This is a genomic window from Aeromonas sp. Prich7-2, from assembly GCF_017939255.1.
GTDB lineage: Bacteria > Pseudomonadota > Gammaproteobacteria > Enterobacterales > Aeromonadaceae > Aeromonas > Aeromonas caviae.
Genome location: NZ_JAGKRI010000088.1, coordinates 1 through 47,174 on the forward strand (window position 1 = coordinate 1; position 47,174 = coordinate 47,174).

The following is a 47,174-nucleotide window of genomic DNA, read 5'->3' on the forward strand; positions in this document are numbered from 1 at the left end:
AACACCCTGGCGGATGAAGAAGGCGAAACCCGCAACCGCAAGGCGCGCGCTCAGATCACCCAACGCCAGGAGGCGCAGGCGAATGAACACCAGGCACTGGCCCGAGAGGTGACCCAGTTCCGGGCAGAGTTCGCTGGCGAAGCGGCGGCTACCGCTGCCGAGCTGACGGAGGTGAGGGAAGTGATCGCCGGGGTGGAGCAGTCGACCGCCCAGCAGATAACCCAACTCAAGACCGAGTACCAGGAGGGAGACAGGCAGACCAACGCAGCCCTGCAGCAGACCAGCAAGACCCTGAGTGATGCCGACCTTGCCCTGGGCCAACGAGTCGACACGGTGCAGGCGCAGGTGACGCAGCAGGGGCAGACTCTGTCCTCTGCGGTGCAGTCAGAGCAGCAGGCGCGCACTGATGCTGATAGCGCCCTCGGCCAACGTGTAGACACGGTGCAGGCCCAGGTGACGCAGCAGGGACAGACCCTGAGCGCCGCCGTGCAGACCGTGGCAGAAGCGCAAGCTGACACCGCCGGCAAGGTGTCGGCGGGCTGGTACACCAAGGCGCAGGTCAACGGCGAGGGCGGGGGCTTTGGCCTCTCTGTCACGCTCAACGCTGACGGCTCGGTGTTGAGCTCGTTCGTGATCGACGCCGATGTGTTTGCCGTGCTCTCCCGCGCCGCGGGGGTCACCTCCAAGCGCAATCCATTCGTCGTCAAAAACGGCACCGTCTATATGAACCACGCATTGATGGACACGGCAGAGATCGGCAACGTGATCGCCAAGTACATCAAGGTGACCAACCTCGACGCGGCCACCATCGTGAACAGCGATTTCAAGGGCGGCAATGCCGGCTTTGGTCGGGGTGGTCCCTATAGCGGCTGGGGCGAGGGGTGGCACACCATCATCTATGCCGATGGCACTATCCGCACCAACAAGCTGTACGCGGCCGCCGGCTCGTTTACCGGCGAGGTGAATGCCAACAGCGGCACGTTTAACAACGTGGTGATGCGGGAGAACTGCCAGATCCTGGGAAAACTGAGCGTTAACCAGATTGAAGGCGATGTGACGCGGGTCTATGCCCTGGAGTCCTACGTCGCCAGCGATCGGATCTCGTTTACCATCCCGGCGTTTTCCCGCACCCGAAACTTGGTGATCTCGGGCATAGAAATCTATGCGCGAGGTAGTACCCAGGGAGGGGGTGGAGATCACGCTGACAAGGAGATCACAAACTCTGCATCTTGCTCAATCACTGTTAATGGCTCGCCCACCTCGGATTCGGTATCTGCAACCGGGTCAGGTAGTTTCACCAGTACCGTCTGTGGCCGAACGGTGGTGATCCCACCCAACCAGGTCACCTCCGTTACCATCGCTTTCACGGGCGGTTATCGAGTGCGCGGCTCGGTCGCCATGGTGTTCACTCAGTAATAGGCGGAAAATCGCCACCACAACAACCCGGCCCTGTGCCGGGTTATTTTTTCAAGGAACTTTGCAATGGCAGGACTTTGGCAGCGCACCGGCAACGTGACGGTGACGAATGGCAGCAAGATCGTCACCGGTTTTGGCACCAAATGGAAAACCGGCACCCTTCCCATTCAGAAGGGGCACACCTTCTATGGCCCGGACAACTTCGCCTATGAAGTGGATACCGTGGTCAGCGATGAAAGCCTCACCCTGGTAGAAGCCTATCGCGGCGGCACTCTGGCTAACCAGGCGTACCGGATCGACATCACCCGAACCTCGACCATCAGCCAGTTTGCCGCCGACCTGGCCTCCCTGGTCGCCAAATACCGCGCCTGGTTCGACGGCATGATGACCTGGCTGACCGGCTCGGGGGATGTCGCCATCCTCAACCCGGACACCGGCGCCAACGTCACCATCCCCAGTTGGAAGAAGGTGGCCAGCGAAGGAGAGGGGCAGACGGCCCGCGCCAAGGTCGAAGCCGACCGGGCAAAGACCGAAGCGGATCGCGCCGCTGCGGCCGCCAATGCCACGGCCGAAGCCGGGACCGGCTCGCTGATGCGCGTGGGCGGCGCCACCATCCTCGATGCGGAGCGCTACGCCCTGGAGCGGGCAACCGGCGGCCGCCAGACCATCATTCGCGACAGCGCTGGCAACGCCAATGCTATGTTCGTGCTGCCGCGCTTCAGCTACGCCGACCTGGGCATGACTGCCGATATGGGCACTGGCGATGTGACGGCGTTCGATTTTGGCAGCGGCAGCATCAAGGGCGAGATATTCATCGGCGCCTATCTTGCGTCCGGCTCCGGCGCTGTCAGCGCGCCGCGGCAAGATCCCCGCGCCTCGCTCGATCACACCGCCGCCCGCAACGCCTGTAGTGCAAAAGGCGCAGGCTGGCATCTGATGACGGCGCACGAATGGGCGGCAATCGCCCTGTGGTGCATGGCCAACGGCTACGAGCCAATCGGAAACACCAACTGGGGTCGCAGCCACGCCAAAACCTGGATGGTAGGCGATCGGGCCGACAATAGAGCGCCGGGTGATACAGCCGGCACGGGGCGAACCCAGACCGGCTCGATGGGGTCCGAGGCGACGCATACTCGCACGCTGGGCGGGATTGCGGATCTGGTCGGCAACGTCTGGGAGTGGCAGGACGGATTTCTGCTGCAAGATGGGCGCTTTAAGATTTCTGCCTACAACGCCCAGGCCGAAGTTGACTGGGCGTTCGCTGATGCGTTTCTTGATGCGTCAACACCAACCGGTGGATCGGCCATCCTGTCCAACGCAGTCAACAACAGACTGGGAGCCATCGGAGACAACGCCAACGCAGGCAACTCAGCCAACGTAGAGTGGCGAGCAATGACAAAGTCGGGCGGCTACGTCAGCAATCAGGCGATGAAGCGGCTGCTGCTGGAGCCAGCCAATGCATTGCCACAGGGCCGCATTTATATGCGTAACTTCGGCGAGCGACTCCCGTTTCGTGGCGGCGCTTGGGTCAACGGGGCCGGCGCTGGCCTGGCTGCGCTCGCTCTGGACAATTCACGCGCGAACGCGAGCACGATCATTGGGTTTCGCCCCGCCTTTGCCTGAGCCTTGCGCCTTGGGTTTTGTTGGCGCCACGGTAGTGGCGCTTAATTGGCTATTGAGGATGTAATGGATAAACAACCGCTCGTTATAGAGCAGCGGATCCGCGACATGATGCAGTATGGGCACATCGCCCTGCGCCAGTTTCCGAAGTCAGAGAAGCATGTGTTGGCGGCCGAGATCAGGACCAGCATGTTGACGCTATTGCGCCTCGTCATTACGGCGGCGAAGCGCTATCACAAGAAGACCACGCTCACCGATCTCGATGTCGAACTGGCGGTGTTGCAAAACCAGATCAGGCTGGCCAAAGACCTGACCTATCTACCCATCAACAAATATCAGCACTGGAGCGGTCTCAATCTCGAGATCGGCAGGATGATCGGCGGCTGGCTCAAATACGAGCGAGCCGCCTAATCATGGGCTCCGACATCATGCGACTCCCGTATCGTGGCGGCAATTGGAACAACGGGGCCAACGCTGGCCTGGCTGCGCTCAATCTGAACAATTCACGCGCGAACACGAACACGAACATTGGGTTTCGCCCCGCCTTTGGCAGCAGCCAGAAGGCAACACCTCACGGGGCGTTGTCCAGTGCATTATCAAAGGGATGTCGATGCCTCGGCTATCGCCGAAAAACTGAACAGGCGGCACCGGTGCGCCGGGCCGCCGACTTTAAGGCCCTCATGTACGACCAAATCATATCGTTTGACAATCTGCACCAGGCTGCCCTGCGCTGCCTGTGCGGAAAACGCACCTCGCCCGCCGCCCTGCGCTACATGCAGCGCCTGGAAGAGCACCTGCACGACACCCACAATCATCTGCTGCACGACAGCTATCAGCCCGGCGGATACGAGGATTTTTATGTTTTTGAGCCGAAACAGCGCCTGATCTCGGCACCCCGCTTCGTGGATCGAGTTGTCCACCGGGCGATCATGAATGTACTGGAGCCAACGCTTGACCCGCGCTTTATATTCGATAGCTACGCCTGCCGCAAAGGCAAGGGGGTACATGCCGGGGCAAACAGGGCGCAGCGCTGGATGCGGGCGATCAGGCAAGCTCACGGCCCACTATTCTGCCTGAAGGCGGACATCAGCAAGTATTTCGCCAGCATCGATCACGCCCGCCTCAAGGCGATCTTGCGCCGCCACATCCACTGCGATCGCACGCTCAGGCTGCTCGATGCCATTATCGACTCGAGCCCAGGGCGGCCGGGTGTCGGGATCCCGCTCGGCAACCTGACAAGTCAGCTGTTTGCCAATCTCTATCTCAACGAGCTGGATCGCTACGCAAAGCACGATCTCGGCATCCGGTACTACATCCGCTACATGGATGATTTTGTGGTGTTGCATCACGACAAGGCGCAGCTGCAGGCGTGGCGGGCGCGCATCGAGCAGTTCCTGTGGAGTGCGCTGCGCCTGACCACTAACAGCAAGACCCAGATATTCCCGGTTGGGCCGGATAACGGCAGGGCGCTCGACTTCCTCGGCTACCGCATCTACCCCACCCACCGCCTGTTGCGCAAAAACAGCATCAAGCGCATCCGCTACAAGCTGCGCCGCTTCAAACGGGCGATAGCGGCAGGCAGGCTAACGGCAGGCGACTGCCGACCATGCATCCAATCGTGGTGTGCGCACGCCGCGCACGCAAACACCTGGCGGCTGCGCTGCAGCCTGTTTAACATTTCGAGCGGGGCAAATAGATGAGCTACTTATACGACGGCGAAACACACGACAACTACGATCCGGCCTTTATGGCGGAGCTGGGCATGAGTGAGGAGGTCATAGCCTCCGTGCTCGCCCAGCACAACTATGAGCTGACAGAGGGGCAACGGTCGCGCCGCCAGCGTGCCTACGTGGCGGAGTCCGACCCCCTTTTCTTGGAGTGGCAATACGACAAGACAGCAGCGGCCGAGCAGGCATGGCGCGACAAGGTGGCGGAGATCAAGCTGCGCTACCCGGTGGCCCGTGGGGCGGAAGAGTGATCGTCCGTCTCGAGCCCATCACGGCGAGCGTGGTCGCCGTGATGCTGGGCTGGGCGCAAAAAATCGATCCAGTTAGTGATGGAGGTTTAACTTAGTGCAGGGTCGCTCACAGAGCCTGAATAGCTCACAGACAAAAACGGTACCAAATCTGGTACAGAATATGATGCGGAGGGAATTAGTTAATTAATTTCAATTAATTAATTATTGGTCTCATAATCGTGGAAATAGAACGTGGGCCCGCTGGCCGGGTGCGCTGATGTGCTCATGTTGCTCGAAAGGAGTGTCCGATGACGGCGGCGCCTGGCGCCTGGGTGGGGGTGCCATGCACCGCAATTGCCTGCATGGTAAACCATCGCGCTGGCAGAGCGAAGTCCGGGGCGTTCGCCTGGCGCTTTAATGGGCAGTGGGCGTTGTCCGTGAGCCTGATCATCCCATCGGTCCGGCTCAGGGCAGGGGAAAGTGAGGGGTCAGGGTATTGAGGTCCAGCAGGGTGAAGTAGCCGCCCTCCTCGGGATACCAGCCGCCGGTGTCGATGTAGTGGACGTTGCCAAGGCGCACCGGCTCCCTCACCGGGGTGTGGCCCACCACCAGGGCGGCGAGATCCGCGACCCCGCTCTCGTCCAGCCGTTCGATACGGCGCCTTGACCAGAGGCAGACGTTCTTGATGGCCCGAAGCCGTCCGCCGCTCACCCCGGCATCGAGTTGGTCCAGCAGCCCCTGCCAGGAGGAGAAGGGACAATCGGCGTGAAGCAGCCCGACCGGACCGGCCGGGGTGGCCACCTCGATGACCAGGGGCAGGCTGCGGTAGTGGACGGCGAACGCCGCCTGCTCGGCAGGGGTCAGGTGCTGAAACCAGCCGCCGCCGTTTCGGATCCAGTTCTCCCGATCGCAGCTCTCGTAACGGCAGACGTAGTCGTCGTGATTGCCGCAGACCGGGTGAAACCAGGGTCTGGCCAGCCAGTGGATCACCTCGCTGCACTCGGGCCCGCGATCCGCCAGATCCCCGACGCTGAAGAGACGGTCCCGGGCGGGATCAAAATCCAGGGTGTCGAGGGCCTGCTGCAACAGGGCGAAGTGGCCGTGGATGTCGCCGACGGCCAGATCGCGCCCCAGGGCGTTTTGGGGGAAGCGTCTTATCAGGGGGGAGGGTGTCATGGCGTCTCCTGCCTCTATCCCGGACGGGGATGTTTTGTCTGCCTGTACATAAGGTTACAGAAGAAAAGTGGCGAGCGGGCAGGGCCTGGTAAATCATAGGATTGCCCCCGTGAACGTGCGGCGTCACGCGCCGCCTGTGGGGGAGTCACTCCGGGAGGGCGCCTTGTCCGCCCGCTTTCGGAGGCTCTCTTTCTCCACGCTTTTTGACAGGAATCTTGAATGCGGCGTCAGCTGTTGATCTGGATAGGCCCCCTGTGCAGCCTGCTGCTGCTGGGGGCGGCCTTGACCGTCCTCTATCATTTGACCCACCTGTGGCACTGGCACGACATCCGCCAGGCCATCTGGTCACAACCCTTGCCGCAGTTGGGGGGCGCCCTGCTGCTCACCCTGCTCAGCTATGGCTGCCTCTGCTGCTATGATCTGCTGGCACTGAAGGTGCTGGACAAACGCCTGCCCTGGCAGCAGGTGGGGATGACCTCCTTCATCGCCTACACCTTCTCCAACACCCTGGGCTTTGCGCTGCTCACCGGCTCCTCGGTACGCTACCGGCTCTACTCCTCCCTGGGGCTTGGCACCGGGGAGGTGGCCAGGGTAATTCTCTTTTGCTCCATCACCTTCTTCCTCGGTCTGCTGGGCTGGGGGGGCAGTGCCCTGCTGCTGGGGCAGGGGGCGGCCCTGCTGGTGGACTGGCCCCGCTGGGCGACCGGGTTGTTGCAACTGGCGGGGGGCCTGGCCCTGCTGACGGTGTTGGCGTATCTGGTGTGGCCGGGGACAGCCCTGGTCTGGCGCGGGCACCCGCTGTTCCTGCCGCGCATCAGATACCGCCTGCTGCAACTGCTCATCGCCCTGCTCGACTGGATGGCCGCCGCCGCCGTGCTCTATGTGCTGCTGCCATCGGGCAGCGTGCCCTATCCGGTGCTGCTCAGTGCCTTCGTGCTCTCCAGCCTGCTCGGGGTGCTGGCCCATGTGCCGGGGGGCATCGGGGTCTTCGAGGCGAGCGTGAGCCTGCTGCTCACCCACTATCTGCCGGTGGACAAGCTGCTCGCCTCCCTGCTTATCTACCGCTGCGCCTACTACTTCCTGCCCTTCCTCTGTGCTCTGCTGCTGTTCGCAGGTCAGGAGCTGCTGCAACAGCGGGCCCGCCTGCACCGGCTGCAGGGGGTGATGATGGCGACCCGGGAGTTTGTGCCCGCCCTGGTGAGCATGGGTACCTTCGCGGCGGGCACCCTGCTGCTCTGCTCCGGGATGATCCCCACCATGAAGGGGCGGATCGAAGCCTTCCTGGAGGTGTTGCCCCTGCACTTGCTGGAGCTCTCCCATGTGCTCGGCAGCGTCAGCGGCGTGTTGCTGCTGTTGCTGGCCCACAGCCTCTACCGCCGTCATGACGGGGCATTCAGGATCACCCAGTGGCTGCTGGGGCTTGGCATGCTGTTCTCCCTGTTCAAGGGGTTTGACTGGGAGTCGGCCCTGCTGCTCGGGGGCTTCTTGCTCATCATCACCCCCTGCCGCCCTCTCTTTTATCGCAAGGGTTCCCTGCTTCACGCCCGGTTTACCCCTTCCTGGCTGATGTCGGTGGGGGCCGTGCTGCTGGGGGCCTTGTGGTTGCTGCTCTTCTCCTACCGCCATGTGGAGTACGACCCCTCCCTCTGGCTGCACGTCTCGGCCCACGGGCCCGGGGCCGCCTCCCGTGCCCTGCGCGCCATGGGGAGCGTCATCGGCGTGCTGGCGGTGGTCGGGGTGGCCCATCTGCTGGCGCCCTTGCGCCTCGCCGCCTGCAAGCCGGATGCCGAGGCGCTCTCCCGTGCCCATGGGCTGGTGATGCGGGCAGGGGGAGGCCACGGCTACCTGGCCCAGCTCGGGGACAAGTCCCTGCTGTTCCACCCAAGCGGCGAGGCCTTCCTCATGTACGGGGCCGAGGGCAGCAGCTGGATAGTGATGGGGGATCCCGTCGGCCAGCCCTCCCTGGTGGAGGAGCTGCTCTGGCAGTTTCGCGAGCGCTGTGACGAGCACGACGTCAGCCCGGTCTTCTACCAGGTGTCGGCCCGATATCTGCCTGTCTATCTGGATCTCGGGCTCATCCCCTTCAAGCTGGGGGAGGAGGCCATCGTGGATCTGCCGAGCTTCGAACTTGCCGGCAGTCGCCTGCGCAACCTGCGCCAGAGCCACGCCAAGGGCAAGCGGGAAGGGCTGCGCTTCGAGGTGGTGGCCCCCGGTGAGATTGCCCCCCTGCTGCCCGAGTTGAAGGGGATCTCCGACAGCTGGCTGCACAGCAAGCAGGGCAGGGAGAAGGGCTTCTCCGTGGGCAGTTTCGATCCCGCCTACCTCACCCTCAACCCGATGGCGCTGGTGCGGCGGGAGGGGCAGATCGTCGGGTTTGCCAACCTCTGGACCAGCGACAACAAGGAGAGCCTCTCCATCGATCTGATGCGCTACAGCCTGGACACGGGGGCGGCGCCGGTCATGGATTTCCTGTTTGTCGAGCTCCTGCTGTGGGGCAAGCAGGAGGGGTATGCCAGCTTCAACCTGGGGATGGCCCCCATGTCAGGCTTCAACGACAACCCCCTCGGCGGTTACTGGGCCCGCCTTGGCAACACCCTGTTCACCCGGGGCAGCCGTTTCTACAACTTCCAGGGATTGCGGCGTTACAAGGAGAAGTTCGGCCCAAGGTGGGAGCCCCGCTACCTGCTCTGTACCGGTCATCTGGTGCTGCCCCGCACCTTGACCCACCTCGTCTCCCTCATCAGTCGCGGCCCCTTCGGGCTCATGAAGAAATAGGAGTTGGCCCATGAGAGCCATGTTGTTGCTGTTGATTTGCTGTTTCGTCTCTTCGTTCACCTTGCCGGCAGTGGCCGCCCAGCCGGGGCGGGTCGGCGCGGATCTGGGGCTGGTGGAGTTGCCGGTAGTGCAAGCCTCGTCTGCCCCCATGGTGGTCTTCATGAGCGGGGATGGCGGCTGGGCGGCGTTGGACAAGGGGCTCAGCGCCCAGTTGCAGGCCCACGGCATGCCGGTGGTGGGTTGGAGCTCGCTCTCCTATTACTGGAAGAAGAAGACGCCGGAGCAGGCGACGGCGGATCTGGTGCGCATCCTCACCGAGTACCAGTCCCGTTGGGGGCGCCAGCGCTGGTTGCTGGTGGGCTTCTCCTTTGGTGCCGAGATAGTGCCCTTCGTCATCAATCGTCTGCCGCCGGCCTATCGCGACAGCCTGGCGGGGGCCGTGATGCTCTCCCCCTCGACCGCGTCGGATTTCGAGATCCACGTCAGCGACATGGTGGTGCACGACAAGGGGGGCCGCTATCCCACCCTGCCGGAGGTGACACGGATCCAGACTCTGCCGCTGCTCTGCGTGCAGGGAGCGGAGGACGACTCCCCGGTCAAACTCTGTCCGCGCTTGCAGCAGCCGAACGTGACGACGGTGACCCTGCCGGGCTCCCACCACTTCGACGACAACTACCAGACCCTGTATCAGGAGATTGCCGGGCACCTGGGCCTGGCCCAATAACGGCGAGAGGCCGGGAAAACGACACAGGGCGGCCAATGGCCGCCCTGTTGCCATGGCCCCTTGCAACTGTCCAGGGGGCCGGCATGCCGGGATCAGAGCAGATCTTCGAGCTGGTACTTCTTGAGCAGGGTGTTGAAGGTGCCGTCGGCCTTGACGCTCTCGATGGCGGCATCGAAGCGGGCCTTGAGCTTGTCATCGTGCTTGCGAAGGGCCACCGCCACCCCTTCTCCCAGGATCTTGTCCTGGGTGCCGTTGAACTGGGGACCGACGAAGGCGAACTGCTTGCCCATCTCCTTGTCGAGGAAGCCCACCTTCAACTGCACCATGTTGCCGAAGGTGTAGTCGGCGCGGCCGGACTGCAGATCCAGCATGGGGGACTGGGCGTTGACGTAGCGCTTGATCTTGGCCACCTCGCCATAGCGGGCGGTGACGAAGTTGTCCTGGGGGGTGCCCTCCTGCACCGCGATCACCTTGCCCTTGAAGTGGGCCGGATCGTCTGCAAAGTCGGCCGCCTTGTCGCTGCGCCCCACGAAGCGGTTCTGCATCATGTAGTAGACCTGGCTGAAGTCCACTTTCTGGCGCCGCTCGTCGGTGATGTTCATGGAGGACATGATGGCGTCGTACTTGCGCACCTGCAGGCCGGGCAGCAGGGCATCCCAGGGCTGATTGATCACCTCGCACTCGGTCTTCATGGCCGCGCACAGGGCATAGGCGAGATCGACCTCGAAGCCGCCGAGCTGGCCGTTGCTGTCGACCATCTCGAAGGGGGGATAGGTGGCATCGGTGGCGATCACCAGGGGTTTGGCGGCGGCCTGGCCGGCGGTGGCCAGGGCCATCAGCATCATCAGTGTGTTGAGTTTCATGGTCAGTCCCTTGAAGTGTGGTGTCATTCCTAGCGTGCTAAAGGGTGCCGGCCTCAAGGGCCGACGGCTATCTTGCGATGGGTGAGGGCCGGCAACTGGCTGCGCACCGTGCGCTGTGCTGCCAGATCCAGGGTGGCGATGGCCATGCCCTGACCCTCCTCTACCTGGGCCAGTATCCGGCCCCAGGGATCGATGATCATGCTGTGGCCGAAGGTGCGCCGCCCACCGGGGTGGTGCCCCCCCTGGGCACTGGCAAACACGAAGGCCAGGTTCTCTACCGCCCGGGCCCGCAGCAGCAGCGCCCAGTGCGCGAGCCCGGTGGTGTGGGTGAAGGCCGCGGGCAGGGCGATGAAATCGGGGGCGGGCCCCAGGCGAAACAGCTCCGGGAAGCGCAAGTCGTAGCAGATCCCGAGGCGCAGCACGCCCCAGGGCAGGGGATGGCTCACCACCTCCCGGCCCGGGCTCATGGTCGCGGCCTCGTCATACTGCTCCTGCCCGGTGCAAAAGCCAAACAGGTGCAGCTTGTCGTAGCGGCTTGCGAGCTGCCCTTGGGGGTCGATGAGCAGGCTGCTGTTGTGCATCTTGCCGGGCTCGTGGCTGGCAAGCGGCAATGTGCCGGCCAGGATCCAGACGCCGAGCTCCCGGGCCAGCCCCTGTACCCAGGCCAGCAGGGGGTGATCGCCAACGGGGGCGGCCAGGGCCACCCGCGCCCGCTCATCAACCGGCATCAGGTAGAAGTATTCGGGCAGCAGGGCCAGCTCTGCCCCCTCGGCCGCCGCCTGACGCAGCAGCGCCTCTGCCTGGGCCAGGTTGTGGTCAAGGTTATCCCCGGAGACCATCTGGAGGACGGCAACGCGCAGTGAATCCATGGTGCCCCCTAGACGGCGCACAGGCGCTCGGCGCCCGCCAGCAGGGTGTCGTCATCCTTGGAGAAGGAGAGACGGATGACTCTTTGATCCGTGCCGTCGTGATAGAAGGCGGAGACCGGAATGGTGGCGACCCCGTGATCGCGGATGAGCCGCTGCACGAACAGGCTGTCCGGCTCGTCGCTTACCCGCTCGTAGCTTGCCAGCATGAAGAAGCTGCCCGCCGAGGGGAGCAGGGTCAGGCGCGAACCGGCCAGGGCCGAGGTCAGCAGGTCGCGCTTGCGCTGGTAGAAGGCTGCCAGCCCCTGATAGTGGGCCGGTTGCTGCAACAGGTGGGCGAAGCCGTACTGCATGGGGGTGTCGGCGGCGAACATGGCGAACTGGTGCACCTTGCGGATCTCCTCCATCAGGGGACGGGGCGCCACGCAGTAGCCCACCCGCCAGCCGGTGACGTGGAAGGTCTTGCCGAAGGAGAAGACGGCGACGGAGCGCTCCACCAGCTCCGGATAGCGGATGACGCTCTGGTGCAGGGCGCCGTCGAACACCACGTGCTCGTACACCTCGTCCGAGAGGATCAGGATGTCGGTGCCGCGCACCAGGCGGGCGAGGCGCTCCTGATCCCCTGCCTGCCAGACGGTGCCGGTGGGGTTGTGGGGGGTGTTGAGCACTATCATGCGGGTACGGGGGGTGATGCGGGCGGCCACCTCGTCCCAGGGAATGGCGAAATCCGGCGCCTTGAGGGCGATCACCACAGGGGTGGCTCCCTGCAACTGGATCATGGGGCGGTAGCTGTCAAACGCCGGCTCGAACATGATCACCTCGTCGCCGGGGTGAACCAGGGCGGTGATGGCGCAGAACAGGGCTTCGCTGGCGCTGGCGGTGATGGTGATCTCCTCGCCCGCGTCATAGTGATGGCCGTAGCTGGCTGCAATCTTGGCCGCCAGTTGTTCGCGCAGGGCAGGCAGCCCCGTCATGGGGGCGTACTGGTTTTCACCGGCCAGCATGGCCTCGTGGGTCACCCGGATGAGCTCGGGATCGCAGGGGAAGCTCGGCGCCCCCTGGGAGAGGTTGATGCTGGGGTGGCGAGCGGCCAGATCCCCGATCACGGTGAAGATGGTGGTGCCCACCTGGGGCAGTTTGCTGGAAACCTGGGGGATGGACATGGGGCCGTCACCTGCGTGTGTGAAAGAGGTCCCTTTTTAGCCCCCCCAAGGCTTGCCGGACAACGGATTATTCGGCATGGTATGCATGAGTTTTTCTCAAGCATGGAGGCTTGTCATGTTGTCCACCCAGTCGCGTACTCAGTTGCCTCTCTATGGCCTGCAGGTCTTCGAGTGTTCTGCCCGCCATCTGAGTTTCACCCTGGCCGCCGACGAGCTGTGCGTGAGCCAGGGGGCGGTGAGCAAGCAGATCGCCCAGTTGGAGGCGCGCCTGGGCCACCTGCTGTTCGTGCGCGGCACCCGTTGCCTCACCTTGACCCCGGCCGCCGAGCGGCTGCTGCCTTTCGTTCGTGAAGGGCTGGCTCGCATGGGGGAGGGGCTCAGCGCCTTGCAGGCCCTGCCCCACGAGCAGGCGATCAGCATCAAGGTGCCCTCCTGCGCCAGCCGCTGGCTGCTGCGGCGGTTGCAGGCGTTCGAGGGGGAGGCGGTGGAGGTGCGTGGCAGCCACAGCCATGGCATCGACTTCTCCCGGGAGCCCTTCGATCTCGCCATCGTCTACCAGCCCTGCCTGGGGCGCTATCCCCACAGCCAGCCCCTGTTTCGGGAACGGCTGACCCCGGTCTGCGCCCCGGCGTTTGCTGCCAAGCATCGTCTGTGCGAGCGCGACCTGAACGAGCTGCCCCTGCTGCCCCTCATCCATGCCAGCGCCGATAGGCGGGACTGGCGCAACTGGTTTGCCGCCTTCCTCGACATCCCCTGGCAGCCCCAGGGGGGGCAGCTGTTCGATACCCTGGACTTGGCGATGAATGCTGCGCTGCAGGGGTTTGGCCTCTCTCTCGGGGATCCCACCATAGTGGCCGAGGAGCTGGAGAGCGGCGCCCTGGTCGCCCCCTTTGCTCCCGTGCTGGAGACGGATCACGAATACGCCCTGCTCGCCCGGCCCGACAGCCAGCGCCACGGGGTGCAGCGAGTCTGTCACTGGCTGCTGGAGGGGGAGGGTCATCCCTGAGGGGACGCGAAATGAAACAGCCCCGCGGGCGGGGCTGTTGTCATGGTGATGGCCGCTGGCCGATTAAAGGGTCACTGGCAGATCTTGTAGTAGACCTCGTTCCAGCGCAGTTGCTCCTTGAGCGCGGGGATGCGGGTGTGCTCGTCGATGACCACAAACTCGATGCCCATGATGTCGGCGAAGGTGCGCAGCTGCTCGATATCCACCGACTGGGTGAACACCGAGTGGTGTGCGGCGCCCGCGAGGATCCAGGCCTCGGCACTGGTCTGCAGGTCCGGCAGGGGTTTCCACAGGGCGCTGGCCACCGGGAGTTTCGGCATGGCCTCTGGCAGGTCCACCACTTCCAGCTGATTGACCACCAGACGGAAGCGGTTGCCCAGATCGATCAGGCTGGCGTTGACCGCCTTGCCCGCCGGGGCCGCGAACAGCAGGCGGGCCGGATCGGCCTTCTTGCCTATGCCTAAATGCTGGGCGTCCAGCACGGGTTTGCCTGCGGCGATGGAGGGGCAGACCTCCAGCATGTGGGCCCCCAGCACCAGGTTGTTGCCCGCTTCCAGATGGTAGGTGTAGTCCTCCATGAAGGAGGCACCCCCCGGCAGGCCTGCACCCATTACTTTCAGGGTGCGCAAGAGGGCCGCGGTCTTCCAGTCCCCTTCTGCCCCAAAACCGAAGCCTTGCTCCATCAGGCGCTGGCAGGCGAGGCCCGGCAGCTGGTGCAGACCATAGAGATCTTCGAAGGTGGTGGTGAAAGCGCCAAAGCCGCCGTCGGTGAGGAACTTCTTCATCCCCAGCTCCTGGCGCGCCGCCTCATACAGGGATGCACGCAGCACCCCGCCCGCCTGCACCGCCTCGGTCAGGGTGTAGGTCGCCTCATATTCGGCCAGCAGCGCCTCGATGTCGCTGTCGGGCACGGCGTCGATCACCTTCACCAGGTCGCCGACCGGGTGGTAGTTCACCTGATAGCCGAACTGGATCTGGGCCTCAATCTTGTCGCCCTCGGTGACCGCCACGTTGCGCATGTTGTCGCCAAAACGGGCAATCTTGAGGTGGCGGCTGTCGTGGATGGCGGCGGCGATGCGCATCCAGTTGCCAATCTTCTGTCTGGCCTCTTCATCCTGCCAGTGACCCACCACCACGGTGCGGGGCAGCCGCAGGCGGGCCCCCATGAAGCCGAACTCGCGCCCGCCGTGGGCGGTCTGGTTCAGGTTCATGAAGTCCATGTCGATCTCGCTCCAGGGGAGATCCCGGTTGAACTGGGTGTGGAACTGCAGCAGGGGCTTTTGCAACTGGCTCAGCGCCGGGATCCACATCTTGGCGGGGGAGAAGGTGTGCATCCACACCATGAGCCCGGCGCAGCGCTGGTCGTGGTTGGCATCCCGGGCCACCGCGCTGATTTCATCGAGGGTGGTACCGGTGGGTTTGAGCACTATCTTGAGGGGCAGGTTCGCCCCCTCGTTGAGCTGGCTGGCGATGGTGTGGGCGTGATCGGCCACCTGCTTCAATGTGGTGGCGCCATACAGGTGCTGGCTGCCGACCAGGAACCACACTTCCAGCTGTTTCATCAATTCCATGAGTTTGTCCTCTTTTAGGCTTTTGTCTGGCCGTAATAGGCGTGTTTGCCATGCTTGCGCTGGTAGTGCTTCTCCAGCAGGTAATCGGGCAGGGGGCGGGCCCCCGGGTTGATCTGGCCGGTGAGCCAGGCCATGCGGGCCACCTCTTCCAGCACCACGGCGTTGTGTACTGCATCCTCGGCGCTCTTGCCCCAGCTGAAGGGGCCGTGGTTGGCCACCAGTACCCCCGGCATGGTGAGGATGGGGGTCTGCTTGAGGGTTTCGACGATGAGATGACCGGTCAGCCCCTCGTAGTCCTCCTCCACTTCGCCCGGGGTGAGCAGGCGGGAGCAGGGGATCTCGCCGTGGAAGTAGTCGGCCTGGGTGGTGCCGAAAATGGGGATGGGGTGCCCCGCCTGGGCCCAGGCGGTGGCATGGGTGGAGTGGGTGTGCACCACGCCGCCAAGCTCCGGATAGGCGCGATAGAGCACCAGGTGGGTGGCGGTGTCGGAGGAGGGGCGCAAGGCGCCCTCCACCTGCTTGCCCGCCAGATCCAGCACCACCATGTCCTCGACCCGCATCCGCTCGTAGCTGACGCCGCTTGGCTTTATCACCACCAGATTGCGCTCTCGGTCGATGCCGCTCACGTTGCCCCAGGTGAAGGTCACCAGGCCATGGCGCGGCAGATCCAGATTGGCGGCGAGCACCTGCTCCTTGAGGATCTTGAAGTTCATGCCGGCACCCCCCGGTTGTAGAGCGGTTCGGCGGCGGCGCCCCAGGCGAGGTAGCGCTGGTAGAGGCGCTCGTATTCGGCGACCCGCTCGGGGTGTGGCTGGTGGGTGCGCTCCACGGCGCTCGCCATGTGGTGCTGGGCCTTGGCCACATCGGGATGGATCCCGGCCGCCACGGCGGCAAAAATGGCCGCCCCCAGGGCGCAGCACTGATCCGAGGCCACCACCTGGATAGGCCTGTTCATCACGTCGGCGCAGGTCTGCATCACGGTGGTGGACTTGCGGGCGATGCCGCCAAGGGCGATCACCTGCTCCACCGGCACCTGCTGACTGGTCATGCACTCCATGATGCTGCGGGCACCGAAGGCGGTGGAGGCCACCAGGGCGCCGAAAAGATCGGGGGCATCGGTGCCGAGGTTGATCCCCGTGAGGGTGCCCTGCAGGCGCTGGTTGGCATAGGGGGTGCGCCGGCCGTTGAACCAGTCGAGCACCACCGGCAGGTGCGCCAGGTCGCGCTGCTGATCCCAGGCGGCGGCGAGGCTGGGTAACAGGGCCTGCTTGTGGCGCTCGATGGCGGTGCGAAGCTCCGGATACTGGGCGGCGAGGCTGTCCAGGGGCCAGCCGAGCTGGCGCTGATACCAGGCATAGATGTCACCGAACGCGGACTGTCCCGCCTCCAGCCCCACCATGCCCGGCACCACGCTGCCATCCACCTGGCCGCAGATCCCGGCAATGGCCCGATCACCGATGGTGGCCTCGTCGGCGATCAGGATGTCGCAGGTGGAGGTGCCTATCACCTTCACCAGCGCATTGTTGCCGGCCCCGGCTCCCACCGCCCCCATGTGGCAGTCAAAGGCGCCGCCGGCAATCACCACTTCGCAGGAGAGGTGCAGCCGCTCCGCCCACTCCGGGGTCAGGGTGCCGACCGGGAGATCGGCGGTCCAGCTGTCGGTAAAGAGGGGGAAGTCGAGATCCTCCGTCAGCAGGGGATCCAGCGCATTGAGGAAGTCGGCGGGGGGCAGGCCGCCCCAGCTCGGGTGCCAGAGGGACTTGTGGCCGGCGGCACAGCGCCCGCGCTTGAGGGTGGCCGGGGCCTCGGTGCCGCTCAGGACGGCGGGTACCCAGTCACACAGCTCGACCCAGTTGCAGGCGGCGGCGCGCACGGCGGCATCGGCGCGGGAGACGTGCAGGATCTTGGCCCAGAACCACTCGGAGGAGTAAATGCCGCCGATGTAGCGGCTGTAGTCGGGGAACTGGCCGCCGTGGCACAGGGCGGTGATGGCCTCCGCCTCCTCGATGGCGGTGTGATCCTTCCACAGCACGAACATGGCGTTGGGGTTGTCGGCAAACTCCGGACGCAGGGCCAGCACACGCCCTTCTGCATCGATGGGGGCCGGCGTCGAGCCTGTGCTGTCCACCCCGATGCCGCGCACGGCGGTGCGCTGACTCGGCGTGAGCTGGCTCACCACCGCCACCACTGCCTGCTCCATGGACTCCAGATAGTCGAGGGGGTGGTGGCGGAACTGGTTGTTGACCGGCTGGCAGTAGTGGCCTGCCTGCCAGCGCGGGTAATAGACGACATGGGTCGCCAGCTCGGCGCCGTCCTGGCAGCGCACGGCGAGTGCCCTGACCGAGTCGCTGCCGAAATCGAGTCCGATGACGATGTGCTCAGACATAAGTGCTCCTGACCATCAATGAGGGGTGACTGGGGGGAACCATAGGAGATGGGCAGGAGGGGCGGTTAGCCATTGGCTGCTGGAAATATGGATTTTAACGCTGTCAGTGCGACAGGGTGACGGCTCTCTAAAATTCAATATGTGACGAAATTGCTAATTATATAGACGAAATGGCTGCAATCTCATGGCGTGATCCTGCTCTCCATTTTTAATTGTGAAAACGATTACAACTTGGTTCGCTCAACCAGCAACAACAATAACGTCCTGTTTAAGCATGTTTTTATATGGCTGCGACTTGATTGACTCAACGAGCAGCACTGCGTGGATACATGGATTGATAGAACCGTTGGAGACATTCGCATGAACAAAATCGTTAAAGGCATGATCGCGATGGGGTTCGCCCTTGGTATGGCAAATTCTGCTTTCTCGGCCGAAGCGCTGAAGCTGGGCTACCTGGTCAAGCAGCCCGAGGAGCCCTGGTTCCAGACCGAGTGGAACTTCGCCGACAAGGCGGGCAAGGATCTGGGCTTCGAGGTGATCAAGATAGCCGTCCCCGACGGGGAGAAGACCCTCAATGCCATCGACAGTCTGGCGGCGAATGGCGCCAAGGGCTTCGTCATCTGTACCCCGGATCCCAAACTCGGTGCCGCCATCATGGCCAAGGCCAACAGCATGGATCTGAAGGTCATCACGGTGGATGACCAGTTCGTCAACGCCAAGGGCCAGCCCATGGATCAGGTGCCGCTGGTGATGATGGCCGCCACCAAGATTGGCGAGCGTCAGGGGCAGGAGCTCTACAAGGAGATGCAAAAGCGCCAGTGGGATCTGAAGGCCACCGGGGTGCTCGCCATCACCGCCGACGAGCTCGACACCGCCCGTCGCCGGGTCGAGGGCTCCCTGGGCGCGCTCAAGGTCGCCGGTTTCCCCGAGGGCCAGATCTTCCGCGCGCCCACCAAGAGCAACGACATTCCGGGGGCGCTGGATGCCGCCAACTCCATGCTGGTGCAACACCCCGAGGTCAAGAACTGGCTCATCGTCGGCATGAATGACAACACGGTGCTCGGCGGCGTGCGCGCCACCGAAGGGCAGGGCTTCAAGGCGGAGAACGTCATCGGTATCGGCATCAACGGGGTGGATGCGGTGAACGAGCTCTCCAAGTCCAGCGCCACCGGCTTCCTCGGCTCCCTGCTGCCCAGCCCGGACGTACACGGCTACAAGAGCATCCAGATGCTCCATGACTGGGTCGTCAACGGCGCCGAGCCTGCCAAGTTCACCGAGGTGACCGACGTGGTGCTCATCACCCGCGACAACTTCAAGGCCGAACTGCAAAAGAAAGGGCTGTGATCCCCATCCCTTGATACCCATGCCGGCATGGCGGAGTGCGCCGTGCCGGCTGGCTGGAGTCATCTCATGAATCAAGTTCCATATCTGGAGTTTTGCGGCATCAGCAAGGAGTTTCCCGGCGTCAAGGCGCTGCAGAACGTCTCCTTCGCCTGCCAGCAGGGCACGGTACACGCGCTGATGGGAGAGAACGGGGCCGGCAAGTCCACCCTGCTCAAGATCCTGAGCGGTTTTCAGGCGCCCACCCGCGGGGTGGTGAAGCTGGCGAGTCAGGAGAAAGTGTTCCAAAACACGGTCGATGCCCTTGAGAGCGGGATTGCCATCATCTATCAGGAGCTGCACCTGGTCCCTGAAATGAGCGTGGCGGAGAACATCTACCTGGGGCAGTTGCCGACCCGGCGCGGCGTCATCGATCGGGAGAAGCTCTATCAGGATGCAGCCAGGCAGCTGGCACGCCTCGGGATGGATGTCTCCCCCGAGACGCCGCTCAAGTACCTGTCCCTGGGTCAGTGGCAGATGGTGGAGATCGCCAAGGCCCTGACCCGGGACGCCAGCGTCATCGCCTTCGACGAGCCGACCAGCAGCCTCTCGTCCCGCGAGATTGAGCAGCTGTTTCGGGTCATCCGCCAGTTGCGGGACGAGGGCAAGGTCATTCTCTACGTCTCCCACCGCATGGACGAGATCTTCGCCCTGTGCGATGCCATCACGGTGTTCAAGGATGGCCAGTTCGTGCGCACTTTCGCTTCCATGGCCGAGGTGGACCGGGATCTGCTGGTCAAGACCATGGTGGGGCGCGAGCTGACCGACATCTATGGCTACAGCCCAAGGCCGCTTGGCGAGGCGGGCCTCAAGGTGGAACACCTGATGGGACCCGGCCTCAAGGCGCCGGTGTCGCTCGAGGTGAAACGCGGGGAGATCCTCGGCATCTTCGGGCTGGTGGGGGCCGGGCGCAGCGAGCTGATGAAGCTTATCTTCGGCGCCGAGACACCTCGAGGGGGCGAGATATCGGTGTTTGGCAAACAGGTGGTCATTCAGAGCCCCATCGACGCCATTCGCAGCGGCATCATGCTCTGCACCGAAGACAGGAAGGCGCTCGGCATCATCCCCATCCATTCGGTGCAGGAGAACATCAACATCAGCGCCCGCCGCCACCACGCGTGGGGAGGCTTCTGGATCAACCAGAAGTGGGAGGACGAGAACGCGAGGCTGCGGATCCGCGACATGCGGGTCAAGACCCCGTCTCCCCAGCAGGCCATCATGAACCTCTCCGGCGGCAACCAGCAGAAGGCCATTCTGGGGCGCTGGCTGTCGGAAGACATGAAAGTGATCCTGCTCGACGAGCCGACCCGAGGCATTGACGTCGGGGCAAAGAACGAGATTTACAACGTGATTTACGATCTGGCCAAGGTGGGCATCGCCGTGGTGGTGGTCTCGAGCGAGCTGCCGGAGGTGCTGGGCATCGCGGACCGGATCCTGGTCATGCGGGAGGGGGAGATCGCCGGCGAGCTTTCCCACGACGAGGCCAACGAGGTCAAGGCGCTCAATCTGGCCATGCCGGCCCGTTGACCCGCTGACCGCAACGAGATAGCACCCGGAATTTTCAGGAGAAATACCATGACAACAACGACCTCGGTCGGCCAAGCCGCCAACGAAACCGCGGCGAGCGGTACCCGCCTGCAACTGACCCGCATCTGGGATCAGTACGGCATGCTGGTGATCTTCGCCATCCTGTTCCTGCTCGCCTGCGTGCTGGTCCCCAACTTCGCCAGCCTTATCAACATGCGGGGGCTCGGGCTTGCCGTCTCCATGTCGGGCATGGTGGCCTGTGGCATGCTGTTCTGCCTCGCCTCCGGCGAGTTCGACATGTCGGTGGGCTCCGTGGTGGCCTGTTCAGGGGTTGCCTGCGCGGTGGGCATCAACGCCACCGAGAGCATCCCCCTCGGCATTCTGGCCGGTCTCTCGGTGGGCCTTGTCTTTGGCCTCATCAACGGCATCGTCGTGGCCAAATTCAAGATCAACGCCCTCATCACCACCCTTGCCACCATGCAGATGGCGCGCGGGGTGGGCTACATCATCTCCGACGGCAAGGCGGTGGGCATCGTGGAGGAGGGCTTCTTCGAGCTTGGCAACTCCGCCCTGCTCGGCATCCCGACGCCCATCTGGCTGACGGCTGTCTGCTTCGTGCTGTTCGGGCTGCTGCTCAACAAGACCACCTTCGGGCGCAATACCCTGGCCATGGGGGGCAACGAGGAGGCGGCACGTCTGGCCGGGGTCAACGTGGTGCGCACCAAGATCATCATCTTCACCATGACCGGGCTCATCGCCTCGCTCGCCGGCATCATCCTCGCATCCCGCATGACCTCGGGTCAGCCCATGACCTCCATCGGCTTCGAGCTGGTGGTGATCTCCGCCTGCGTGCTGGGTGGGGTCTCCATGAAGGGGGGGATCGGCAAGATCTCCTACATCATCGCCGGGGTGCTGATCCTGGGGCTGATGGAGAACGCCATGAACCTGCTCAACATCTCCCCGTTTGCCCAGTACGTGGTGCGTGGCCTCATCCTGCTCGCCGCCGTGCTGTTCGACCGCTACAAGCAGGTGCGCAAAGCCCGTATCTGAGCGATGTCTTTCCTCGTCACCGGGCCGGCCTCGCGCCGGCCCGGTGTTTTCCCCGGCAAGCTGTGAGCCAGTTCAACAATTTCACAACGAACAGCTTGCGAACATAGGGGGTTCCTACGCCGGATCTCTACAATGGCCCATGTCGACTTTTTTACCGAAACCCTGTTTTCCGCCATGTCCTCGATGCAAAAAGAGAAGCCGAAACAACTCAATCCCCTGCTGCCTGGCTACGCCTTCGACGTCTTCCTGGTCTCGGGGATGACTCCCATCGAGCAGGGGAGCGCGCTGGATTTCACCATCGACAGGCCCCACGGCATGAAGGGGTTCATCGTCAATCTGACCATCAAGGGCAAGGGGCAGATCTTTCAGGGGGACAAGGCCTTCACCGTGGAACCCGGCGACCTGCTGCTCTTTCCACCAGCGGCGGTGCACCATTACGGCCGGGCGCCGGATGCCCGGGAGTGGTATCACCGCTGGGTCTATTTCCGGCCGCGGGCCTATTGGGCTGACTGGCTCAAATGGCCCCATGTGACGGAGCAGGTGGGGCGACTGCAACTGGCGGACAACCAGCTGCTCACCGAATTCGACGCCCTCTTCCTCGACATCGAGGAGACCCACAAGCAGCTGCGGCCCATGTCGGAGCAACTGGCCATGAACCTCTTGGAGCGGTTGCTCATCCGCTGCTACGAGGCATCGTCCCAGAATGCCTATCCCGCCATCGATCACCGGGTCCACGAGGCGTGCCAGATCCTGAGCGAGTCCCTCTCGGCCGAGATCTCGGTGGAAGCGCTGGCGGAGCAGGTGTTCTTGTCCCCCTCGCGCCTCGCGCACCTGTTTCGCGAGCAGGTGGGGGTGAGCATAGTGCGCTGGCGTGAGGATCAGCGCATCATGCGGGCCAAGCTGCTGCTGCAGACCACGCCGCTGTCGGTCGCCACCATAGGCCAGCAGGTGGGCTATGACGATCAGCTCTACTTCTCGCGGGTGTTCCGAAAGCGGGTAGGGGTCAGCCCCACCGAATACCGCAAGTGCGCCACCCCGCTGTGAGCAGAGCCCAGAGATGACAGAGCCCTCATGACGAGGGCCTTTGTTATCCATGAGGGGCGGATGCGCAATCAGCCCTGACGAGCCTTGAACCTGGGATTGCTCTTGCAGATGACGAACAGCTTGCCGCGTCGACGTACGATCTGGCAATCCGGGTGACGCGACTTGGCGGATTTCAGGGAGGCGAGGACTTTCATTGTTTCTCTTTTCCTTTGCTGAAGAACTGACCGAATCGCTGGCCGAAGCGAGCGACCTGACCTTCCTTGCCGACCTGCTTCTGCTTGCCGGTATAGAAGGGGTGGGACGCGCTGGAGACATCCAGCGTCACATAGGGGTAGGTGTTGCCATCTTCCCACTCTCTGGTGCGATCGGTGGCCAGCGTGGAGCCGATCAGAAAGTAGGTATTGCTGGCGAGATCGTGGAACAGAACCTTGCGGTATTCAGGGTGAATATGGGGGCGCATGATTGCCTCTTTTGTTATGTTATAACAAGACGTGAATAATGCGATGGATGAGAATTAATATCAACTGTTTTTTCCATGATGACAGCGATGGGGGAAAATCGGGGCCGTTCGGCTGCACATCGTCAGCAAGAAGGCATGGGCGGTGAGGGCCTATGTGCAGCCACCATCTTTACTTTTCAAAATTACTGTATAAAAATACAGTAAACTATCATGGAGACGTACCTTATGCGCCTGGAAATCATCATCGACAGAAAACACCAGATTCCCACCTCGACCATGGAGGCCTTGCGCCAGGAGCTGCTCAAGCAACTGGGTGAGCGCTTTCCCGATCTGCATGTGCGGGTGGCACCGGGTAGTGCCATGGCTCTGACGGTCAGTCGCGCCAGCAAGGAAGACAAGGAGCTGGCCGAAGCCATGGTGCAGGAGGTGTGGGAAAACGCCGATAGCTGGATGCCGGAAGAAGAGGCTCTGGAGGCCTGAAGATAAGCTCTCAGCGGCAAACATCGTCGTGATCCGCCAGGGCGCGAGGAGGAACCTCCAGCCGGATGATGATCCCTGTACCGGCTTTGCCGAACCGCTCTTCAAAACACGCAGCCTCGGGCTGCGTGTTGCGTTGATGGGGTAAGCGCATGACCATGAAGGCGAAAGGCGAAAGGCGAAAGGCGAAAGGCGAAAGGCGAAAGGCGAAAGGCGAAAGGCGAAAGGCGAAAGAGTAATGTTTCTGGCTGCGCTCAGAGTCCCGCCCAACGCTTGAGGCTGTCGACCTGCACCCGTTGGGTGGCCTGTGCGATGTCGCCATTGGCACGCAGTGCCTTGAGGGCGGTGGGGAGCGCCGCGCGTACCTCGTCCGCCGTCATGCCCGGTTGCAATGCCGGGTGGTAGGCAAGCCTGAGCAACACGTAATCGAGCCCGGTCAGAAAGCTGTCGATGCTGCTGTCATTGAAGATGGAAGGGAACACCTTGTCCGAGTCGTTGGGCAGCCCCATCACCTGGCTCAGCTCTTCCACCACGCAATCCAGAAAACGGCCCTTTGCCCGGCTGTAATCCACCGGAATGATGATGGTGGCACGGGTGATCTCGTAGCGAGCGTTGGTGGCGAAATTGGCCAGGCAGATCCCCTCCTTGAGGGCGATGCGCACCGACTCGTCCTGGCGCATGGTGCGCGCAGCCCAGCTCGCCATCTGTTTGTGCCGGGTCATGATGAGGGTGAGATTGGGGTTGTCGTTGACAATCTCGATGGGGTGACCGGTGATCCTGCTCAGGTGACGGGTCTGTACCTTGACGACCTCGGCCTGCAGCGGCTTGTCGCCGAATTCGTTGACGAGCTTGAGACGCACGGGGCCCGGCCAGCGGGAGAAGTGCTCCTGTTGTTCATGGCCATACTCCCGTTTCATGGCGATTTCCATGAAGCTCTGGACAAGGTAGTCATCACGCTGCCAGCGTTCGGTGGCCGACAGCGGCAGGGAGAAGAGCCAGAGCATCAGCCCCGGGAGCAACCAGTGCCCATGGCGAACGGGCTGGAGAGGTGTGTGCCATGGGCGCATCTTGCCTCCTTGCAAGGGGATCAGCGGGCGGTACGCTCGATATCACGCCAGGTGAGCCAGAGCCTGAGATCGAACTCCAGTTGATGATAGTCCGGTTCCATGTGCTGGCAGAGTTGGTAGAAAGCCTTGTTGTGATCCTTCTCCTTCAGGTGGGCCAGCTCATGCACCACTATCATCTTGAGAAAGGCGGGATGGGCCTCCTTGAACAGGGCGGCGATGCGGATCTCGTTCTTGGCCTTGAGCTTGCTGCCTTGCACCCGGCTGACATAGGTGTGCAGTCCCAGGGCATCCTTGATCACGTTGATCTTGCCGTCGAAGATCACCTTGGAAAGCGGCGCCGAGCTTTTCAGGTAGCGGTTCTTCAGCTCCATGGTATAGGCGAGCAGCGCCTTGTCGCTCTGGACGAGGTGGGTTTGCGGGTAGCGTTTGGCCAGCATCTCGCCGAGTTTGCCCGCCGCAATCAACTGCTGTACCTGAGCCTTGAGTGGCTCCGGATAGCCCCCCAGATAAGTCAGCTCCGCCATGATTCTTCCCTCTGCCGCAAAAAAGAGCGCCATTGTAGTCAGGATGGGGCCCCTTGAACATGGTCGGCCCCCCTCTTTATGACGACAACGAAAAGGGGCCATCACCAGGATGGCCCCTTCTGTGTGCCTGATTAGCGGCGCCGGTACAGGCCCGGGTCCACCTCTTCATACTGGGCTGCCAGATACTGGTAGAAGGCAAGGTGGGAGGGGGAGGTCGGAGTCTTGAGCTCCTGTGCCACCCGCTCCGGTTTGGCGATGATGAATTTGGGTTGTTGGCGCTGGATGTCAGCCAGCACCCGCTCGCGCACATCGTAGGGCGGGTTGACGTTGGCAAAGAACAGATAGGCGGAGGCCGGCTGGCGATCGGTCCAGAGGTAGTATTGCGGCTGGATGCCATCGACCCAGATCTTGTCGGTAGGCGCCGTCTCGGCCAGGATACGATCGACCCTGACCTGGGCGGGGGGATTGAACGGCCTACCCTTGAGATTGCCTTCCCAGGCGTTGTTGACCAGCAGTACCAGCATGGCCAGCGAGGCGAGCCAGGGGGTGGCGCTTCGCACGTCCCAGGCGCGCCAGAGCGGGACCAGAATGAGCACGGGCAAGGCCCACAGCAGGCTGTTGCCGAGCACCTCGCGCACCCGCTCCAGAGACCACTCCTTGGTGCTCCAGCCGTAACCGAGCTGCTGGGCCAGCAACCAGCTGGCGGTCAGCACCACCAGGGAGATGCAAAGTAGCCCCAGGGCATCGGATCGCTGCTCGCTTCTGTCCAGCAGGCAGGCGAGCGGCAGCAGGCCAAGCTGCAGATAGAGCACATCATAGTGATCGAACACATGGCCGGAGACCGAGTTGGCGATCAGGGTGAACAGCACCCCCAGCAGGGTGGCGCACAGCGCGGGGAGATACCACTCCTGGCGGCGCCCGAGCATCAGGACGAGGAAGGCGGGCAGCAGCATGATGAGGCCGGTGCGCAGCAGACCGACGGCGCCCACCTCAGGAGAGAAGCCGTTGCCGTAGCTCCCTTCGAAGAAGATGCCGAAGGCGTAGTATTTGAACTCGGCCAGCACGTCGTGGTGCTGGAAGTAGGCATAGAGCGGGCCGCCGACGAGGGCCAGTCCAAGCAGGCTGGAAAAGAGCAGGGCAAAGGCGCAGCGCCACTGCTCACGCAGGCACCAGTGACAGAAGAGCACCAGATACCAGGCACCCCAGAAGGCGCCGTTGTTGGTGCGCATCCAGGCCACGATGGCGAAGGTGAGTGCGGCGACCAGGGCCGGTCCCCAGCTGAATCGCTTGTCCAGCAGCATGGTGATGAAAGCCCACTGGGCGATGAGGGCCAGATGGAATGTCCAGTCCTCTGTCATGTTGCCGTAGTAGTAGCGAGTGCTGTAGAGCGCCAGCAGGGCCAGCATGCTGCCAAGTCGCGCCCGCACCGAGAGCCCGAGCTGCGAAAAAGCCTGCCAGCTCGCCATGAGGCCCAGCCAGCAGAGCACCCACTCCAGCAGCCAGATCCCGAAGAAGCCACCAAGGCCATAGCCCAGTGCATCGAGGGCGAAGATCATGGGACCCTTGATGTCGATCATGTCCCGATAGAGTACGCCCCCCTCGCTCCACATCTTGCCCATCACCGCAAACAGGGAGGCATCAAATCCCGGGGCCATGCCGTGGAACAGCGGATTGCGCAGACAGAACAGCAGAGCCATCAGTGCGGTGAGCAAGATGACCGACGGCCTGATCCCGGGATTGTGGCGGTGCGGGGTAAAGCGGATGGCGTGATTCATGGGTGACCTGTTCCTGCGGGAAAGACTGAAAAAGCGGGCTTATCTTGCCGAGCCGGGCTGCACGATGCAATGGAAGAAGTGTAGGCACCTGAAATAATTCGTAAAAGTATCGTTTTCACGCCTCTGGCTGCATTGGCAGGCCCCATCACAAGACAGGGCAGGCGCAGTCGGGCGTCACAGCCTGAGGTTGCATGGTAGGGGGCCTGCGCCTGGGAGCGGACCAGGATTCCCCTATGCGGCGAAAAGGCGGCACCGACCCGGGATGGGCCGGTACCAGATTCACTGGCCGTGATACTCCACCAGGGCCGGCAGGGTGCTGAGCTCCGGCAGGTGGCGTGCCCAGCGCAGGAAGGCATCCGCCAGGGTGATGCCGAGCTCCTGATTGTGCTGGGTCAGGGTGCGGGCAAGGGCCGTGTAGCCCTCCTTGCCGGAGGCGGTATAGGCACTGGAGACCCCGCGATAGATGGCATCCGGCTCGACGTGCAGCCACTGACCCGGGCTGGCTTCCCATTCCAGGCGAGTGATCCTCTCCCCTTTGGGCCTGTCGGCCTGATAGCAGAAGCGCACCCCGGCGGTGTAGGGGAAGCTGCCGCTGCCATTGCCCGTCACCCCGTTGTTGGTGGCGTTGTCGATGGCCCCCTCCAGTGCCTCGGCCAGTTCATGGCCGTGCACCCGGTAGAGGGTAAGGGGAATGGCAAAGGGCAGCAGGCGTCCGGCAACGTCTGCTTCGGTCAGGGGGCCGGGCTCGAGGGAGCAGCGCACGCCCCCGGCATTGTGCAGGGCAAAGTCCACCTGACCCACCTGTTCGCGGGCACTGGCCAGCATGGCGCTCGCCACCAGGGGGGCGACCTGGCTGCCGGCGGGCAGGGTGGCATCGGGCAGCCGCTGATGGTGCAGTGGCCCGGCGAGGCGGGTCACGATGCGGCGGGTCATGGTCTCGAGCTCGGGGCGATAACGCCGGGTCAGATGCAGCTCGAGCTCGGGGGCCGGTTCGCAGAAGTGCAGCCCCGCAGGAGGCGGGGAAGCAAAGGGCCAGGGATCCCAGGGTAACCACTCCAGCTGGCCGCGGCTTTGGCACACGCGTCCCTGCTCGTCGAAGGTGAGTTCGCACACCCCGAGACAGAGGGCGCTGTGGGCGGCGTGCAGGATGGCCACCCCGTTCACCATGAGGGGATAGCTGCCTTCGCTGTCGAGCCCGAGCGGCGCCAGATCCCCCAGCAGGCTGTGGGTGTGCCCGCCGACGATGAGGCTGAGCTCGGGGAAGCGGGTCGCCAGTCGCTTGTCCTGCGCCAGACCCAGGTGGCTGAGCAGGATGATGTGCTGGATGCCGGCGGCCTTGATCTCTTCGAGGGCGGCGCTGAGGGTATCTTCGATACCGTGGAAACGGGTGTGGGGATCGGGGCTCGCGATGGCGGCCATCTGCGGCAGCGTGATGCCGAGCAGGGCGAAGGGCACGTCGTCGATGACGCGCTTGTGCCAGGGGCGGCTCGCGTCAAACAGCTGCGGCAGCCCCTGCAGCCGCAGCGGGGCATCGGCGGGCTCCTGACGGTTGTCGATGTTGGCGGCGAGCACCGGGAAATCGAGCTGGCGCAAAAACTCCACCAGCGGCCCGTTGCCCAGATCGAATTCGTGGTTGCCGATCACCATGGCATCCGGTCGCAAGAGGGCCAGCAGGTCCGCATTGGCCCGCCCTTTGAAACGGTTGAAGTAAAGTGACCCCTGGAAGGTATCGCCGCCATGCAGCAGCAGGCAGGTCTGGCCGGCTGCCTCGGCCTGTTGGCGCAGGGTGGTGAGCCGGGTCAGGATGCGGCCATAGCCGCCGCACTGGGTGCGCCATTCGGACTCGCCATCGGGGGAGAAGCGCATGGGGGCGCCATCGAAATGGGAGTGGCAGTCGCTGAAGTGGGCAAGTTGAACCGTCATACTCAAGGCTCGGTCCTCCTTAGGAAAAAAGAGCACCGAGTCTACTGCATGGGGTGGGGGGATACCAGCCCGGCGGCAGCCGGGCCGGTAAAGAGTCAGGCGGGAACCATGATCTGGGTGGCGAGGATCACTACCAGCAGGCCGACGGCCACCGGCAGCGAGGTACGTTTGACCACCTCGAACGGAGAGAGATTGCCCATCCCCGCACAGGCGACCACCACCCCGGAGACCGGCGAGATGGTGCGGCCGAGGTTGGATGCCTGCAGCATGGGGATCACCAGATAGGCCGGGTTGACGCCGAGGCTGGTGGCCAAATGGGGGATGAGCTCCACGAAGGCGTAGAAGGGGGCGTTGCCGGAACCCGTGGTGAAGGCCGCCAGGGTGGTGATGACCACCAGCACCAGCATGATGACGATGCCGCCGGTACCGAAGCTCTGAGCCAGATCCAGGAGGTTGGCGATGAAACCGAGTCCCATCAGACCCTGGGCAAAGACCCCGGCACCCACCAGCAGCATCACCACGCCGGCGAAAGCGTCGGCCATGTTGCGCCAGCACACCTGCAGTCCGTCCAGCAGCTCGCGGCCGTTGCGCTTGCGCACCAGCTCCAGCAGGGCGGCCAGCACCAGGCAGATGACGATGATGGTGACGATATCGAGCTTGGGCCCCAGTTTGCCGTCAAACAGCAGCACACCGATGATGGGGGTGAAGGGCAGGATGGCGTAGAAGCCGGGGGCGTCGGTGACGAGATCGCTCGGGGCGACCGCGGCGTTGTGCTCCCCGGCCTTCTGATCCAGATAACGCTGCCAGAAGAAGTGGGTCACCGCCATGGCGGCGATGGCCACCAGGGAAATGGGCAGGGTCAGCTTGAAGGCAAACTCGATGAGCTCCATGTTCGCGGCCTGGGCGGCCATCACCACGTCCCCCGAGGTGGGGGAGAGGATGATGGCGGCCGGCGAGGCGCACACCGCCGCCGCCGCGCCACGGGAGATCCCCATGTTGACCATCAGCGGGAAGAGGGTGGCCATCAGCAGAACCCCGAGGCCGGTTGCGGAGCTCACCGCCAACGACATGGCGCAGGCGACCAGATAGGCGGCCACCAGCAGGATGTAGGGGGACTTGATGACACCGAGGGGTTTGCTCGCGAGCTTCACCAGTATGGTGTTGGCGCCGATGTGGCTCATGTAGCCGGCAAAGCCGCACAGCACCATGATGAGCATGCCGAGGCCACCCCCCCTGTCGACCAGCAGGAAGCGCACGTATTCGAAGATGTCGGTGGCCATGTGGCCGGTGGAGGGGACGCTCGCCGGCAGCACCGCCTTGCCCATCAGGGCGGTGATCGCCAGCAGCAGCAGGCCGCCGCTGAGCAGTACCCCGGTGGCGGAGTAGCCCTTGAAGATGTAGCGACCCACGGCCAGGGTGACCAGGGTGCCGATCAGGAGTTCTATCATAAAACCTTCCCAAGAGTTGAAATGAGGGGGTGGCCTGCCAGGGCTCACCAGAGGGTTGCGCTGGACTATCCGGCATCGGCCAACAAAAACACTGCGGATATTACCCACTAAGGAGTATTTCACCATCCATTCGATGGCAGCTTGTGATCTCGACTGCAAATCCCCGCCTGAGCCGGGGTGATGACTCGCACGTTTGCAGCAACCGGGTGCCAAGAGCGGATGACAGGGGGCTGGATCAGGGGTAATCTCCCAATCGGGTTATTAATTCATTGATTATTAATTGAAATTAAGCCGGGACTCACAAGGAGCAAAGCCGCGGACAGATGGGACTCTTCAGCAAGACAGGGGTGACGGTGGCCCTCATTTATGCCGCCTCAATCGGTGCTGTACCTTCCCACTATGCCGGTGTGAAGGTCGCCCCCGATATCAAGGTCGACTTCCAGTTCTATCGGGTCTCCGGGGCCGATGTGGGGGCCGTGATGCGCCAGATCACCGCCTTGTCCCCCACCCAGGCGGACGGGCACATCGGGAAGGCCAGCTATCAGCTCTCCTGGCAGTTGCAGACGAAGGCGACGGCGACACGCTGCGAGCTGGAGCAGGCCAGCGTTCGTGCCCGCATCCAGATCAGGGTGCCCAACTGGATGGACAAGGCCCGTGCGCCCGCGAAGGAGCGCCAGAAGTGGGACAAGCTGGTGGCCGCCATGTTTGACTACGAGAGCCGTCACAAGGATATTCTGCTGGAGAGCGTGAGCCAGCTTGGCACGCGCCTCGCCCAGTTGCCGGTGACCCGGGATTGCCCAACCCTGGAGCATCAGGGCTGGCAGGCAGGGCAGGCGGTGCTGGAGGCAACCCGGGCGCGGTTCGACACCCTGGCCAGCCAGACCGATCAGGGGCGCAAGCTGGGGGTCGTCTGGCCCAGGGCTGGCTGATAACACGTGTACAGGCCCATGGCCACTCATGGGAAACATAAAAAAACGGGCTGATTGAGCCCGTTTTTTTGTTGGTGCGCCAATAGCGTGGAGGCCGGCAGCCCCGGCTCCTGGGTGGCTAGTCGCGCAGTGGCTTGCCCCTGCGCAGCCTTCGCACCCAGTAGCGGGCGGGGTGGAGCGCCTCCAGCAGATCGGCGGCCAGCGGCAGGGGATCGCCGCAGATCTCGCTGGCCAGCAGCTCGCCGCACAGGGGCGCCGAGCACAGACCCCGGGAGCCGAGCGCCCCCAGCACGTAGAGGCCGGCGTGCAGGGGCAGCGCGCTCTGCTGATCCGCGGGGGCGTTGACGTCATGATCCGCCAGCGCCGCCAACCGGGCGACGGGCCCGGCGACCGGCAGGTGATCCCGGCTGGCGCAGCGCACCCCGACACGGGCCTGAGCGCCGCTCACATCCACCTCGGCAGGCCAGCGCTGCTGGGGCACACAGGCTTGCAGCCGCGCCTTGTTCTGCTCCTGCTCGTCGGCGCGGTAAGCTAGATCGGTCTGGTTGCGGCCATAGCTGGCCCCGATGCAGTGCGCGCCGTTGTGGGCCGGGGTGAGGTAGCCATCGTAGCAGAGCACGCTCTTGAGCTGGCTCAAGCCAGCCGTGGTCGGCACATGGCTCACCTGACCGCGCACGGGATAGAGCGGCAACTCCGCGAAGGGAAGCAGGGCGGGCAGCTTGTGCCCGGCCGCCACCACCAGATTGGGGGCGTGCCACTGGCGGCCATCCCGGCTCTCCAGGTGCCAGCCATCGGCCTCTTCGGCAATACGCGTTACAGTGGCATTGAACACCACTTCCAGCCGCCCGCTGGCCTGCGCCTCCCTGATGGCGGCGCGGGTGAGATCCGCCGGACAGAACCAGCCCCCCAGGGGATAGCTCACACCATCCGCATCGCAGGGCAGGCCGACCACCTGCTCAACCTCCGCTGCCGAGAGTGGGTGCATCAGCTCAGGGGGGAAGGGGCCCTGGCTCATCTTGGCAAGCTTGGCGGCGGATTTGTCGTCGTAGCCGAGTTGGGTGACGCCACACAGGGAGAAGGCGACGGGGTGGTGCTTTGCCAGGGCCAGCAGCCGATTTCTGGCAAAGCCAAAGGCCAGCGAATAGAAGCGCGACAGGGCATCGTGCTCACCGTTGAGCAGGGGATAGAGCGCCCCCTGCCGATTGCCGGAAGCGCCGCTGGCCGGCTCGCCGTCTTCGCACAGCAAGGTGACGTGCCGACCCCGCTCCACCAGAGAGAGCGCCGTCATGGCGGAAGCGATGCCGCCACCAATGATGAGCACCTCTCCCTCCCGCCCTGTGGGGCGGGCATACCAGGGGGCGATGCTCTGCTGCGGCACTTTGCCTTCCCGAACACCCGCCAGCATCTCCCGCTTGCTGCCGTGGCCCTTTACCTTCTTCATGGTAAAGCCGGCGGCAATCAGCCCCCGTCGCACGAAACCGGCGCAGGTAAAGGTCGAGAGGGTGGCATCGGGGCGGGCGAGGCGAGCGAGATCGTCGAAGAGATCCTGGGTCCACATCTCTGGGTTCTTGGCAGGGGAGAAACCGTCCAGATACCAAGCGTCCACCAGACCAGTTGCCGGATGGGGCACCTGAGGCAGCATCTCCTTGATGTCGCCAAACCAGAGATCGAGGCGGATGCGGCCATCGGCAAAGAGCAGGCGATGGCAGCCGGAGACCGGCAACGGCCACTGGTCGATGAGAGGCTGGCTCAAGGGGGCGAGCTCGGGCCAGGCGGCCAGGGCCTTGCGCAGATCGGCCTGGGTAAGGGGGTATTTCTCGACGCTGATGAAGTGCAGCCGGGATCCGTTGCCGGACAGGGGGGCCTGTTCCAGAAAGACGGCCATTGTGGCCAGAAAGTTAAGTCCTGTACCGAAACCTGTTTCACCAATCACGAAACTGTCACTATCGTGGTGCGAAAATCGCTCTGGCAGTCGATTTTGCTGCAAAAAGACGTAGCGGGTTTCACTTAGACCGTTATCATTGGAAAAGTACACATCCCCGAACTCACTGGAGACTGGAGTTCCCGCTTCGTTCCAGTCCAATCGGGCATGATGTAAGGATGTTTGACTCACGTTTTCCTCGGCTCGCGTCACAAAATCGCGGGCATTCTACGTGAAAGCAGACCAGTTTGGCAGCCGAAAGCGGGTAGACTCGGTGCCAGTTTTTCCAGACGAGATGAATTAATGAGAAGAGCAGTGATCACCGGTATCGGCGTCATCTCCAGTATCGGCAACAACAAGGAAGAGGTGCTGGCCTCCCTGAAAGCAGGTAAATCCGGCATCACCTATTCCGAGCAGTTCGAGCAGTACAACCTGCGCAGCCGTGTCTGGGGTAACATCAAACTCGATCCGTCTGAACTGATCGACCGTAAAGTCATGCGTTTCATGGGTGACGCCGCGGCCTACGCCTACCTCTCCATGCAGCAGGCCATCGAAGATGCCGGCCTGCCGGAAGAGATGGTCTCCAACGAGCGTACCGGCATCGTGACCGGTTCCGGCGGCGCCTCCGGCAAGAACACCTCCGAATCTGCCGATATCGCCCGTGAAAAGGGCGTCAAGCGGGTGGGTCCCTACATGGTGCCACGTACCATGTCTTCCACCACCTCCGCCTGTCTTGCCACCCCGTTCAAGATAAAAGGTGTCAACTACACCATCAGCTCCGCCTGTGCGACCTCTGCCCACTGCATCGGTCATGCCTTGGAACTGATCCAGCTTGGCAAGCAGGACATCATCTTTGCCGGTGGCGGCGAGGAGCTGGACTGGTCTTCCACCATCCAGTTCGACGCCATGGGCGCGCTCTCCACCAAGTACAACGACAACCCGGAAAAAGCGTCCCGCACCTATGATGCGGACCGCGACGGCTTCGTCATCTCCGGTGGCGGCGGCATCCTGGTGGTCGAGGAGCTGGAACACGCCCTGGCCCGTGGTGCCCACATCTACGCCGAAATCACCGGTTACGGTGCGACCTCCGACGGCTACGACATGGTGGCCCCGAGTGGTGAAGGCGCCGTGCGTTGCATGAAGATGGCGATGCAGGGTGTCGGCAAGGTGGACTACATCAACACTCACGGTACCTCTACTCCGGTTGGTGACACCAAGGAGCTGGAAGCCATTCAGACCCTGTTTGGCAGCAATGCCCCCAAGCTCTCCGCCACCAAGGCGATGACCGGCCATGCCCTGGGCGCCGCCGGCGTGCACGAGGCCGTCTACTCCCTGCTGATGATGGAACACGGCTTCATCGCCCCCAGCATCAACATCGAGAATCTGGACGAGAAGGCCGTGGGCCTGCCCATCGTGCGTGAATTCGAAGCGGCCGACCTCAATACCGTCATGTCCAACAGCTTCGGCTTTGGCGGTACCAACGCCTCTCTGGTGTTCAGCAAGTTCAAGGCTTGATCTCCCCGTCGGGAGCACAACGCGGAATAGAAAAAGGCGCCGAAAGGCGCCTTTTTTATTGAACTCTTTTTATTGAACTCTGCTGATGGTTCCCGGTTCTGGACCATTGTCTGCCAGGGGCAACCGCATATAGACAGCCCCGTCACCATACTCCACCAGCGATTTGCCGGTGTCGGCGGGCACAAACCCCTGCTTGCGCCAGAAGGCGGGGGCATCCTGAACCGCCACCAGGCCTGCATGGCGATATCCTGCATGGCTCGCGAAAGCGAGCGCCCTTGCCAGCAGCCGCTGTCCGACACCCAGGCCGCGTGCCTTGCTCGAGACAGCGAGATCGTGCAGATAGAACTCGTCGTGACCGGCCAGCGCCTTCATCGGCACCGAGAGGGGCGGGGGCTGGTGGGCACGCCAGGGGTGGCAGAGCAGGTAACCCAGCACCTTGCCCTGACGCTCGGCCACCCAGCAGGAGGCGGGGGCCAGCTCGGTTTTGTTCTGCATCACCTCGAGGGGCTCGGGTTCGAACTGGTGATAACACTCGTGCTGGATGGCCATGATGGCGGGCCAGTCTGGCGTGCGGATGGTGCGGATGGTGATCATGATGCGGGTCGAGTCCGTACTCAAACCGTGGCAAAAAGGGGTGACAGCATACCCCAGAGAGCACACAAACGAAACCGGGTCACCTGTCAGCGACTCGTCAGCGAACCGGCTCCTTGCTCACGACCTTGATCAGCTGGTAGCGCAAGGAAGGGGCATCGGCCGGCACATCGGCAAGTTGCTCCTTGCTCACTTCCAGTTGATAGCGAAAGCCCGGTTCAAAGGTGAAGCCTTCGATCTGCTGATAGAAGAGGCTCCAGTTCTCTCCCGGCTGACTGCGCACCTGCATGCACTTCATGGGGGCGACACCGACGCAGTCTGCCAACTTGTCCTGGATATAGAGGGTTTCGGTGGTCGGGGCGCTCTGGCAGGCGCTGAGCAGGAGGGCGGAGCTGAGGAGCAGGGGAGATTTCATGATGAATGTCCTTGGCGTAAAAGGGCGCGATTAAACCTGCAAAAGAAAAGGCGGTCAATGACCGCCTTTGTAACAAACCATGACAGATCGAGCTCAGCGCTGGTCGAGGGGCACGAACTCGCGCAGGGGCTGACCGGTGTAGAGCTGACGGGGACGGCCGATCTTCTGATCCGGGTCCGAGTGCATCTCGTTCCAGTGGGCAATCCAGCCGATGGTACGGGAAATGGCGAAGATCACGGTGAACATGGACATGGGGATGCCGATGGCCTTCATGATGATGCCGGAGTAGAAGTCCACGTTCGGGTAGAGCTTCTTCTCGATGAAGTAGGGGTCGGACAGCGCGATGCGTTCCAGCTCCATGGCCACGTCCAGCAGCGGATCCTTGATCTGCAGCTCAGTAAGCACCTCGTGGCAGGTTTCGCGCATCACGGTGGCACGGGGATCGTGGTTCTTGTAGACCCGGTGACCGAAGCCCATCAGACGGAACGGATCGTTCTTGTCCTTGGCGCGGCCGATGTACTCGGGAATGCGATCCACGGAGCCAATCTCTTCGAGCATCTTGAGGCAGGCTTCGTTGGCACCACCGTGGGCCGGGCCCCACAGGGAGGCGATCCCCGCGGCGATACAGGCAAACGGGTTGGCACCGGAAGAGCCGGCCAGACGCACGGTGGAGGTGGAGGCGTTTTGCTCATGATCCGCATGCAGGGTGAAGATGCGGTCCATGGCGCGCTCGACGATGGGGTTGACCTTGTACTCTTCGGTCGGCACGCCAAACATCATGTGCAGGAAGTTGCCTGCATAGGAGAGGGCGTTGCGCGGCTGCATGAAGGGCTGGCCGATGGAGTACTTGTAACACATGGCGGCCAGGGTCGGCATCTTGGAGAGCAGACGGAAGGCACAGATCTCGCGATGCTCCTCGTTGTTGATGTCGAGGGCGTCGTGATAGAAGGCGGACAGCGCGCTGACCACGCCGCACATGACGGCCATGGGGTGGGCGTCGCGGCGGAAGCCGCGGAAGAAGAAGGCGATCTGCTCGTGCACCATGGTGTGGCGGGTGACCAGACGTTCAAATTCCGCATATTGGGTCTTGGTGGGGGCCTCGCCGTACAGCAGGATGTAGCAGACTTCGAGGTAGCTGGCCTGGGTGGCCAACTGGGCGATGGGGTAACCGCGGTGCAGCAAGACACCCTGGTCGCCATCGATGTAGGTGATGGAAGATTTGCAAGAACCGGTGGCCATGAAGCCGGGGTCGAAGGTGAAATATCCTTGCGTGCCCAGCTTTCTGACATCGATCACATCGGGTCCAACGGTACCGGAGAGGATCGGCAGTTCAACCGGCTCTTTTCCGGGTAGATGTAGGGTGGCTATCTTATCAGCCATAGCACGTCTCCTTTGCTCTTTTATAATTTGGTTCCAGCCCTACTTTATTACGACTGTTATGACGCTGGCAAAGGTTCTTACCCGTACCACGGCGGCTGGAGCGCCTTATTTGAACCAGAGAACCATGTCTTTGTCAATTTTGCTGGATGATCATTAATGACTTGTTAAAGCTGTTGTGAGATCTGGTTTACGGTTTTGGATTTTCTGTGTAGCTATTTGATTGTCATTGGTTAAGGCCGCCGATATACTGCGCCACGTGGGTGATGGTCGTCGGTGTTTGAAACGCTTTCGCAAAGCCAGATGTGATATCGAAAATGTTATTTTTGGCTTTCCTGAGTTGTTTTGGTAACAAAAACCTAACAAATGCCACTCCTCGCCCTCAAAGCGTGTGAAAACAATAACTAACGTGCTCAATGGAGCTGAGTGGGCAAAGCCGTGAAAAACAAACAGAGACCTGTAAACCTCGACCTACAGACGATCAGCTTTCCTGTCACCGCCATCGCTTCCATCTTGCATCGTGTCTCAGGGGTCATCACCTTTGTGGCATTGGCCATCTTGCTGTGGATGCTTGGTACTTCACTCGCCTCTCCCGAAGGATTTGAATCGGTCGTTGCCATCATGGACAACTTCCTGGTCAAGTTCGTGCTGTGGGGGATCCTGACCGCGCTGGCTTACCACATCGTGGGCGGTCTGCGGCACCTGGTCATGGACATGGGCTATTGGGAAGAGCTGGAATCCGGTAATCAGAGTGCCCGTGTGGCCTTCGTGATCACCGCGGTTTTGGCGGTATTGGCGGGGGTACTGGTATGGTAACCAATTCTGCAACTTTCGGGCGCAGCGGTGTTCATGATTACATCCTGATCCGCGCCACCGCCCTCATCATGACGTGCTACGTCCTCTATCTGGTTGGCTTTGTCGCGTTCAACGACATCACCTACGAGGTGTGGACCGGCTTCTTCTCCAACACCTTCACCAAGGTCTTCACCCTGCTGACGCTCGTATGCGTCTTGATCCACGCCTGGATCGGTCTATGGCAGGTGCTGACCGACTATATCAAGCCGGTCGGACTGCGCGGTGCGCTGCAGTTTGTGCTGGTGGTGGTGCTGTTTGTCTATGTGATGACTGGTTTCGTCGTGCTGTGGGGTGTGTAAGGTGACTATTCCAACTCGTGAATTTGATGCGGTCGTGATCGGTGCCGGTGGCGCCGGTATGCGCGCCGCGCTGCAGATTGCCCAGTCCGGCAAGAGCTGCGCCCTGTTATCCAAGGTTTTCCCGACCCGTTCCCACACGGTCTCCGCCCAGGGCGGGATCACGGTCGCCCTGGGCAATGCCCACGACGACAACTGGCAGTGGCACATGTATGACACCGTCAAGGGCTCCGATTATATCGGTGATCAGGAAGCCATCGAATACATGTGCAAGACCGGCCCCGAGGCCATCTATGAGCTGGAGAACATGGGCTTGCCTTTCTCCCGCTTTGACAACGGTACCGTCTACCAGCGTCCGTTCGGCGGTCAGTCCAAAAACTTCGGCGGCGAGCAGGCTGCCCGCACTGCGGCGGCAGCCGACCGTACTGGTCACGCCCTGCTGCACACCTTGTATCAACAAAACGTCAAGAACAAGACCACCGTCTTCTCCGAGTGGTATGCCCTGGATCTGGTGAAGAACCAGGATGGTCATATCGTCGGCTGTACCGCCATCGACATGGAGAGCGGCGAGGTCGTCTACTTCAAGGCCAAGGCCACCGTGCTCGCCACCGGCGGCGCCGGTCGCATCTACCAGTCCACCACCAACGCCCACATCAACACCGGTGACGGCGTCGGCATGGCGCTGCGTGCCGGGGTCGGCGTGCAGGACATGGAGTTCTGGCAGTTCCACCCCACCGGTATCGCCGGGGCAGGGGTACTGGTCACCGAAGGTTGCCGTGGTGAAGGCGGCTACCTGCTGAACAAGGACGGCGAGCGCTTCATGGAGCGTTATGCACCAAACGCCAAGGATCTGGCCGGTCGCGACGTGGTGGCCCGTTCCATCATGATCGAGATCCGCGAAGGCCGTGGCTGTGACGGTCCCTGGGGCCCGCACATCAAGCTCAAGCTGGATCATCTGGGCAAAGAGGTGCTGGAATCCCGCCTGCCGGGCATCTGCGAGCTCTCTCGCACCTTCGCCCACGTGGATCCGGTCAAAGAGCCCATCCCCATCATCCCGACCTGCCACTACATGATGGGCGGCGTGCCGACCAGCGTGAACGGCCAGTGCCTGACCCAGGACAAGGATGGCAACGACGTGCCGGTGGTCGGTCTGTTCGCGGTGGGCGAGATCGCCTGCGTCTCCGTGCACGGTGCCAACCGTCTGGGCGGCAACTCCCTGCTGGATCTGGTGGTGTTCGGTCGTGCTGCCGGCATGCACCTGGTGGAGACCCTTGGTTCGATGGAGCACGGTGTGGAAGCCACCGACGCCGACATCGCCAAGGCGCTGGAGCGCTTCAACCGCTGGGAAAACAACCGTGACGGGGAAGACCCGGCACAGATCCGCAAGGACCTGCAGCGCTGCATGCAGAACAACTTCTCCGTGTTCCGGGAAGGGGATGCCATGGCAGAAGGGCTGGCCGAGCTGAAACTCATCCGCGAGCGTCTCAAGAACGCCCGTCTGGACGACACCTCCAAGGAGTTCAATACCCAGCGCATCGAGTGCCTGGAGCTGGACAACCTGATGGAGACCGCCTATGCCACCGCGGTGGCGGCGAACTTCCGTACCGAGAGTCGTGGCGCCCACAGCCGCTTCGACTTCCCGGAGCGTGACGATGAGAGCTGGCTGTGCCACAGCCTCTATCATCCGGACACCGAGTCCATGACCCGTCGCGCTGTCAACATGTCACCCAAGACCCGTGAGGCGTTCCCGCCCAAGGTCCGGACTTACTGATTGCGGAGCCAAGCACAATGAACGTCACATTCTCTGTCTACAGATACAATCCGGACGTTGATAACGTCCCGTATATGAAGGATTATCGTCTTGATATTCCTGAAGGTTCCGACATGATGGTACTCGACGCACTGATCCAGCTCAAGGAGCTGGATCCCACGCTCGCCTTCCGCCGCTCCTGCCGCGAAGGGGTCTGTGGATCTGACGGTCTCAACATGAATGGCAAGAACGGTCTGGCCTGCATCACGCCGCTCTCCGATCTCTTGAAGAAGGGCAGCAAGGTCGTCATTCGACCCTTGCCCGGTCTGCCGGTGATCCGGGATCTGGTGATCGACATGACCCAGTTCTACACCCAGTGGGAGAAGGTCAAACCCTTCCTCATCAACGACGAAAAACTGCCGCCCGTGCGTGAGCACCTGCAATCCCCCGAAGAGCGCGCCAAGCTGGATGGCCTGTACGAGTGCATACTCTGTGCCTGCTGCTCCACCTCTTGCCCCTCCTTCTGGTGGAACCCGGACAAGTTCATCGGTCCGGCCGGCCTGCTCGCCGCCTATCGCTGGCTGGCGGACAGCCGCGACACTGCGGCCAGTGAGCGACTGGGCAACCTGGATGACGCCTTCAGCGTGTTCCGCTGCCACGGCATCATGAACTGCGTGAACGTCTGTCCCAAGGGCTTGAACCCGACCAAGGCCATCGGTCAGATCAAGTCGATGTTGCTCAACCGAGCCGTGTAGTATCGGGGCCAGGGCGCCTTGCGCCGGGCCCGACCTCTGGATAGCCATCCCGCCCCGGGATGGCTATGACCCTACAAGCTGCAGTGCAGCGAACAAGATGTACAAGGGATAGAAATGCATAACGGCGTGATGAAGGCCTGGTTGGAGTCATCTCACCTGGCTGGTGCGAATGCAAGCTACATTGAGGATTTGTACGAATCCTTCCTGGAAAACCCCGACTCCGTTGCCGACGAATGGCGCAGCCTGTTCCAGTCGCTGCCCCAGGTCAACGGACATGCAGTAGAACAACCCCACTCCCAGGTTCGCGACTATTTCCGCCGCCTGGCCAAGGACTCCTCCCGTTACAGCGCTCCCGTCTCCGATCCCCAGGTGGATGCCAAACAGGTTCGCGTACTGCAACTGATCAACGCCTTCCGCTTCCGCGGTCACCAGAACGCCAACCTGGACCCCCTGGGTCTGTGGCAGCGCGAGCCGGTCGCCGAGCTGGATCCGGCCTTCCACAACCTGCAAGGTGCAGACATGGAGGCCACCTTCAATGTGGGCTCCTACGCCATCGGTCGCGAGACCATGGTGCTCTCCGATCTGTATGCCTCGCTGAAGAAAACCTATTGCGGCAGCATCGGCGCCGACTACATGCACCTCACCTCCACCGAGGAGAAGCGCTGGCTGCAAGACAGGCTGGAATCCATCGAAGGGAAGGGCAACTATACCCTCGAAGAGAAGACCCGCTTCCTCGAGAGCCTGACCGCCGCCGAAGGGCTGGAAAAATACCTGGGTGCCAAGTTCCCGGGGGCCAAGCGTTTCTCCCTGGAAGGGGGCGATGCCATGGTGCCCATGCTCAAAGAGCTTATTCGCCGCGCCGGTGAGCAGGGTTGCAAGGAAGCCGTCATCGGTATGGCCCACCGCGGTCGCCTCAACGTGCTCATCAACGTACTGGGCAAGCGCGCTCAGGACCTGTTCGACGAGTTCGCCGGCAAGCACGGCGAATCCTGGGGCACAGGGGATGTGAAGTACCACATGGGCTTCTCCTCCGACTTCGCCACCCCGGGCGGCAACGTCCACCTGGCGCTCGCCTTCAACCCGTCGCACCTCGAGATCGTCAACCCCGTGGTCATCGGCTCCGTGCGTGCCCGTATGGACCGTCGCGGTGACAAGGACGGCTCCAGCGTCCTGCCCATCACCATCCACGGTGACTCCGCCATCGCGGGGCAGGGGGTCGTTGCCGAGACCTTCAACATGTCCCAGACCCGTGCCTATGGCGTGGGCGGGACGGTGCGCATCGTCATCAACAACCAGGTGGGCTTCACCACCTCCTATATCCGTGACCTGCGCTCCACCGAATATTGCACCGACATCGCCAAGGCGGTGCAGGCACCTGTGCTGCACGTCAACGGGGATGACCCGGAAGCCGTGGTACTGGTGACCCAGATTGCCCTGGATTACCGCAACACCTTCAAGCGCGACGTGGTGATCGAGCTGGTCTGCTACCGTCGTCACGGTCACAATGAGGCTGACGAGCCGAGCGCGACCCAGCCCCTGATGTATCAGAAGATCAAGCAGCACCCGACCCCGCGCAAGATCTACGCCGATCAGCTGATCGCCGAAGGAGCCATCGCACCGGAGCTGGCTACCACGCTAGTCAACGACTATCGCGATACCCTGGATCGGGGCGAGCGGGTGAGCAAGGAATGGCGCCCCATGGAGCTGCATTCCGTGGACTGGACCCCTTATCTGGGTCACGACTGGGCCATGGCCTATGACAGCACTGTGCCGATGGATCACCTGAAGGCCCTCGGCGAGCGCATCAGCCAGTATCCGGCCACCCATGTGCTGCAACGCCAGGTCGAGAAGATCTACGAAGACCGTCGCCTGATGGCCGCCGGTGAGAAACTGGTGGACTGGGGCTTTGCCGAGACCCTGGCCTACGCCACCCTGGTGGACAAGGGATCCCGCATTCGCTTTACCGGGGAAGACTCCGGCCGCGGTACCTTCTTCCATCGCCACGCCGTGCTGCACAGCCAGACCGATGCCAGCACCTACACCCCGCTGTGCAACCTGCACGACGAGCAGGGCCCGTTCGAGGTGTACGACTCCGTGCTGACCGAGAACGCGGTACTGGCGTTTGAATATGGCTACGCCAGCGCGGAGCCGGCCGGTCTCACCATCTGGGAAGCCCAGTTCGGTGACTTCGCCAACTGCGCCCAGGTGGTGGTGGACCAGTTCCTCTCCTCCGGCGAGCAGAAGTGGGGCCGGATGTGCGGCCTGACCATGCTGCTGCCCCACGGTTACGAGGGCCAGGGCCCGGAGCACTCCTCTGCCCGTCTGGAGCGTTATCTGCAGATGTGCGCCCAGCACAACATGCAGGTGTGCGTGCCCTCCACCCCGGCGCAGGTGTTCCACATGCTGCGTCGCCAGGTGGTGCGCCCCATGCGCCGTCCGCTCATCGTGATGACGCCCAAATCCCTGCTGCGCCACCCGCTGGCGGTGAGCAAGCTCGAAGAGCTGGCAGAGGGCACCTTCCAGAACGCCATCGGCGAAATCGATGCGCTGGATCCCAAAGGCGTCAAGCGCGTGGTCTTCTGCTCCGGCAAGGTTTACTACGACCTGCTCGATGCCCGTCGCAAGGCCGAGCAGCAGGACGTGGCCCTGGTACGGATCGAGCAGCTCTACCCCTTCCCGGAAGAGGAAGTGCGCGCCATCCTGGCCGATTACAGCCATGTCACCGACTTCGTCTGGTGTCAGGAAGAGCCGCAGAACCAGGGCGCCTGGTACAGCACCCGTCATCACTACGACAGCGTGCTGCCAAGCCATGCCCGTCTGCGTTATGCCGGTCGCCCGGCCTCGGCCTCACCGGCCGTCGGTTACATGTCCGTCCACGCCAAGCAGCAAAAAGCCCTGGTGGAAGACGCCCTTACCCTGGAATGAACGAGTTGTGGATGAGGAGGGCCCGTGTCGGGATCCTCTCTGACCTGGAACAAGCCTGCTGGCCAAGAAGTAACAAGGAACTGATTACATGACTATCGAGATCAAGGTACCGGACCTGCCGGAATCAGTGGCGGATGCCACCATCGCGACCTGGCACAAGAAACCGGGTGATCTGGTTGCCCGTGACGAAGTGCTGGTTGACATCGAAACCGATAAAGTCGTGCTGGAAGTGCCCGCGCCGGAAGCCGGCGTACTGGGCGACATCCTGCAGAGCGAAGGGGCCACCGTGCTCTCCCGCCAGCTGATCGCCATGCTCAAGCCGGCCCCCGTTGCCGGTGAAGCGACCAGCGAAAAGCCGGTGGAAGCCGTGGCCGATGACGCAGCCGATGGCCTGAGCCCTTCCGTGCGCCGCATGGTGGCCGAGCATGACATCGACGTCGCCAAGCTGACCGGCACTGGCAAGGGTGGTCGTGTCACCAAGGAAGACGTGGAAGCCTTCATCAAGAATCTGGGCAAGGCTCCCGTGGCTGCGCCGACTGCTGCCACTCCCGTGGCTGCCGCACCGGTCGCGCCGCTGGCCGGTCGCACCGAGAAGCGTGTGCCCATGACCCGTCTGCGCAAGCGCATCGCCGAGCGTCTGCTGGAGGCCAAGAACACCACCGCCATGCTGACCACTTTCAACGAGATCAACATGGCGCCCATCATGAAGCTGCGCAAGCAGTACGGCGAGATCTTCGAGAAGAAGCACGGCATCAAGCTCGGCTTCATGTCCTTCTATGTGAAGGCCGTGGTCGAATCCCTCAAGCGCTACCCGGAAGTGAACGCGGCGCTGGACGGTGACGACATCGTCTACCACAACTACTTCGACATCAGCATCGCCGTCTCCACCCCCCGTGGTCTGGTGACCCCGGTGCTGCGCGACTGCGACAACATGAGCCTGGCGGACATCGAGAAGGCCATCAAGGATCTGGCCGGCAAGGGCCGTGACGGCAAGCTGACCGTGGATGAACTGACTGGCGGCAACTTCACCATCACCAACGGCGGCGTGTTCGGCTCCCTGATGTCCACCCCCATCATCAACCCGCCCCAGAGCGCCATTCTGGGTATGCACAAGATCCAGGACCGCCCCATGGCCGTCGACGGCAAGGTCGAGATCCTGCCGATGATGTACCTGGCGCTCTCCTACGATCACCGCATCATCGACGGCCGCGAGTCCGTGGGCTTCCTGGTCTCCATCAAGGAGCTCCTGGAAGACCCGACCCGTCTGCTGCTGGATGTCTGAGCAAGCGTGACTGAAAGATAACGAGGGGCCGCCCAGGCCCCCCCATTCACAGGGGATTGAGAAACACGAGCCCCGGACGGAAATACCTACAACACGGATAGAGCATCTATGAATCTGCATGAATATCAGGCAAAACAGCTGTTTGCCGAGTATGGCCTGCCGGTCTCCGAAGGTTATGCCTGTGCCACCCCGCAGGAAGCGGCCGAAGCGGCCGACAAGATTGGCGGCAACACCTGGGTCGTCAAGTGCCAGGTCCACGCCGGTGGCCGCGGCAAGGCGGGCGGCGTCAAGCTGGCCAAGAGCAAGGACGAGATCCGCGCCTTCGCCCAGAACTGGCTCGGCAAGAACCTGGTGACCTATCAGACTGACGCCAATGGTCAGCCGGTTACCAAGATCCTGGTGGAGTCCTGCACCGACATCGCCAAGGAACTGTACCTGGGCGCCGTGGTTGACCGTGGCTCTCGCCGCGTGGTCTTCATGGCTTCCACCGAAGGTGGTGTGGAGATTGAGAAAGTCGCCCACGAAACCCCGGAACTCATTCACAAGGCTGCCATCGATCCCCTGGTAGGCCCGCAGCCTTATCAGGCCCGCGAGCTGGCCTTCAAGCTGGGTCTGGTCGGCGATCAGATCAAGCAGTTCACCAAGATCTTCATGGGCCTGGGCCAGATGTTCCTGGACTGCGACTTCGCCCTGCTGGAGATCAACCCCCTGGTCATCACCGACAAGGGCAACCTGCACTGCCTGGACGGCAAGATCAACATCGACGCCAACGCCCTGTACCGTCAGCCCAAGCTGCGCGAGATGCACGACCCGTCCCAGGATGACCCCCGCGAAGCGCACGCCGCCCAGTGGGAGCTGAACTATGTGGCGCTCGATGGCAACATCGGCTGCATGGTCAACGGCGCGGGCCTGGCCATGGGCACCATGGACATCGTCAACCTGCACGGCGGTTCCCCGGCCAACTTCCTGGACGTCGGCGGCGGCGCCACCAAGGAGCGCGTGACCGAGGCCTTCAAGATCATCCTCTCCGACAGCAAGGTACAAGCCGTGCTGGTCAACATCTTTGGCGGCATCGTGCGCTGCGACATGATCGCGGAAGGCATCATCGGCGCCGTCAAGGAAGTGGGGGTGAAAGTGCCCGTGGTGGTGCGTCTGGAAGGCAACAACGCCGAACTGGGTGCCCGTAAACTGGCCGACAGCGGCCTCAATATCATCGCCGCAACGAGTCTGACTGACGCAGCTCAGCAAGTGGTAAAAGCAGCGGAGGCCAAATAATGAGCGTTCTGATCAACAAAGACACCAAGGTGATCTGCCAGGGCTTTACCGGCGGTCAGGGTACCTTCCACTCCGAACAGGCCATTGCCTACGGTACCCAGATGGTCGGCGGCGTCTCCCCGGGCAAGGGTGGCACCACCCACCTGGGCCTGCCGGTGTTCAACACTGTCCGTGACGCCGTGGAAGCCACCGGCGCCACCGCCTCCGTCATCTATGTACCGGCCCCGTTCTGCAAGGACGCCATCCTGGAAGCCATCGATGCCGGCATCAAGCTCATCGTCACCATCACCGAAGGCATCCCGACCCTGGACATGCTGGACGTCAAGGTGAAGCTGCAGGAAACCGGCGTGCGGATGATCGGCCCCAACTGCCCGGGTGTCATCACCCCGGGTGAGTGCAAGATCGGCATCATGCCGGGCCACATCCACAAGCCGGGCAAGGTGGGCATCGTCTCCCGCTCCGGCACCCTGACCTATGAAGCGGTCAAGCAGACCACGGACGAGGGCTTCGGCCAGTCCACCTGCGTCGGTATCGGTGGCGACCCCATCCCGGGTTCCAACTTCATCGACATTCTGGAGATGTTCCAGAACGACCCGCAGACCGAAGCCATCGTGATGATCGGCGAGATCGGCGGCAACGCCGAGGAAGACGCGGCCGCCTACATCAAGGCCCACGTCACCAAGCCGGTGGTCTCCTACATCGCGGGCGTCACCGCCCCGGCTGGCAAGCGCATGGGTCATGCGGGCGCCATCATCGCCGGTGGCAAAGGCACGGCGGCCGAGAAATTTGCCGCCCTGGAAGATGCCGGCGTGAAAACCGTGCGCTCCCTGGCCGATATCGGCAAAGCCCTGCGTGAAGTGACCGGCTGGTAAGTTTTTTGCCTGTTATCTCTGATAAAAATGCCGCCCTAGGGCGGCATTTCATATGTTTATTTTGTAATAAATGCATCATGTACAGGATCTTTAGCTACAACCAATTGAAATAGATAGAAAAAAGGCTTCGTTTGTGATCTGATTTAATCGCAAAAAAAAACCGACACGCCCGAAGCCATGACTATTATCAATGCAACCCAGTACCTCAAGCAACTTCT

41 protein-coding genes are annotated in these 47,174 nt (G+C 62.6%); 23 read left to right on the forward strand and 18 right to left on the reverse strand.

Annotation, left to right across the window (positions count from 1 at the left end):
• The 5 genes from J9892_RS14570 to J9892_RS14590 form a co-directional block, all read left to right on the forward strand.
• Window positions 1-1,416, forward strand: a 1,416-nt coding sequence (locus tag J9892_RS14570; protein ID WP_210538539.1) for a DUF1983 domain-containing protein, incomplete at its 5' end; no start/stop codon positions are given.
• A gap of 66 nt (window positions 1,417-1,482) precedes the next feature.
• The gene (locus J9892_RS14575) at window positions 1,483-3,039 is read left to right on the forward strand and encodes a hypothetical protein (protein WP_210538540.1); all 1,557 of its coding nucleotides are present in this window, start codon (window positions 1,483-1,485) and stop codon (window positions 3,037-3,039) included.
• Window positions 3,040-3,102: 63 nt separating this feature from the next.
• Window positions 3,103-3,447: a diversity-generating retroelement protein Avd gene (gene avd / locus J9892_RS14580; protein WP_043162866.1), complete on the forward strand. Its 345-nt coding sequence runs from the start codon at window positions 3,103-3,105 to the stop codon at window positions 3,445-3,447.
• A gap of 2 nt (window positions 3,448-3,449) precedes the next feature.
• Window positions 3,450-4,736: a reverse transcriptase/maturase family protein gene (locus J9892_RS14585; RefSeq protein WP_210538541.1), complete on the forward strand. Its 1,287-nt coding sequence runs from the start codon at window positions 3,450-3,452 to the stop codon at window positions 4,734-4,736.
• Window positions 4,733-5,014 carry a hypothetical protein gene (locus J9892_RS14590; RefSeq protein WP_210538542.1) on the forward strand — a complete coding sequence of 94 codons (282 nt, stop codon included), beginning with the start codon at window positions 4,733-4,735 and terminating at the stop codon, window positions 5,012-5,014. Before J9892_RS14585 ends, J9892_RS14590 begins: the two co-directional genes overlap by 4 nt.
• Window positions 5,015-5,458: 444 nt before the next feature.
• Here J9892_RS14590 and J9892_RS14595 read toward each other — a convergent pair whose 3' ends face one another.
• A complete protein-coding gene (locus J9892_RS14595; RefSeq protein WP_010674465.1) occupies window positions 5,459-6,169 on the reverse strand; it encodes a metallophosphoesterase in 711 nt (236 codons plus the stop codon).
• Between the two features lie 219 nt (window positions 6,170-6,388).
• On the opposite strand from J9892_RS14595, the gene mprF reads away from it, so the two are divergent.
• Both mprF and J9892_RS14605 read left to right on the forward strand, forming a co-directional pair.
• The gene (gene mprF, locus J9892_RS14600; RefSeq protein ID WP_210538543.1) at window positions 6,389-8,944 is read left to right on the forward strand and encodes a bifunctional lysylphosphatidylglycerol flippase/synthetase MprF; all 2,556 of its coding nucleotides are present in this window, start codon (window positions 6,389-6,391) and stop codon (window positions 8,942-8,944) included.
• Between the two features lie 10 nt (window positions 8,945-8,954).
• Window positions 8,955-9,668 (forward strand): AcvB/VirJ family lysyl-phosphatidylglycerol hydrolase, encoded by a 714-nt coding sequence (locus J9892_RS14605; RefSeq protein ID WP_198497937.1) that lies wholly within the window; start codon window positions 8,955-8,957, stop codon window positions 9,666-9,668.
• A 92-nt stretch (window positions 9,669-9,760) separates the two neighbouring features.
• Here the strand turns inward: J9892_RS14605 and J9892_RS14610 are convergent, their stop codons facing one another.
• From J9892_RS14610 to J9892_RS14620, 3 genes are read right to left on the reverse strand one after another with little or no spacing between them, the layout of a single operon-like run.
• Entirely contained in the window at window positions 9,761-10,531 is a 771-nt protein-coding gene (locus J9892_RS14610; RefSeq protein ID WP_041211345.1) for an ABC transporter substrate-binding protein, read from the reverse strand.
• 53 nt (window positions 10,532-10,584) lie between these two features.
• Complete coding sequence (locus tag J9892_RS14615) at window positions 10,585-11,400, reverse strand: carbon-nitrogen hydrolase family protein (protein WP_200163729.1); 816 nt, start codon at window positions 11,398-11,400, stop codon at window positions 10,585-10,587.
• Between the two features lie 8 nt (window positions 11,401-11,408).
• Window positions 11,409-12,560: a methionine aminotransferase gene (locus J9892_RS14620; protein ID WP_161470011.1), complete on the reverse strand. Its 1,152-nt coding sequence runs from the start codon at window positions 12,558-12,560 to the stop codon at window positions 11,409-11,411.
• Between the two features lie 115 nt (window positions 12,561-12,675).
• Here J9892_RS14620 and J9892_RS14625 point away from each other — a divergent pair, with 115 nt between their 5' ends.
• Window positions 12,676-13,566, forward strand: coding sequence for a LysR family transcriptional regulator (locus J9892_RS14625; protein WP_201890598.1), 891 nt, complete (start codon window positions 12,676-12,678; stop codon window positions 13,564-13,566).
• Window positions 13,567-13,637: 71 nt separating this feature from the next.
• Here the strand turns inward: J9892_RS14625 and araA are convergent, their stop codons facing one another.
• From araA to J9892_RS14640, 3 genes are read right to left on the reverse strand one after another with little or no spacing between them, the layout of a single operon-like run.
• On the reverse strand, window positions 13,638-15,137 hold the full coding sequence (gene araA / locus J9892_RS14630; protein ID WP_201956140.1) for an L-arabinose isomerase: 1,500 nt from the start codon (window positions 15,135-15,137) through the stop codon (window positions 13,638-13,640).
• 14 nt (window positions 15,138-15,151) lie between these two features.
• Complete coding sequence (locus tag J9892_RS14635) at window positions 15,152-15,850, reverse strand: L-ribulose-5-phosphate 4-epimerase (protein WP_201890595.1); 699 nt, start codon at window positions 15,848-15,850, stop codon at window positions 15,152-15,154.
• Window positions 15,847-17,523 (reverse strand): ribulokinase, encoded by a 1,677-nt coding sequence (locus tag J9892_RS14640; protein WP_069784458.1) that lies wholly within the window; start codon window positions 17,521-17,523, stop codon window positions 15,847-15,849. Before J9892_RS14640 ends, J9892_RS14635 begins: the two co-directional genes overlap by 4 nt.
• A 360-nt stretch (window positions 17,524-17,883) precedes the next feature.
• On the opposite strand from J9892_RS14640, the gene J9892_RS14645 reads away from it, so the two are divergent.
• The 4 genes from J9892_RS14645 to araC all read left to right on the forward strand — a co-directional run bounded on the left by J9892_RS14645 (window position 17,884) and on the right by araC (window position 22,524).
• Entirely contained in the window at window positions 17,884-18,867 is a 984-nt protein-coding gene (locus tag J9892_RS14645; protein WP_134997298.1) for an arabinose ABC transporter substrate-binding protein, read from the forward strand.
• Between the two features lie 66 nt (window positions 18,868-18,933).
• Window positions 18,934-20,430 carry an L-arabinose ABC transporter ATP-binding protein AraG gene (gene araG, locus J9892_RS14650; protein WP_210538544.1) on the forward strand — a complete coding sequence of 499 codons (1,497 nt, stop codon included), beginning with the start codon at window positions 18,934-18,936 and terminating at the stop codon, window positions 20,428-20,430.
• A 48-nt stretch (window positions 20,431-20,478) separates the two neighbouring features.
• Window positions 20,479-21,480 (forward strand): L-arabinose ABC transporter permease AraH, encoded by a 1,002-nt coding sequence (gene araH, locus J9892_RS14655; RefSeq protein WP_201956144.1) that lies wholly within the window; start codon window positions 20,479-20,481, stop codon window positions 21,478-21,480.
• A gap of 132 nt (window positions 21,481-21,612) precedes the next feature.
• Window positions 21,613-22,524, forward strand: coding sequence for an arabinose operon transcriptional regulator AraC (araC, locus tag J9892_RS14660; RefSeq protein WP_201956147.1), 912 nt, complete (start codon window positions 21,613-21,615; stop codon window positions 22,522-22,524).
• A 68-nt stretch (window positions 22,525-22,592) separates the two neighbouring features.
• On the opposite strand, the gene ykgO is transcribed toward araC, so the two are convergent.
• Both ykgO and J9892_RS14670 read right to left on the reverse strand, forming a co-directional pair.
• Window positions 22,593-22,718 (reverse strand): type B 50S ribosomal protein L36, encoded by a 126-nt coding sequence (gene ykgO, locus J9892_RS14665; RefSeq protein ID WP_010674479.1) that lies wholly within the window; start codon window positions 22,716-22,718, stop codon window positions 22,593-22,595.
• Window positions 22,715-22,984 (reverse strand): type B 50S ribosomal protein L31, encoded by a 270-nt coding sequence (locus tag J9892_RS14670; RefSeq protein ID WP_039040091.1) that lies wholly within the window; start codon window positions 22,982-22,984, stop codon window positions 22,715-22,717. Before J9892_RS14670 ends, ykgO begins: the two co-directional genes overlap by 4 nt.
• 225 nt (window positions 22,985-23,209) lie before the next feature.
• Here J9892_RS14670 and J9892_RS14675 point away from each other — a divergent pair, with 225 nt between their 5' ends.
• Window positions 23,210-23,464, forward strand: coding sequence for a DinI family protein (locus tag J9892_RS14675; RefSeq protein WP_010674481.1), 255 nt, complete (start codon window positions 23,210-23,212; stop codon window positions 23,462-23,464).
• Between the two features lie 251 nt (window positions 23,465-23,715).
• Here the strand turns inward: J9892_RS14675 and J9892_RS14680 are convergent, their stop codons facing one another.
• The 5 genes from J9892_RS14680 to dcuC form a co-directional block, all read right to left on the reverse strand.
• Window positions 23,716-24,528: a DUF2927 domain-containing protein gene (locus tag J9892_RS14680; RefSeq protein WP_052258834.1), complete on the reverse strand. Its 813-nt coding sequence runs from the start codon at window positions 24,526-24,528 to the stop codon at window positions 23,716-23,718.
• Between the two features lie 20 nt (window positions 24,529-24,548).
• On the reverse strand, window positions 24,549-25,052 hold the full coding sequence (locus tag J9892_RS14685) for a M48 family metallopeptidase (protein ID WP_010674483.1): 504 nt from the start codon (window positions 25,050-25,052) through the stop codon (window positions 24,549-24,551).
• Between the two features lie 131 nt (window positions 25,053-25,183).
• Window positions 25,184-26,827, reverse strand: a complete 1,644-nt coding sequence (locus J9892_RS14690) for a hypothetical protein (protein ID WP_104452872.1) — start codon at window positions 26,825-26,827, stop codon at window positions 25,184-25,186.
• 279 nt (window positions 26,828-27,106) lie between these two features.
• The gene (locus J9892_RS14695) at window positions 27,107-28,756 is read right to left on the reverse strand and encodes a bifunctional UDP-sugar hydrolase/5'-nucleotidase (protein WP_210538545.1); all 1,650 of its coding nucleotides are present in this window, start codon (window positions 28,754-28,756) and stop codon (window positions 27,107-27,109) included.
• Window positions 28,757-28,845: 89 nt separating this feature from the next.
• Window positions 28,846-30,198, reverse strand: a complete 1,353-nt coding sequence (gene dcuC, locus J9892_RS14700) for an anaerobic C4-dicarboxylate transporter DcuC (protein ID WP_010674486.1) — start codon at window positions 30,196-30,198, stop codon at window positions 28,846-28,848.
• A gap of 323 nt (window positions 30,199-30,521) precedes the next feature.
• Here dcuC and J9892_RS14705 point away from each other — a divergent pair, with 323 nt between their 5' ends.
• Complete coding sequence (locus tag J9892_RS14705; RefSeq protein WP_200163737.1) at window positions 30,522-31,127, forward strand: DUF922 domain-containing protein; 606 nt, start codon at window positions 30,522-30,524, stop codon at window positions 31,125-31,127.
• 118 nt (window positions 31,128-31,245) lie between these two features.
• On the opposite strand, the gene mnmC is transcribed toward J9892_RS14705, so the two are convergent.
• Complete coding sequence (gene mnmC, locus J9892_RS14710) at window positions 31,246-33,261, reverse strand: bifunctional tRNA (5-methylaminomethyl-2-thiouridine)(34)-methyltransferase MnmD/FAD-dependent 5-carboxymethylaminomethyl-2-thiouridine(34) oxidoreductase MnmC (RefSeq protein WP_200163738.1); 2,016 nt, start codon at window positions 33,259-33,261, stop codon at window positions 31,246-31,248.
• A gap of 90 nt (window positions 33,262-33,351) precedes the next feature.
• On the opposite strand from mnmC, the gene fabB reads away from it, so the two are divergent.
• On the forward strand, window positions 33,352-34,563 hold the full coding sequence (gene fabB / locus J9892_RS14715; protein WP_200163739.1) for a beta-ketoacyl-ACP synthase I: 1,212 nt from the start codon (window positions 33,352-33,354) through the stop codon (window positions 34,561-34,563).
• Between the two features lie 69 nt (window positions 34,564-34,632).
• On the opposite strand, the gene J9892_RS14720 is transcribed toward fabB, so the two are convergent.
• The 3 genes from J9892_RS14720 to J9892_RS14730 form a co-directional block, all read right to left on the reverse strand.
• Complete coding sequence (locus J9892_RS14720; protein ID WP_151027722.1) at window positions 34,633-35,157, reverse strand: GNAT family N-acetyltransferase; 525 nt, start codon at window positions 35,155-35,157, stop codon at window positions 34,633-34,635.
• 97 nt (window positions 35,158-35,254) lie between these two features.
• On the reverse strand, window positions 35,255-35,569 hold the full coding sequence (locus tag J9892_RS14725; RefSeq protein ID WP_042863768.1) for a DUF4377 domain-containing protein: 315 nt from the start codon (window positions 35,567-35,569) through the stop codon (window positions 35,255-35,257).
• Between the two features lie 93 nt (window positions 35,570-35,662).
• Window positions 35,663-36,949, reverse strand: a complete 1,287-nt coding sequence (locus J9892_RS14730) for a citrate synthase (RefSeq protein ID WP_010674492.1) — start codon at window positions 36,947-36,949, stop codon at window positions 35,663-35,665.
• Window positions 36,950-37,372: 423 nt separating this feature from the next.
• Between J9892_RS14730 and sdhC the strand changes: the two genes are divergently transcribed.
• The 8 genes from sdhC (at window position 37,373) to sucD (ending at window position 46,956) form a co-directional block, all read left to right on the forward strand.
• On the forward strand, window positions 37,373-37,762 hold the full coding sequence (sdhC, locus tag J9892_RS14735; RefSeq protein ID WP_029314418.1) for a succinate dehydrogenase cytochrome b556 subunit: 390 nt from the start codon (window positions 37,373-37,375) through the stop codon (window positions 37,760-37,762).
• A complete protein-coding gene (gene sdhD / locus J9892_RS14740; RefSeq protein WP_010674495.1) occupies window positions 37,756-38,100 on the forward strand; it encodes a succinate dehydrogenase, hydrophobic membrane anchor protein in 345 nt (114 codons plus the stop codon). Before sdhC ends, sdhD begins: the two co-directional genes overlap by 7 nt.
• Window position 38,101: 1 nt before the next feature.
• Window positions 38,102-39,868, forward strand: coding sequence for a succinate dehydrogenase flavoprotein subunit (gene sdhA / locus J9892_RS14745; RefSeq protein ID WP_029314421.1), 1,767 nt, complete (start codon window positions 38,102-38,104; stop codon window positions 39,866-39,868).
• Between the two features lie 17 nt (window positions 39,869-39,885).
• A complete protein-coding gene (locus J9892_RS14750; protein ID WP_010674497.1) occupies window positions 39,886-40,602 on the forward strand; it encodes a succinate dehydrogenase iron-sulfur subunit in 717 nt (238 codons plus the stop codon).
• A gap of 114 nt (window positions 40,603-40,716) precedes the next feature.
• Window positions 40,717-43,527 (forward strand): 2-oxoglutarate dehydrogenase E1 component, encoded by a 2,811-nt coding sequence (gene sucA, locus J9892_RS14755; RefSeq protein WP_010674498.1) that lies wholly within the window; start codon window positions 40,717-40,719, stop codon window positions 43,525-43,527.
• Window positions 43,528-43,615: 88 nt separating this feature from the next.
• The gene (gene odhB, locus J9892_RS14760; protein WP_010674499.1) at window positions 43,616-44,809 is read left to right on the forward strand and encodes a 2-oxoglutarate dehydrogenase complex dihydrolipoyllysine-residue succinyltransferase; all 1,194 of its coding nucleotides are present in this window, start codon (window positions 43,616-43,618) and stop codon (window positions 44,807-44,809) included.
• Between the two features lie 108 nt (window positions 44,810-44,917).
• Window positions 44,918-46,084 carry an ADP-forming succinate--CoA ligase subunit beta gene (gene sucC, locus J9892_RS14765; protein ID WP_005300220.1) on the forward strand — a complete coding sequence of 389 codons (1,167 nt, stop codon included), beginning with the start codon at window positions 44,918-44,920 and terminating at the stop codon, window positions 46,082-46,084.
• Complete coding sequence (gene sucD / locus J9892_RS14770; RefSeq protein WP_005300222.1) at window positions 46,084-46,956, forward strand: succinate--CoA ligase subunit alpha; 873 nt, start codon at window positions 46,084-46,086, stop codon at window positions 46,954-46,956. The genes sucC and sucD overlap by 1 nt, the downstream gene beginning before the upstream one ends.
• Window positions 46,957-47,174 lie beyond the last annotated feature (218 nt).

Bases quoted from the DNA above. Each gene is read 5' to 3' on its own strand.
- J9892_RS14575 (WP_210538540.1), top strand. From the start codon at position 1,483: ATGGCAGGACTTTGGCAGCGCACCGGCAACGTGACGGTGACGAATGGC.
- avd (WP_043162866.1), top strand. From the start codon at position 3,103: ATGGATAAACAACCGCTCGTTATAGAGCAGCGGATCCGCGACATGATG.
- J9892_RS14585 (WP_210538541.1), top strand. From the start codon at position 3,450: ATGGGCTCCGACATCATGCGACTCCCGTATCGTGGCGGCAATTGGAAC.
- J9892_RS14590 (WP_210538542.1), top strand. From the start codon at position 4,733: ATGAGCTACTTATACGACGGCGAAACACACGACAACTACGATCCGGCC.
- J9892_RS14595 (WP_010674465.1), bottom strand. From the start codon at position 6,169: ATGACACCCTCCCCCCTGATAAGACGCTTCCCCCAAAACGCCCTGGGG.
- mprF (WP_210538543.1), top strand. From the start codon at position 6,389: ATGCGGCGTCAGCTGTTGATCTGGATAGGCCCCCTGTGCAGCCTGCTG.
- J9892_RS14605 (WP_198497937.1), top strand. From the start codon at position 8,955: ATGAGAGCCATGTTGTTGCTGTTGATTTGCTGTTTCGTCTCTTCGTTC.
- J9892_RS14610 (WP_041211345.1), bottom strand. From the start codon at position 10,531: ATGAAACTCAACACACTGATGATGCTGATGGCCCTGGCCACCGCCGGC.
- J9892_RS14615 (WP_200163729.1), bottom strand. From the start codon at position 11,400: ATGGATTCACTGCGCGTTGCCGTCCTCCAGATGGTCTCCGGGGATAAC.
- J9892_RS14620 (WP_161470011.1), bottom strand. From the start codon at position 12,560: ATGTCCATCCCCCAGGTTTCCAGCAAACTGCCCCAGGTGGGCACCACC.
- J9892_RS14625 (WP_201890598.1), top strand. From the start codon at position 12,676: ATGTTGTCCACCCAGTCGCGTACTCAGTTGCCTCTCTATGGCCTGCAG.
- araA (WP_201956140.1), bottom strand. From the start codon at position 15,137: ATGGAATTGATGAAACAGCTGGAAGTGTGGTTCCTGGTCGGCAGCCAG.
- J9892_RS14635 (WP_201890595.1), bottom strand. From the start codon at position 15,850: ATGAACTTCAAGATCCTCAAGGAGCAGGTGCTCGCCGCCAATCTGGAT.
- J9892_RS14640 (WP_069784458.1), bottom strand. From the start codon at position 17,523: ATGTCTGAGCACATCGTCATCGGACTCGATTTCGGCAGCGACTCGGTC.
- J9892_RS14645 (WP_134997298.1), top strand. From the start codon at position 17,884: ATGAACAAAATCGTTAAAGGCATGATCGCGATGGGGTTCGCCCTTGGT.
- araG (WP_210538544.1), top strand. From the start codon at position 18,934: ATGAATCAAGTTCCATATCTGGAGTTTTGCGGCATCAGCAAGGAGTTT.
- araH (WP_201956144.1), top strand. From the start codon at position 20,479: ATGACAACAACGACCTCGGTCGGCCAAGCCGCCAACGAAACCGCGGCG.
- araC (WP_201956147.1), top strand. From the start codon at position 21,613: ATGGCCCATGTCGACTTTTTTACCGAAACCCTGTTTTCCGCCATGTCC.
- ykgO (WP_010674479.1), bottom strand. From the start codon at position 22,718: ATGAAAGTCCTCGCCTCCCTGAAATCCGCCAAGTCGCGTCACCCGGAT.
- J9892_RS14670 (WP_039040091.1), bottom strand. From the start codon at position 22,984: ATGCGCCCCCATATTCACCCTGAATACCGCAAGGTTCTGTTCCACGAT.
- J9892_RS14675 (WP_010674481.1), top strand. From the start codon at position 23,210: ATGCGCCTGGAAATCATCATCGACAGAAAACACCAGATTCCCACCTCG.
- J9892_RS14680 (WP_052258834.1), bottom strand. From the start codon at position 24,528: ATGCGCCCATGGCACACACCTCTCCAGCCCGTTCGCCATGGGCACTGG.
- J9892_RS14685 (WP_010674483.1), bottom strand. From the start codon at position 25,052: ATGGCGGAGCTGACTTATCTGGGGGGCTATCCGGAGCCACTCAAGGCT.
- J9892_RS14690 (WP_104452872.1), bottom strand. From the start codon at position 26,827: ATGAATCACGCCATCCGCTTTACCCCGCACCGCCACAATCCCGGGATC.
- dcuC (WP_010674486.1), bottom strand. From the start codon at position 30,198: ATGATAGAACTCCTGATCGGCACCCTGGTCACCCTGGCCGTGGGTCGC.
- J9892_RS14705 (WP_200163737.1), top strand. From the start codon at position 30,522: ATGGGACTCTTCAGCAAGACAGGGGTGACGGTGGCCCTCATTTATGCC.
- fabB (WP_200163739.1), top strand. From the start codon at position 33,352: ATGAGAAGAGCAGTGATCACCGGTATCGGCGTCATCTCCAGTATCGGC.
- J9892_RS14720 (WP_151027722.1), bottom strand. From the start codon at position 35,157: ATGATCACCATCCGCACCATCCGCACGCCAGACTGGCCCGCCATCATG.
- J9892_RS14725 (WP_042863768.1), bottom strand. From the start codon at position 35,569: ATGAAATCTCCCCTGCTCCTCAGCTCCGCCCTCCTGCTCAGCGCCTGC.
- J9892_RS14730 (WP_010674492.1), bottom strand. From the start codon at position 36,949: ATGGCTGATAAGATAGCCACCCTACATCTACCCGGAAAAGAGCCGGTT.
- sdhD (WP_010674495.1), top strand. From the start codon at position 37,756: ATGGTAACCAATTCTGCAACTTTCGGGCGCAGCGGTGTTCATGATTAC.
- J9892_RS14750 (WP_010674497.1), top strand. From the start codon at position 39,886: ATGAACGTCACATTCTCTGTCTACAGATACAATCCGGACGTTGATAAC.
- sucA (WP_010674498.1), top strand. From the start codon at position 40,717: ATGCATAACGGCGTGATGAAGGCCTGGTTGGAGTCATCTCACCTGGCT.
- odhB (WP_010674499.1), top strand. From the start codon at position 43,616: ATGACTATCGAGATCAAGGTACCGGACCTGCCGGAATCAGTGGCGGAT.
- sucC (WP_005300220.1), top strand. From the start codon at position 44,918: ATGAATCTGCATGAATATCAGGCAAAACAGCTGTTTGCCGAGTATGGC.
- sucD (WP_005300222.1), top strand. From the start codon at position 46,084: ATGAGCGTTCTGATCAACAAAGACACCAAGGTGATCTGCCAGGGCTTT.